Source organism: Haladaptatus pallidirubidus (assembly GCF_020700235.1).
In the GTDB taxonomy this organism is placed as follows: Archaea; Halobacteriota; Halobacteria; order Halobacteriales; family Haladaptataceae; genus Haladaptatus; species Haladaptatus pallidirubidus.
Map to the genome: position 1 here is coordinate 1439946 of NZ_CP085301.1, position 54855 is coordinate 1494800.

The 54855-nt window shown below is 58.6% G+C and carries 62 protein-coding genes (2 of these 62 running past the window's edge); 29 read left to right on the forward strand and 33 right to left on the reverse strand.

The window, feature by feature from the left end; all coding sequences use genetic code 11:
- Positions 1 to 760: the 5' portion of an MBL fold metallo-hydrolase gene (locus tag LIX15_RS07945; RefSeq protein WP_227773203.1), read on the reverse strand. 446 nt of this gene lie to the left of the window's left edge; only the first 760 of its 1206 coding nucleotides appear in the window; it begins with the start codon at positions 758 to 760; its stop codon lies beyond the left edge, outside the window.
- A gap of 224 nt (positions 761 to 984) precedes the next feature.
- Here LIX15_RS07945 and LIX15_RS07950 point away from each other — a divergent pair, with 224 nt between their 5' ends.
- From LIX15_RS07950 to LIX15_RS07975, 6 genes are all read left to right on the forward strand, one after another.
- The gene (locus tag LIX15_RS07950) at positions 985 to 1242 is read left to right on the forward strand and encodes a sulfurtransferase TusA family protein (protein WP_227773204.1); all 258 of its coding nucleotides are present in this window, start codon (positions 985 to 987) and stop codon (positions 1240 to 1242) included.
- A 2-nt stretch (positions 1243 to 1244) separates the two neighbouring features.
- Positions 1245 to 1835 carry a DsrE/DsrF/DrsH-like family protein gene (locus LIX15_RS07955; RefSeq protein ID WP_227773205.1) on the forward strand — a complete coding sequence of 197 codons (591 nt, stop codon included), beginning with the start codon at positions 1245 to 1247 and terminating at the stop codon, positions 1833 to 1835.
- 262 nt (positions 1836 to 2097) lie between these two features.
- Positions 2098 to 3453: a GTPase HflX gene (gene hflX, locus LIX15_RS07960; RefSeq protein WP_390184997.1), complete on the forward strand. Its 1356-nt coding sequence runs from the start codon at positions 2098 to 2100 to the stop codon at positions 3451 to 3453.
- 115 nt (positions 3454 to 3568) lie between these two features.
- Positions 3569 to 4285 carry an NADH-quinone oxidoreductase subunit B gene (locus LIX15_RS07965; protein ID WP_227773206.1) on the forward strand — a complete coding sequence of 239 codons (717 nt, stop codon included), beginning with the start codon at positions 3569 to 3571 and terminating at the stop codon, positions 4283 to 4285.
- Entirely contained in the window at positions 4282 to 5919 is a 1638-nt protein-coding gene (locus LIX15_RS07970; RefSeq protein ID WP_227773207.1) for an NADH-quinone oxidoreductase subunit D, read from the forward strand. The genes LIX15_RS07965 and LIX15_RS07970 overlap by 4 nt, the downstream gene beginning before the upstream one ends.
- Positions 5916 to 6377, forward strand: a complete 462-nt coding sequence (locus LIX15_RS07975; RefSeq protein ID WP_049972353.1) for a NuoI/complex I 23 kDa subunit family protein — start codon at positions 5916 to 5918, stop codon at positions 6375 to 6377. Before LIX15_RS07970 ends, LIX15_RS07975 begins: the two co-directional genes overlap by 4 nt.
- Here LIX15_RS07975 and LIX15_RS07980 read toward each other — a convergent pair whose 3' ends face one another.
- The 7 genes from LIX15_RS07980 to LIX15_RS08010 form a co-directional block, all read right to left on the reverse strand.
- Positions 6378 to 7778 (reverse strand): arylsulfotransferase family protein, encoded by a 1401-nt coding sequence (locus LIX15_RS07980; RefSeq protein WP_227773208.1) that lies wholly within the window; start codon positions 7776 to 7778, stop codon positions 6378 to 6380.
- 158 nt (positions 7779 to 7936) lie between these two features.
- Positions 7937 to 8803 carry a class I SAM-dependent methyltransferase gene (locus tag LIX15_RS07985; protein WP_227773209.1) on the reverse strand — a complete coding sequence of 289 codons (867 nt, stop codon included), beginning with the start codon at positions 8801 to 8803 and terminating at the stop codon, positions 7937 to 7939.
- Positions 8800 to 9885 carry a glycosyltransferase family 4 protein gene (locus LIX15_RS07990; RefSeq protein WP_227773210.1) on the reverse strand — a complete coding sequence of 362 codons (1086 nt, stop codon included), beginning with the start codon at positions 9883 to 9885 and terminating at the stop codon, positions 8800 to 8802. Before LIX15_RS07990 ends, LIX15_RS07985 begins: the two co-directional genes overlap by 4 nt.
- The gene (locus LIX15_RS07995) at positions 9885 to 10262 is read right to left on the reverse strand and encodes a 6-pyruvoyl trahydropterin synthase family protein (protein ID WP_227773211.1); all 378 of its coding nucleotides are present in this window, start codon (positions 10260 to 10262) and stop codon (positions 9885 to 9887) included. The genes LIX15_RS07990 and LIX15_RS07995 overlap by 1 nt, the downstream gene beginning before the upstream one ends.
- 31 nt (positions 10263 to 10293) lie before the next feature.
- A complete protein-coding gene (locus LIX15_RS08000) occupies positions 10294 to 11322 on the reverse strand; it encodes a zinc-dependent alcohol dehydrogenase (protein WP_227773212.1) in 1029 nt (342 codons plus the stop codon).
- A 40-nt stretch (positions 11323 to 11362) separates the two neighbouring features.
- Positions 11363 to 11959 carry a hypothetical protein gene (locus LIX15_RS08005; protein WP_227773213.1) on the reverse strand — a complete coding sequence of 199 codons (597 nt, stop codon included), beginning with the start codon at positions 11957 to 11959 and terminating at the stop codon, positions 11363 to 11365.
- On the reverse strand, positions 11960 to 12241 hold the full coding sequence (locus tag LIX15_RS08010; protein WP_227773214.1) for a sensor histidine kinase: 282 nt from the start codon (positions 12239 to 12241) through the stop codon (positions 11960 to 11962).
- Between the two features lie 134 nt (positions 12242 to 12375).
- On the opposite strand from LIX15_RS08010, the gene LIX15_RS08015 reads away from it, so the two are divergent.
- The 3 genes from LIX15_RS08015 (at position 12376) to LIX15_RS08025 (ending at position 15747) form a co-directional block, all read left to right on the forward strand.
- On the forward strand, positions 12376 to 12999 hold the full coding sequence (locus tag LIX15_RS08015) for a phosphoribosyltransferase (protein WP_227773215.1): 624 nt from the start codon (positions 12376 to 12378) through the stop codon (positions 12997 to 12999).
- 381 nt (positions 13000 to 13380) lie between these two features.
- Positions 13381 to 14370 carry a transcription initiation factor IIB gene (locus LIX15_RS08020; RefSeq protein WP_227773216.1) on the forward strand — a complete coding sequence of 330 codons (990 nt, stop codon included), beginning with the start codon at positions 13381 to 13383 and terminating at the stop codon, positions 14368 to 14370.
- 90 nt (positions 14371 to 14460) lie between these two features.
- Positions 14461 to 15747, forward strand: a complete 1287-nt coding sequence (locus LIX15_RS08025; RefSeq protein WP_227773217.1) for a hypothetical protein — start codon at positions 14461 to 14463, stop codon at positions 15745 to 15747.
- Between the two features lie 121 nt (positions 15748 to 15868).
- Here the strand turns inward: LIX15_RS08025 and LIX15_RS08030 are convergent, their stop codons facing one another.
- The 6 genes from LIX15_RS08030 to LIX15_RS08055 form a co-directional block, all read right to left on the reverse strand.
- Complete coding sequence (locus LIX15_RS08030) at positions 15869 to 16927, reverse strand: DUF7350 domain-containing protein (RefSeq protein WP_227773218.1); 1059 nt, start codon at positions 16925 to 16927, stop codon at positions 15869 to 15871.
- A 629-nt stretch (positions 16928 to 17556) separates the two neighbouring features.
- Positions 17557 to 18825, reverse strand: coding sequence for a DUF7405 family protein (locus LIX15_RS08035; protein ID WP_227773219.1), 1269 nt, complete (start codon positions 18823 to 18825; stop codon positions 17557 to 17559).
- Between the two features lie 74 nt (positions 18826 to 18899).
- Complete coding sequence (locus LIX15_RS08040) at positions 18900 to 20255, reverse strand: hypothetical protein (protein ID WP_227773220.1); 1356 nt, start codon at positions 20253 to 20255, stop codon at positions 18900 to 18902.
- A gap of 90 nt (positions 20256 to 20345) precedes the next feature.
- Positions 20346 to 20606 (reverse strand): DUF7344 domain-containing protein, encoded by a 261-nt coding sequence (locus LIX15_RS08045; protein ID WP_227773221.1) that lies wholly within the window; start codon positions 20604 to 20606, stop codon positions 20346 to 20348.
- Positions 20607 to 20738: 132 nt separating this feature from the next.
- Positions 20739 to 21884, reverse strand: coding sequence for a tyrosine-type recombinase/integrase (locus LIX15_RS08050; RefSeq protein WP_227773222.1), 1146 nt, complete (start codon positions 21882 to 21884; stop codon positions 20739 to 20741).
- 133 nt (positions 21885 to 22017) lie between these two features.
- Entirely contained in the window at positions 22018 to 22329 is a 312-nt protein-coding gene (locus tag LIX15_RS08055) for a HalOD1 output domain-containing protein (RefSeq protein ID WP_227773223.1), read from the reverse strand.
- A gap of 673 nt (positions 22330 to 23002) precedes the next feature.
- Here LIX15_RS08055 and LIX15_RS08060 point away from each other — a divergent pair.
- Positions 23003 to 23344, forward strand: a complete 342-nt coding sequence (locus LIX15_RS08060; protein ID WP_227773224.1) for a DUF192 domain-containing protein — start codon at positions 23003 to 23005, stop codon at positions 23342 to 23344.
- A 520-nt stretch (positions 23345 to 23864) separates the two neighbouring features.
- Here the strand turns inward: LIX15_RS08060 and LIX15_RS08065 are convergent.
- Both LIX15_RS08065 and LIX15_RS08070 read right to left on the reverse strand, forming a co-directional pair.
- Positions 23865 to 24587, reverse strand: coding sequence for a hypothetical protein (locus LIX15_RS08065; protein ID WP_227773225.1), 723 nt, complete (start codon positions 24585 to 24587; stop codon positions 23865 to 23867).
- Position 24588: 1 nt separating this feature from the next.
- On the reverse strand, positions 24589 to 24999 hold the full coding sequence (locus LIX15_RS08070) for a DUF4870 domain-containing protein (RefSeq protein WP_227773226.1): 411 nt from the start codon (positions 24997 to 24999) through the stop codon (positions 24589 to 24591).
- A 147-nt stretch (positions 25000 to 25146) separates the two neighbouring features.
- Here LIX15_RS08070 and LIX15_RS08075 point away from each other — a divergent pair, with 147 nt between their 5' ends.
- On the forward strand, positions 25147 to 25932 hold the full coding sequence (locus LIX15_RS08075; protein ID WP_227773227.1) for a helix-turn-helix transcriptional regulator: 786 nt from the start codon (positions 25147 to 25149) through the stop codon (positions 25930 to 25932).
- On the opposite strand, the gene LIX15_RS08080 is transcribed toward LIX15_RS08075, so the two are convergent.
- Complete coding sequence (locus tag LIX15_RS08080; protein ID WP_227773228.1) at positions 25933 to 26958, reverse strand: NAD(P)/FAD-dependent oxidoreductase; 1026 nt, start codon at positions 26956 to 26958, stop codon at positions 25933 to 25935.
- Positions 26959 to 27228: 270 nt separating this feature from the next.
- Between LIX15_RS08080 and LIX15_RS08085 the strand changes: the two genes are divergently transcribed.
- On the forward strand, positions 27229 to 28953 hold the full coding sequence (locus tag LIX15_RS08085) for an ATP-binding protein (RefSeq protein WP_227773229.1): 1725 nt from the start codon (positions 27229 to 27231) through the stop codon (positions 28951 to 28953).
- 11 nt (positions 28954 to 28964) lie between these two features.
- Here the strand turns inward: LIX15_RS08085 and LIX15_RS08090 are convergent, their stop codons facing one another.
- The 4 genes from LIX15_RS08090 to LIX15_RS32740 form a co-directional block, all read right to left on the reverse strand.
- A complete protein-coding gene (locus LIX15_RS08090) occupies positions 28965 to 29126 on the reverse strand; it encodes a hypothetical protein (RefSeq protein WP_227773230.1) in 162 nt (53 codons plus the stop codon).
- A gap of 20 nt (positions 29127 to 29146) precedes the next feature.
- Positions 29147 to 29383: a hypothetical protein gene (locus LIX15_RS08095; protein WP_227773231.1), complete on the reverse strand. Its 237-nt coding sequence runs from the start codon at positions 29381 to 29383 to the stop codon at positions 29147 to 29149.
- A gap of 267 nt (positions 29384 to 29650) precedes the next feature.
- The gene (locus LIX15_RS08100) at positions 29651 to 31429 is read right to left on the reverse strand and encodes an asparagine synthase-related protein (RefSeq protein WP_227773232.1); all 1779 of its coding nucleotides are present in this window, start codon (positions 31427 to 31429) and stop codon (positions 29651 to 29653) included.
- A 137-nt stretch (positions 31430 to 31566) separates the two neighbouring features.
- Complete coding sequence (locus tag LIX15_RS32740) at positions 31567 to 31692, reverse strand: hypothetical protein (RefSeq protein ID WP_265338366.1); 126 nt, start codon at positions 31690 to 31692, stop codon at positions 31567 to 31569.
- 185 nt (positions 31693 to 31877) lie between these two features.
- On the opposite strand from LIX15_RS32740, the gene LIX15_RS08105 reads away from it, so the two are divergent.
- Both LIX15_RS08105 and LIX15_RS08110 read left to right on the forward strand, forming a co-directional pair.
- Positions 31878 to 33200: a M28 family peptidase gene (locus tag LIX15_RS08105; RefSeq protein ID WP_227773233.1), complete on the forward strand. Its 1323-nt coding sequence runs from the start codon at positions 31878 to 31880 to the stop codon at positions 33198 to 33200.
- 108 nt (positions 33201 to 33308) lie between these two features.
- Positions 33309 to 33506, forward strand: coding sequence for a hypothetical protein (locus LIX15_RS08110; protein WP_227773234.1), 198 nt, complete (start codon positions 33309 to 33311; stop codon positions 33504 to 33506).
- A gap of 40 nt (positions 33507 to 33546) precedes the next feature.
- Here the strand turns inward: LIX15_RS08110 and LIX15_RS08115 are convergent, their stop codons facing one another.
- The gene (locus tag LIX15_RS08115) at positions 33547 to 34074 is read right to left on the reverse strand and encodes a DUF6789 family protein (protein WP_227773235.1); all 528 of its coding nucleotides are present in this window, start codon (positions 34072 to 34074) and stop codon (positions 33547 to 33549) included.
- Positions 34075 to 34163: 89 nt separating this feature from the next.
- Here LIX15_RS08115 and coxB point away from each other — a divergent pair, with 89 nt between their 5' ends.
- The 3 genes from coxB to LIX15_RS08130 are packed head-to-tail and all read left to right on the forward strand — an operon-like array spanning position 34164 to position 37665.
- Entirely contained in the window at positions 34164 to 34934 is a 771-nt protein-coding gene (coxB, locus tag LIX15_RS08120; protein WP_227773236.1) for a cytochrome c oxidase subunit II, read from the forward strand.
- On the forward strand, positions 34931 to 37402 hold the full coding sequence (locus LIX15_RS08125; protein ID WP_227773237.1) for a cbb3-type cytochrome c oxidase subunit I: 2472 nt from the start codon (positions 34931 to 34933) through the stop codon (positions 37400 to 37402). Before coxB ends, LIX15_RS08125 begins: the two co-directional genes overlap by 4 nt.
- Positions 37403 to 37404: 2 nt before the next feature.
- A complete protein-coding gene (locus LIX15_RS08130) occupies positions 37405 to 37665 on the forward strand; it encodes a cytochrome C oxidase subunit IV family protein (protein WP_227773238.1) in 261 nt (86 codons plus the stop codon).
- Between the two features lie 13 nt (positions 37666 to 37678).
- Here the strand turns inward: LIX15_RS08130 and LIX15_RS08135 are convergent, their stop codons facing one another.
- Positions 37679 to 38137 carry a hypothetical protein gene (locus tag LIX15_RS08135; protein WP_227773239.1) on the reverse strand — a complete coding sequence of 153 codons (459 nt, stop codon included), beginning with the start codon at positions 38135 to 38137 and terminating at the stop codon, positions 37679 to 37681.
- Between the two features lie 65 nt (positions 38138 to 38202).
- Positions 38203 to 38958: an SIR2 family NAD-dependent protein deacylase gene (locus LIX15_RS08140; RefSeq protein ID WP_227773240.1), complete on the reverse strand. Its 756-nt coding sequence runs from the start codon at positions 38956 to 38958 to the stop codon at positions 38203 to 38205.
- A gap of 124 nt (positions 38959 to 39082) precedes the next feature.
- On the opposite strand from LIX15_RS08140, the gene LIX15_RS08145 reads away from it, so the two are divergent.
- Positions 39083 to 39481 (forward strand): universal stress protein, encoded by a 399-nt coding sequence (locus LIX15_RS08145; RefSeq protein ID WP_227773241.1) that lies wholly within the window; start codon positions 39083 to 39085, stop codon positions 39479 to 39481.
- Positions 39482 to 39657: 176 nt separating this feature from the next.
- Positions 39658 to 41388, forward strand: a complete 1731-nt coding sequence (locus tag LIX15_RS08150) for a cbb3-type cytochrome c oxidase subunit I (RefSeq protein ID WP_227773242.1) — start codon at positions 39658 to 39660, stop codon at positions 41386 to 41388.
- A 70-nt stretch (positions 41389 to 41458) separates the two neighbouring features.
- On the opposite strand, the gene LIX15_RS08155 is transcribed toward LIX15_RS08150, so the two are convergent.
- Positions 41459 to 41620 carry a hypothetical protein gene (locus LIX15_RS08155; RefSeq protein ID WP_227773243.1) on the reverse strand — a complete coding sequence of 54 codons (162 nt, stop codon included), beginning with the start codon at positions 41618 to 41620 and terminating at the stop codon, positions 41459 to 41461.
- Between the two features lie 294 nt (positions 41621 to 41914).
- Positions 41915 to 42406 (reverse strand): DUF6789 family protein, encoded by a 492-nt coding sequence (locus LIX15_RS08160; protein ID WP_227773244.1) that lies wholly within the window; start codon positions 42404 to 42406, stop codon positions 41915 to 41917.
- 144 nt (positions 42407 to 42550) lie between these two features.
- Here LIX15_RS08160 and LIX15_RS08165 point away from each other — a divergent pair, with 144 nt between their 5' ends.
- Positions 42551 to 43396: an aldo/keto reductase gene (locus tag LIX15_RS08165; RefSeq protein ID WP_227773245.1), complete on the forward strand. Its 846-nt coding sequence runs from the start codon at positions 42551 to 42553 to the stop codon at positions 43394 to 43396.
- A 20-nt stretch (positions 43397 to 43416) separates the two neighbouring features.
- Here LIX15_RS08165 and LIX15_RS08170 read toward each other — a convergent pair whose 3' ends face one another.
- A complete protein-coding gene (locus tag LIX15_RS08170; RefSeq protein WP_227773246.1) occupies positions 43417 to 43881 on the reverse strand; it encodes a DUF6653 family protein in 465 nt (154 codons plus the stop codon).
- 75 nt (positions 43882 to 43956) lie between these two features.
- Here LIX15_RS08170 and LIX15_RS08175 point away from each other — a divergent pair, with 75 nt between their 5' ends.
- Entirely contained in the window at positions 43957 to 44511 is a 555-nt protein-coding gene (locus LIX15_RS08175; protein WP_227773247.1) for a SprT-like domain-containing protein, read from the forward strand.
- A gap of 138 nt (positions 44512 to 44649) precedes the next feature.
- On the opposite strand, the gene LIX15_RS08180 is transcribed toward LIX15_RS08175, so the two are convergent.
- From LIX15_RS08180 to LIX15_RS08190, 3 genes are all read right to left on the reverse strand, one after another.
- Positions 44650 to 44901, reverse strand: coding sequence for a DUF7344 domain-containing protein (locus LIX15_RS08180; RefSeq protein ID WP_425556775.1), 252 nt, complete (start codon positions 44899 to 44901; stop codon positions 44650 to 44652).
- A 50-nt stretch (positions 44902 to 44951) separates the two neighbouring features.
- Positions 44952 to 45398, reverse strand: coding sequence for a universal stress protein (locus tag LIX15_RS08185; RefSeq protein ID WP_227773249.1), 447 nt, complete (start codon positions 45396 to 45398; stop codon positions 44952 to 44954).
- A 71-nt stretch (positions 45399 to 45469) separates the two neighbouring features.
- A complete protein-coding gene (locus LIX15_RS08190; protein WP_227773250.1) occupies positions 45470 to 46129 on the reverse strand; it encodes a helix-turn-helix domain-containing protein in 660 nt (219 codons plus the stop codon).
- 88 nt (positions 46130 to 46217) lie between these two features.
- Between LIX15_RS08190 and LIX15_RS08195 the strand changes: the two genes are divergently transcribed.
- The gene (locus LIX15_RS08195; protein ID WP_227773251.1) at positions 46218 to 47573 is read left to right on the forward strand and encodes a cytochrome P450; all 1356 of its coding nucleotides are present in this window, start codon (positions 46218 to 46220) and stop codon (positions 47571 to 47573) included.
- Between the two features lie 360 nt (positions 47574 to 47933).
- Here the strand turns inward: LIX15_RS08195 and LIX15_RS08200 are convergent, their stop codons facing one another.
- Positions 47934 to 48470 (reverse strand): Ntn hydrolase family protein, encoded by a 537-nt coding sequence (locus LIX15_RS08200; protein WP_227773252.1) that lies wholly within the window; start codon positions 48468 to 48470, stop codon positions 47934 to 47936.
- A 61-nt stretch (positions 48471 to 48531) separates the two neighbouring features.
- Complete coding sequence (locus LIX15_RS08205; protein ID WP_227773253.1) at positions 48532 to 49770, reverse strand: MFS transporter; 1239 nt, start codon at positions 49768 to 49770, stop codon at positions 48532 to 48534.
- 178 nt (positions 49771 to 49948) lie between these two features.
- Between LIX15_RS08205 and LIX15_RS08210 the strand changes: the two genes are divergently transcribed.
- The gene (locus LIX15_RS08210; protein WP_227773254.1) at positions 49949 to 50890 is read left to right on the forward strand and encodes a helix-turn-helix transcriptional regulator; all 942 of its coding nucleotides are present in this window, start codon (positions 49949 to 49951) and stop codon (positions 50888 to 50890) included.
- Between the two features lie 6 nt (positions 50891 to 50896).
- On the opposite strand, the gene LIX15_RS08215 is transcribed toward LIX15_RS08210, so the two are convergent.
- Complete coding sequence (locus LIX15_RS08215) at positions 50897 to 51073, reverse strand: hypothetical protein (RefSeq protein ID WP_227773255.1); 177 nt, start codon at positions 51071 to 51073, stop codon at positions 50897 to 50899.
- A 161-nt stretch (positions 51074 to 51234) separates the two neighbouring features.
- Here LIX15_RS08215 and LIX15_RS08220 point away from each other — a divergent pair, with 161 nt between their 5' ends.
- From LIX15_RS08220 to LIX15_RS08245, 6 genes are all read left to right on the forward strand, one after another.
- The gene (locus LIX15_RS08220) at positions 51235 to 51531 is read left to right on the forward strand and encodes a HalOD1 output domain-containing protein (RefSeq protein ID WP_227773256.1); all 297 of its coding nucleotides are present in this window, start codon (positions 51235 to 51237) and stop codon (positions 51529 to 51531) included.
- A 61-nt stretch (positions 51532 to 51592) separates the two neighbouring features.
- Complete coding sequence (locus tag LIX15_RS08225) at positions 51593 to 52162, forward strand: PH domain-containing protein (protein WP_227773257.1); 570 nt, start codon at positions 51593 to 51595, stop codon at positions 52160 to 52162.
- Complete coding sequence (locus LIX15_RS08230) at positions 52098 to 52733, forward strand: PH domain-containing protein (protein ID WP_227773258.1); 636 nt, start codon at positions 52098 to 52100, stop codon at positions 52731 to 52733. Before LIX15_RS08225 ends, LIX15_RS08230 begins: the two co-directional genes overlap by 65 nt.
- A gap of 211 nt (positions 52734 to 52944) precedes the next feature.
- Positions 52945 to 53616: a S8 family serine peptidase gene (locus tag LIX15_RS08235; protein ID WP_227773259.1), complete on the forward strand. Its 672-nt coding sequence runs from the start codon at positions 52945 to 52947 to the stop codon at positions 53614 to 53616.
- A gap of 245 nt (positions 53617 to 53861) precedes the next feature.
- Positions 53862 to 54506, forward strand: a complete 645-nt coding sequence (locus tag LIX15_RS08240; protein ID WP_227773260.1) for a helix-turn-helix domain-containing protein — start codon at positions 53862 to 53864, stop codon at positions 54504 to 54506.
- A gap of 151 nt (positions 54507 to 54657) precedes the next feature.
- On the forward strand, positions 54658 to 54855 hold the 5' portion of the coding sequence (locus tag LIX15_RS08245) for a group I truncated hemoglobin (protein ID WP_227773261.1). 162 nt of this gene lie beyond the right edge of the window; 198 of the gene's 360 nt are visible here — the first part of the coding sequence; the start codon lies at positions 54658 to 54660; its stop codon lies off the right edge, out of view.

Consider the following 54855-nt stretch of genomic DNA (forward strand, 5'->3'; position numbering starts at 1 on the left):
TCCCCGACGTGTGGCCGGGCGTGTGAATCACGTCGATTTCGACGTTCCCCAGCGGGAGTTTCTCGCCGTCTTCAACCGTTCGATACGACGCGTCGTAGCCGATACCGCGGGCGTCTGCGGGAGCGGGAACGACCGCTTCGGCACTGCTCGACTCCGCCACGCTCCGGACGCCGCTCACGTGGTCTGCGTGGACGTGCGTGTCGATGGCGTATCTCAGTTTGGCACCGCGTGCTTTTGCATTCGAGACGTACTCGTCTGCGAACGCTCGAAGCGGGTCGATGACCGCCGCTTCGTCGTCGGAGACGACGAGATAAGACAGACACCTGCTGGAGGGTCGCTGATACTGAATGACCGTCGTCTCCGCGTTTTTGTTCTCGTTTTCGCTTTCGATTTTGCGGAGTTTGAGAACCCGCGCCCAGCCTTTCATCCCGTCTTCGAGGTGATACACGTTGTAGCCGCGCTCCGCGAACAGTCCGGCGATGTATTCGCTTGACCCACCCTTTGCACAAAGGACGGTCACTTCCTCGTCCTTCGGAACCGGGTCGAACAGTTCGTCGTTCGGGTCGTCCGCGAGATATTCGAAATAGGGCACGTTGCTACTCTCGACGTTTTCGCCGTCGATTTTCCACTTCTCGTACTCGTCGGTTGCGCGAACGTCGAGTAGCGTGACGGATTCGCCCGTGTCGATTCGCTCGTACAGTTCGTTCGGGGTTACCGTCTCGACTTCGGCAGTCGGTGACGGAAACGGTGATTCGCTCATGGACAGCAGTAGGTATCGGACACAGACAGAAAAGGGTTCGCATAGTATTCCAAATCATCTGCAATACTAAATTGAGGTATGTGATTCTTGTAGGCTGTTTTGAGTGCTTAAACAGTGTTTCTCTGTTATTCTGTTGTGCATGTAAGGCACAATATCCAACACTCTTTTAATGGTTCGAACAATATTGTCCAATAGATCCAATAAAACACATTGGTGACTTCACAATGAGTTCGAAATTCGACATCACGGAGACGCTCGACGTAACAGGACTGAACTGCCCGATGCCGGTCGTCAAGACGAAGCAGGCGACCGACGGACTGACCGACGGCGACGTGCTGGAAGTTGTCGCAACCGACTCCGGGAGCATGAGCGACCTGAAGGGCTGGGCGAACACGACAGACGGCGTCGAACTGCTCGAACAGCAAGAAGACGAATCTGGTGGCGAAGCGGTGTACCGCCACTTCGTCCGGAAAACGGTGTAAGTATGAGCACCGAACCGCAACATTCCGCACAAACTGGTGGAAACGATGACGACGCCGAAACCGACGACGCACTCCGCGAGCGAATCGAACAGTTGGAGGGCGAACTCGCCGAGTTGAAAGCGAACGCCGACGACCAGAAGAAGATGACCGTCATCGCCACGAAAGGGACGCTCGATATGGCGTACCCGCCGCTCATCCTCGCCAGCACCGCCGCCGCGTTCGGGTGGGATGTGGTCGTCTTTCACACGTTCTGGGGACTCGACATCCTCCACGAGGAGAAGTCCAAGAATCTCAAGCTCAGCGCGGTCGGCAATCCGAGCATGCCCATTCCGAACGCGCTGGCCGCGCTTCCCGGCATGGACTCCATGGCGACGAAGATGGTGAAAAAGAAAATCGAGCAGAACGGAACCGCGACCATCGAGGAACTCATCGACGTGTCGGTAGAGTCCGGCGTGGAACTGCAAGCCTGCCAGATGACGATGGAGTTGATGGAGTACGACGAAGACGAGTTCTACGACGGCGTCGTCTCCGGCGTCGGCGCGGCAACAGCCCTCGAACACATGGCCGACGCGGATATCCAACTGTTCGTTTGATCGAACCGGCTTTTGGCGGGGATATTATTAGTTGTTGACATCACCACAAAGCTTTTTATGGACATCGTCATATCGGGAACCAAGGTCGAATCATGACCACCTCTCTCCTTCACTGACCGGGCCGTAACGGGGCCGTTCTGCGCTCATCTTCGGATAGCCGCGGCTGTCGTCCCTGCTTCCCGGTTTTGTTCACGTCGAATAGCGCCGAGTGTCGATGTTCGACGCTCGTCTTATCAGAATACGTGCGGACGAAAAATCAAGTATGCAATCAGGTTCAGCAATTATCGCACAACGGACGGATAGCGGAACAGCAGATGAGGCAACGACGAACGGCGGAGCAATGGGCAACAAAACTGCGAAGGGCGAAACGTCAGATACGGCGGAGATTCGGGCGCTCGCCGACGCGGCAGGGTACGACGTAGTCGGAGAGGTCACGCAGAATCGGGTCGAGGATTCGAAGTACCAGTTCGGACGCGGCAAGGCCGAAACGCTGGCGGAGCGAGTGGAAACGAGCGACGCCGGGAACGTCATCTTTGACAACCCGCTTTCCCCACAGCAGACTTACGAACTCGGCGAACTGTGTCCCGATGGTACCGAAATCGTAGACCGCTACCGACTCGTTCTCGAAATATTTAGTCAGCAGGCCGGAACCCGCCGGGCGAAACTACAGGTCGAACTCGCGCGGTTACAGTACGAACTCCCGCGGGTGCGGGCCGAAATTCGCTTGGAAAAAGAAGTTGCGAACGAGCGTCGCTCGCGGAACGGACCCGGCGAGAAAGAAGACAGGCGCGTCACCGACATCAAAGACCGTATCGACCGCATCAAATCGAAACTCGATAGCCTCTCCGACGTCGGCGACCGGCGACGGGAAAAACGCAGGGATCAGGGGTTCGACCTCGTCGCTCTCGCGGGCTACACCAACGCCGGAAAATCGACGCTTTTGCGGCGACTGGCCGACGATATGGCGTTCGACCCGAATACTCACGACGACCTTCACGAGAGCGCAGCGGCCGAGGACAGGCTGTTCAAGACGCTCGAAACGACGACCCGTCGAGCAGAGATTCAGGACCGAAGAACGCTCATCACGGATACGGTCGGCTTTATCAGCGACCTGCCTCACTGGTTGGTCAAATCGTTTGAAACGACGTTCACGGAGACGTACGAGGCCGACCTCGTGCTTCTCGTCGCGGACGTGAGCGACCCGCTGACGGAACTGCGCGAGAAGCTCTATACCTCGCTCGATTTGCTCGACGGGGACGCGGAGCGAATCGTGACGGTTCTGAACAAGGCGGATCGCGTTTCCGATTCCGAACTGGCCGAACGAGTTTCGGGCGTATCCGACCTCGCGTTGAACCCAGTCGCCGTGAGCACGACCGAAAACGACGGTATCGACGCGCTTCGGGAGCGAATCGCGGACGAACTTCCGGAGTGGGAGACCGACCGACTGACGCTCCCCAACACGGGTGAAACGATGTCGCTCCTCTCGTGGTTGTACGACCACGCTCGCGTCGAGGCGGTGTGGTATCCGAGCGAGAGCGAGGAAGTCGTGGTCGAGTTCGCCGCGAATTCGGCGATAGCCGAGCGGGCGACGGTGAAAGCTGACGCGATTTCGGCGTAGTCGCGGTTCGAGCCTCCTCTCGAAACGCCTCCCTGAAATACCCACCAAATATTCATCACTGTCCCTCCCTTACGGCCTTTGATGCCCGGTAACACGGGTTTCGGGGAAGGGGAATATGAGCCACAATTCACCGTCAGCAACGCAGACGGATAGTCCGCCAGACCAGCGGCCGGTCGGCCAAGCCAGTCGTTCGGAGGCGAAAGACCAACTTCCGAGTCGGTTCGACTCGAAGCTGCGCGACGCCCTCGGAACGTCGCCGTTCATTCTGACGAAGTTCGACGCGTTCATGAACTGGGTTCGGGGGTCGTCCATGTTCGTGCTCCAGTTCGGCATCGCCTGCTGTAGCATCGAAATGATGCACACCTACGCGGTCAAACACGATTTAGACCGCTTCGGTGCGGGCGTTCCGCGGGCGTCGCCGCGACAGGCCGACGTCATCATCGTGCCGGGAACCATCGTCTCGAAGTTCGCGCCACGGATGAAACGAATTTACGACCAGATGCCGGAACCCAAGTTCGTCGTCAGCATGGGGTCGTGTACCTGCTCCGGTGGGCCGTTTCAGGAGGGATACAACGTCATCAAGGGGGCGGAGGAGGTCATCCCGTGCGACATCCACGTTCCCGGCTGTCCGCCGCGACCCGAGGCGCTCATCTACGGCGTCGCCAAGTTGCAGGAACGAATCGCCCACGGGGAGGCCAGTCCGGTCGTCGTGAAGCCCTACGAACTGGAACAGTTCGGGGATTTGGAACGCGACGAACTGGTGCAGTCGCTCGCCGACCAAATCGACGAGGATACCCTCGTCATGCGTTACAACTGGGTTGATTCACCGTGAGCGTACAGGAACAACTGGTAGACGGCGACGAACTCGCCGACCTACTCGGCGAGCTCGTAATCGGGCGCGAAGACCATATGAACGCGCCCGCGTTCGTCATCCGTTCTGACGAGGTACAAGACGCACTTACCATCCTGCGCGAGGAGGCCGGATTCGACCACCTCTCGTGCCTGACGGCCCAGCAGTACGACGACCGGTACGAGAGCATCTACCACCTCAAAAAGTACGACGACCCCCGACAGGAGGTGAGCATCGTCGTCCCGACCACCTCGGACGAACCGATAAGCCAGACGGCGGAGCCCGTGTACACGACCGCGAACTGGCACGAACGCGAGGCGTACGACCTCGTCGGTATCAGGTACGACGGCCATCCGGACATGCGTCGAATTCTGTTACCAGAAACGTGGCAGGGACACCCGCTCTCGCTCGATTACGACCAAAACCAACCGCAAGTCGTGTCGTTGGAAGAGCACCAGAACCCACTGTTGGAAGACCATGTCGGCGACGACGCCGACACCGTCTTCATCAACATCGGCCCGCACCACCCCGCCACGCACGGGGTTCTCCATCTGAAAACCGTTCTCGACGGCGAGCAGGTGCTCGACGTCGAACCCGACGTCGGCTATCTCCATCGCTGCGAGGAACAGATGGCCCAGTCGGGCAACTACCGTCACGAAATCATGCCGTACCCCGACCGGTGGGATTACACCGCGAACATGACCAACGAGTGGGCGTACGCGCGGGCCATCGAAGACCTCGCGGATATCGACGTTCCCGATTACGCGAAGGTGCTCAGGACGCTCGGCGTCGAGCTCTCGCGGATGGCGGGCCACTTCCTCGCCCTCGGAACGTTCGCGCTGGACGTGTACGGCGATTTCACCGCCATCTTCCAGTACGCGTTCCGCGACCGCGAGAAGGCCCAGAACATTCTGGAGGATTTGACCGGCCAGCGCATGATGTTTAACTACTTCCGCATCGGTGGCGTCATCTGGGATATTCCGGAACCGCGCGAGGAGTTTTTCGACAAGACGATGGATTTCGTGGACGAACTGCCACAGGCGCTCGAAGAGTACCACGACCTGCTCACGAACAACGAAATCTTCCAACTGCGGTGCGTCGGTACGGGTGTGCTCGAGCCCGACGTTGCGAAACAGTACGGCGTCACCGGTCCGGTCGCTCGCGGTTCGGGCGTCGATTACGACATCCGCAGGGACGACCCCTACGGCTACTACGACCAACTCGACTGGGACGTCGTCACGGAACCCGGATGTGACAATTTTTCGCGCGTGTTAGTTCGTCTCCGCGAAGTCGAGCAGTCGGCGCGCATCGTCGAGCAGTGCGTTCAACTGCTCGACGACTGGCCCGAAGACGACCGCGAACTCCAGTCGAACGTTCCCCGGACACTCAAACCGCCGATGGACGCGGAGACGTATCGGGCGGTCGAAGCCGCGAAGGGTGAACTCGGGGTGTACATCCGCTCCGACAACACCTCCAAGCCAGCGCGATTCAAGATTCGAAGTCCGTGCTTCCACAACCTCTCCGCGCTTCCGGAGATGTCGAACGGCGAGATGGTGCCGGATTTAATCGCGTCGTTGGGAAGCCTCGACATCGTCCTGGGGAGTGTCGACCGATGATCGGCCTGCTCAAAGGGATGGCGACGACGATGAAACACGCGCTGGACGGTGAGACGTTCACGGTCGAATATCCCGACGTGCCGCCCGAGGTCAGCCCGCGCTTCCGCGGTATCCACAAGTTCAGTCAGGAGCGCTGTATCTGGTGTCGCCAGTGCGAGAACGTCTGTCCGAACGACACCATCCAAATCGTGATGGACGACCAGCGAAACGGCGAGCAGTACAACCTCCACGTCGGACAATGCATCTACTGCCGACTCTGCGAGGAGGTCTGCCCCGTGGACGCGATTTTGCTCACCCAGAACTTCGAGTTCACGGGAGATACGAAAGACGATCTCGTCTACAACAAAGAACAGTTGAAGAACGTCCCCTGGTACAAAGACATCGACCCGCTCGAATCGCGCGAACCCGACAGGGGCGCGTGGATAGGCGAAGGCGAGGGGTCGGTGGATTATCAGTAATCAGGCGAACCGGTGTTTCACGCCGTAGTAAATCCGGCGGCGCTGGTACACCAGCTCGCCGACCAGCCATCCCAAAACGAGCAGAATGGCGAATATGGCGGCGATGAAGGCGTACTCGTTCATCCAGATGGGGCGGATGAACGGCGTCGCTTGATCCCACACCTCGCCGTACTCTCGCATGTCGTCCTCGATGGCCGTTCCCGAGAACGTGTTGCCGAGGAGGACGGACATCTTCACGCGGTCGCCGGTTCCGGGATCGATGTTCGCGCTTCCCGACACTTGATACTCCCCGGTCGTTCCGTGATCTGCCATCGTCGGCCCATTCGAACCGTCGCCGCTGGTGACGCGTTCGGCGTCGTAGGGAAGCCACGGCGAGTAGAACTCCCAGACGATTTCGCCTTCGGGCGTCACTTCGATGACGCGGTGGTTCGAGGAATCGGTGATGAGCGTGTTGCCGTTCGGTAGGCGGTCTGCGTCACGAGGCCAGTTGAACTTCTCCGAGGAACCCATCTCCCACGTCGATTCCCAGTCGCTGCCGCGTTTTTCGTACTCGACGATGCGGTGGTTCTCGGAGTCGGCGACGAGGATGGTCGGGTCGCCGGACTCGCTTTCGAGGTAGTCCGGGTTGTGCTGTTCCTGAAGCGTGTCGTAGTTGCCGTCCTCTCCGAGTTTCATCGTGACTTCCTTCGACTCGCGGTCGACGACGATGACTTCGTCCATGTTTCGCGGGTCGGCCATGTACTTGCCGGGGCCGATTTTGTCAACGTCGTTGACGTGCGTCCAGTCGTTGGTGTAGTCGCCACCGTCTTTCTTCTCGTAATGGCTGCGGAAGTACCACTCCCACGTGATTTCGTCGTCCTCCAAATCGTAGACGAACAATCGGTCGTCGTTCTGACCGGTGCTCTCGTTGTAGGCGCGCATGTTGGCGACGAGCAACTGCGTGCCGTTGTTGATGAGGTCGATGTCGTGGGTGTCGTGGATTTCGAGGAACTGCTCCCATTCCTTTTCTTTCGTTTCGGGGTTGTACTCGTAGACGAGCGTACCGCCGCGCTGTGTCGAGGTGACGAGCAGGTTTCCGTTGTCCAGCGGGTCGACGTCGTAGAACCACGACGCGCCCTCTTTCGAGCCGTTGTGAACCCATTCGATGTTTCCGTTCGGGCCGACGGCGACGAGTCGGGCGGGTTTTTTCTTATTTCCTTGTCCTTGAAAGTGGTATCCCTGTACGCTGATAACTGTCGTTCCGTTCGCGGGTTCTTCGATGGTTCCTTTGGTCAGATTCGATTCCTCTTGGTCGTAGGTTATCGCGGAGACGGCGGAGGGCGCGAGTAGAGAGACGACCAACAACAAGACGACTCCGCGCACGAGCCACGGCCGCGGCGGGAGTCGTTCCGTCCAGTCCATAAGCTATACTGGGCAACCTTCACTTTGTATATTTTGTGTTTTCGTTACCATTTTCTAACCGCTGATTTCGGCGGCGTGGGACGGGGACGAAGTGAACAGTTAGGAAATCATTTTCTAAATAGGTTGGAATAGTGATCATTCATCAGTATAAATCGGTGCTACACCACTCTCGCCAGCACGTCGAACTGGTGTGCGATGTACGTCAGTTCACCCCCTCCAACTTGCCGGTGGCGCGTTCCCAACCAGTCCGAGAACGCATCCGCGTCGATTTCCGAATGGCCGTCCAGGGAACTCCCAATCATCCCGAGGATGTGTTGGAGAAAGATCCCCTCGTCGGCGGGATACGACCCGTTTTCCGGATACACCACCCAGTCGGAACTCCCGACGGCGAGCAGTTCCGCCTCCCGCCGTCGAAATTCGGCGAGTAGTTTCCGCCCCGCTCTGCTCGTCCCTTCGCCGTCGTCGATGTGCCGGTGATACAGCTCCGCGACTCGCTCGTCCAGTTCGTGCGCCGGGTCGAACATCGTCCCTCCGTCGAACGTGATGGGGAAATAGCAGAGTCCGCCAGAGTCGAGCACCGAGCAGAACGCCGGAAGCGCCGATTCGAGGTCGAACAAGTCGGCGACTGCGTGTCCGACGAGGGCGTCCCACCGTCTGTCGGTTTTCCACGCAAATTCGACTGCGTCCGCGACTTCGAACCGAATCGTCATCGACCGGCCATTCTGTTTGCACTGGAGGTTGTCCCCATTTCGCTCGAACCCGCTCGCGAGCAACTGCGAGCGAGCGGTTCGGATATTTTTCGAACTTATATCCAACACGGTGTACTGCACCCGATTCGGCAAACAGTCCCATGAGCGAAGGCGTTCTACCATCGTGCCGATTCCAGCCCCGATTTCGAGCAGTCGAACGGGTTCGGTGGAGTCGATCAACGCGGAAAGTTCGCGCTCGAATCGGCGGAGTACCCGCCGATTCAGCGCCCGGTCGTCCACCGTTCGTTTCGTATCGAGATACTGTTGGAACGTCATTGTTCGGGTGAAACGGCACAACTTTCCACGATTTCTTTCAATAGCCGTTCAACCGACTCGGCCGCGTCGTCCCATCCCGGTTGAAGTTCGTACCGTTCACGCGCCGAGATGCTCATTCGTGCGAGTCGGCACCTATCGTCCCGGAGCGTGCGAACTGCATCGGCAATCGCGTCGGCGTCGTCGGGTGGAAGCAAAAACCCGTTTTCGTCGTCCGAGACGATTTCGCTCGCGCCGCCAGCCGTCGTCGCAATCGCGGGCAGACCGAACGCCATCCCCTCGAGGTAGACGAGACCGAAGCCCTCGTACAGCGACGGAACTGCGAGAACGTGGCTCCGAGCGAGCTGTCCGGCGACTGCCTCGTCCGACAGTCGGCCCGCAAACGACACCCTCTCGCGCAGTCCGAGTTCGTCGCGGAGACGACGAACTCGGGTCGCGTACTCTTCGTTCGATTCCGCGCCGATAACCATGAGGCGCCACTTTCCGGAAACGGACGAAAGGCCTCCGAGCAGAACGTGCAGCCCCTTTCTGGGGATGATGTTTCCGAGAAAAACGAGTCGAAGGGTGCCCTCGAAATTCGTATCAATCGACTGCACCGGCACGAACCGCTCGAATCTGTCGCCTGCGGGAGGTGCCACTGCTGCCTTTCGGTCGTTTTCCTCCCACGAATCGAGCAGTTCGAAAACGGACCGTCGCGTCGTCTCGCTGTTGCAAACGACCCCATCGAGATGTCGAACGTAGTCGCGCTCAATCGCACGACAGCCGCAATTTTTCCACCTTGCTCGCGGTTCGTCTGACCGAAGATGGTGGACGATGGAGACGATTGGGGCGTCTATTCGACGGTTCGCCCGAATCAGCGACGGATGGCAGAGGTGGTCTTGGAAAAGTACGTCGAATCCCGAAAGTCGAGAGGGAAGCCCTCGCGAAAAATTGTGCAGGAGACTACGCCCGTACGACTCCCACGGAAGGCCGATGATTTCTATCGTGTGCCCTCGCTCACGCAATTTTTCGACCAGTTTTCTGTCGTACCGAAACCCACCAGAACGCCCCGAAAGCGAACCGTAGACGACGAATCCGAGATGCATCACACTGACCGTTCGAAACTAGCCCCCGCGTCATTGTCTTCCTGTATTGCGACTTCGATTTCGATGATTTCCGGTGCGTCGATTTCGTCGAGAACGCGGTCACAGAACAGCCGCGAAAAATGTTCGACGCTGGGGTTCACCCCTTCGAACTCCGGGAGGTCGTTCAGCGTCTCGTCTCGATAGTGGGCTATCGTGTTGTCCAACGACTCGCGCACTCGGTCGATGTCCACAAGATAGCCGAACTCGTTCAGCGATTCGCCCCGGAGATGAATCGTCACTCCGTACCGGTGGGAATGTAGTTCTCCCTCCGGGCCGGGGTTCGGAACTGTCAGGTAATGCTGTGCGACGAACGGTTTGGTAACGGTTACTTCGTACATGGTTCGGTATCTGTCTCGGATTAACTGTCGGTCAGTCATACGTCAGAAGCACGGCGACGGCCTCGTTCGGGCATTCGTCCAGCAGTCGGTACGCTTCGTGGGCGTCCCCAATCGAAACTCGGTGGGTGACGAGAGATGTCACATCGAGATTCGAGAGTCGTCGCCACGCCACGGCGAGTCGGCGGTCCGAATCCCACCGCCCCCGTAGTTCCGGCGACAGCGTACTCACTTGCGTGCTTTCGATGTCGATTCGACTTCGGTGAAACGACCCGCCCAGATTCAGTTCGGCTCGCTTTTCGCCGTACCACGACCCGACCAACACCCGTCCGTCGTATCCGGTCACCGAAATCGCGTCGTCCAACGCCGATGGATTGCCTGAAAGCTCGTAGGTCAAATCCGCTCCCGCGGGCGTTTTTGCACGCGAGAGTTCGGCCTCGATTTCCTCGCGAACGTTTCCTGTTGCATCCAAACTGCATTCCGCACCCATCGCTTTCGCGAGTTCACGTCGCTCGGGATAACGGTCTACCGTCACGAGATCCGAAAGCGGATAGTTCGCCAGCAGGCCGGTCGTCATCAATCCGACAACACCTTGCCCGAAAATGACGGCCTGCTCGCCGATTCTCGGCGTCCCGTCGAGGACGAAGTTCACCGCCGTTTCGACGGTTGGTAGAAAGACTGCCTCTGTCGGCGTGTACTCCTCCGGAATCCGGACGAGGTCGGCAGGCGATGCGAGAAAATGACTCGCGTGTGGATGGAACGCAAATACCGATTCGCCTACCCAGCCCTTCGAAACGTTCTCGCCGGTCGAAACGACCTTTCCCGCGGTCGCGTACCCGTACTGAAGCGGAAACTCCAACGTTCCCGACAGTGCGTCTATCGTCGCGTCGGTTGCCAGTTCGGTCGGCGCGTCCCCCCGATAGACGAGAAGTTCGGTGCCCGGACTAACCGCCGACACCTCGGCGCGAACGAGCACCTCGTTCCGTCCCGGTTCGGAAATCCCTTCCACGCGAACGTCGAGCTCGCGCGGCCCCGTGAAGTAGACCGTCCGTGTGGATGGCACGTGTGCCATGCGACGGATTTAAAGAAATTCCTTTCGGCTACTACATTCGACGGCGGTGTCGAACGAGTTCGCAGACGACGTTCCGAATCGGCTTCAACACCGGACGAGACGAAGTTCCGAGATACGCCGACACTGGGTCATAGGTGTCGGTTTTAACGAGATTCAGTGCCCGTCCCGTCGCTCGATAATTTCCGTCCATGACGCGCGGCGCGTGACAGTTCCGACGGTCAACCAACACCAGCGGTTCACCGGGTGGGTTTTCGGCAATCGACAGCACCTGTCCAACATCGACTCCGGTTTTCGCGGTCAAATCGTCTAACTGTTCACCGTCACAGCGGGCAATCTGTCGGGCCGCCCCGAGAACGGTTTCGTCCGGCGAGAGTGCTCGCCACGATAGCGTTTCGGGACCGTCGATAACCCGCAATCGCTCGAATGCATGTCGAGAAAGCGTCACCCGTCGCCATTCGATCGGTGCTTCGCGCCAGATAAACGACGCGGCACCCGGCTTCGCGTTCAAGAGTTCGTCGAGCGCCTCGCGCTCCGTGAGCGATGACACGTCCACGGAGGGTGTTTCTGGCTTTCGGGATTCAAGTCCAAGCCATCGTTTGATGACGTGTTCCTGTGAAATGCGCGTCATTCATTCCACCAATTCGACTTCGATGAACTCAAATCGCGTGCCGCCGGTTTCATCCTCGCGAACCGACACGTCCCATCCGTGCGTCTCGGCAATTTGCTTAACGATTGTCAATCCGAATCCGGTTCCGGTTTCGGCGGTGGAGTAACCCGTTTCGAACACCGATTCGTGTAATGCGTCGGGAATTCCCTGGGCATCGTCTTCGATGTACAAGCCAACGACAGATTCGGAGGACGAAACGCTGTTCGCGACGTGGAGGACGGCGCTGGAAGACGTGTCGCTCATTTTACCCAGGTTACCCGATAGACATGCTATACTACCATAATTGTTATGAATGTCGATTTTGGTTTATAATTGAACTGTGTGGGGAAGGGTCCATCTTTATTCGCGTTTCGCTCGTCCCTAGAGTGGTAGATTCCATGTTTACAGATAGAACGGACGCAGGCGAACAACTCGCGGAACTCGTCCAGCGCGAAGGAATAACCGCGGACATCGTACTCGCGATTCCGCGCGGCGGACTTCCGATCGGACGACCAGTCGCCGATGCACTTTCAGCACCGCTCGACGTGGTAGTGGCAAAAAAGTTAGGGGCTCCTCACAATCCCGAACTCGCGATTGGAGCCGTCGGTGCCGACGGAAGCGTGTGGCTGAACGACGCGCTCATTTCCCGAATCGGAGCGGACGACGCCTACGTCGGACAGGAACGAGAACGGAAAACCGAGGACGCCCGTGTGAAAGCGACACAATACCGTCGCAATGGGCCGATACCGAACCTCGACGGTAAGCAGGTCGTGGTCACGGACGACGGCGTTGCGACCGGTGCGACGACTATTGCATGCCTCAGACAGGTGAAAAACGCGGGCGCAAGGTACGTCGTCCTTGCGGTTCCAGTCGGGTCGCCCGGTTCAATTGAACGACTGCACGGCGAAGCGGACGAAGTGGTGTGTATCGAGACCCCGCCGAATTTCGGCGCAGTCGGTCAGTTTTATCGGGTGTTCGAGCAGGTTCCGGATGAAGTTGCACGGTCTTATTTGCGTGAATAACGCAAGTAAATAGGGGAGAAGTACGAAAGCACAACGCAGATGTGTGGAGAAACGTTGCGGCGTGTGAACAGTAACGCCTCTACTCATTTCTGACCTCGTAGCGAGGATGTAGGTGACAACAACCTGGTAGTCGGAACCACAACCGCCAGGAGATAACCAATAGATTTTTGTCCGTTTCGACTCACGTCTCCCGGAATGTTAGGCGCTTAAACTGCGATTAACTCGGAGTACAGGCTTCATTAACTCGAAATACGGTACGGTGAATGTCGCACTATATCACGAAACCTTTAAGTACGTTTCTACCTAACCGATAGTTAGGAAGTAAGCTTCCGGGTTTTTTCAGGAATTACCCTGTCGGGAGCCTTCGCCAACGCACCAACCATGACTTCAACAAAAATTCAACGCTACGACGAGTCCACTGTAGCGACCCACGACCGAGAACGCGAGAGCGAGGACGAACAGGAACAGGAAAACGTCTGCCCCGAATGCGGTGGCAACCTCATCACCGACGAGGGCCACGGCGAAATCGTCTGTGCCGAATGTGGTCTCGTCGTCGATGAGGACAACGTCGACCGCGGGCCGGAATGGCGCGCGTTCGACGCCACTGAGAAAGACGAAAAATCCCGCGTCGGTGCCCCGACGACGAAGATGATGCACGACAAGGGGCTTTCGACCAACATCGGCTGGCAGAACAAAGATGCCTACGGCAACACGCTCGGCTCCCGCCAGCGAGAGAAGATGCAGAGACTCCGCACGTGGAACGAACGGTTCCGCACGCGCGACAGCAAGGAGCGCAACCTCAAGCAGGCGCTCGGCGAAATCGACCGCATGGCCAGTGCCCTTGGACTCCCGAAAAACGTCCGGGAGACGGCCAGCGTCATCTATCGCCGTGCGCTCGATGAAGACCTCCTGCCGGGTCGTTCCATCGAGGGCGTGGCGACCGCCTCGCTGTACGCGGCGGCCCGCCAATCTGGCGTTCCACGCAGCTTGGACGAGGTAGCCAGTGTCAGCCGAATCGAAGGGATGGAGTTCAAACGCACCTACCGCTACATCGTCCGCGAACTCGGCCTCGAAATCCAGCCCGCAGACCCGCAGAGCTACGTGACGCGGTTCGCCTCCGACCTCGACGTGAGCGACGAATCCGAACGCCGGGCGCACGATCTGCTCGAAACCGCGAAAAAGCAGGGCGTCCACAGCGGCAAGAGTCCGGTCGGACTCGCCGCCGCCGCGGTGTACGCCGGTTCCCTGCTTACCAACGAGAAGGTGACCCAGTCCGAGGTGAGCGAAGTCGCGAGCGTGAGCGAAGTCACCATCCGCAACCGCTATCAGGAACTGCTCGAATCCGAGGAAGACGGCCGTGCAGTCGCCTAAACTGCGATAGCCGCCGCTTGTATCCTTTTCTTTTTGCTAGCATACGGCCGGTACATTGATTTTCTGCGGTTCGGTAGCCCCTGATTATACATGCCCGAGCCACGAATCGGGTTCCGTCGTCACGCCACGACGATTCTTGCAATTCTCTTAGTCGGTACGCTCCTCTTCGCTCACCCCGGGGTTCTCGTACCGAACTCAGTGGACGACGAAGAGCGGAAAAGCCCCAACGATGTGCGGCTCGTTTCACCGCATCCGAACAGCGAAGCAGAGCTGTGGCCGTTTACGAGTCGTGGGAAATCGTTCGATTCGCTGACGCTCCCCATCAACGCCGTCGTTCAAGGGCACACCTCACGAGTGGTATCTCACCTTAGAAATCGGCGGACAGCGGAGTGGCGAAACGATACGCAGGAGTGGCAGGGAATCAGCCACGAGGACGAACCGACGGCCGGCGATGACGTCGCTATCGAATGGCACAACACCACGGGAGCGGTGCGATATACCTACATCGATGCACCCGGTTCACGTGGCGGCTGGGTCGCTGAAACGGCGCAAATCCACGACGGTTCCTATTTCGGGTCGCGCTACCATCTTCGTCTGTACGAGGGCGGAACGGGCGGGCAAACGTGGACTGCCATCCAAGCACATCAGGAACATTGGGATTGGTTTCGACTGCGGCACTCCGTCGGGTCGCTGTCCGCCGCACAGTATTACCTCGATAACCAGTTCTATGGAAAGTGGTACGTAGAGGACGTCTCCCGCGAACGCTTTGCCAACGGTGGCATCGCCGACACTGACGGATGGGTTTCGGTCGTGGAGTTACGAGCGCCAACTGATGTGTATCCGATAACGCTCCTGTGGGTCGCGATCCTCCTCGGTTCCGTCGGCGTGCAGGAATCAATGCTCTCGTTCGTTCGGGAGTTGCTGTCCTGGTTGTCGGCGGAAACCACCCAGCGTGGCATTGCGCTCGGTTTCTTGCTTCTCGGTCTACCAATTGTCGTGCGCGGTGCGAGTATCGCCGTCGAGATGACGGTTCCGACGATTCCGATAAAGGCTGTCGCTGGTATCGGGTACGTCGTTCTCGCCGTCGGCTTACCGCTTTCTGCCGTTATCCTCCCCAAAGGCCATCAGTCGCTCGATTGGTTCGGTGTTGCAATCCTCGGTCTCGGCCTCGGATTCCTGCTCGACTACCAGAGCATCGGTGTTACAGTCCTTCCGATTATGGTCGTCCTTCATCGCCTCACCGTTCTCGCTGTCATCGGACTGCTTGCAGTTGGTGGCGCGCGACAGCAAGCAGATGAACGCTGGAATCTGCTCGTGAAAACGGGTCTAGTCCTGTGGATTGGCGTACTCCTGTGGCCGCTCTTTTTCAGTCTCTAATCCGAGACTAACCCGTTGTCCCATCGTTTCACCGCTCCACTGCTATACCGACCCACTGTTTCGCCGTCCCAGTACTCCACCGCCCTCCCGTTTCACTGCCGCCCGGAGATCGCCGTCGCTCTCACACCGAGAACGTCATCTTCGGCATCTTCAGGAACGCCGTTTCGTACCCCTCGTGTCGGGAGACCTGCGGCACCGAATCGACCGAAACGAGGAGTTCGTCGCCCGATTTGATACCCGAAACATTCGCGCCGTAGTGATATCCAATTTCGGGGTCGAGCGTCGGTTTCAGCGTTCCGTCGAAGACCGATTCGCCGCCGCGGTTCAGGCTCGTCGAGAGTGACATCATTGGGATTGGATAGCTCCGATACGGCGTCCGCGGTGAGACGAGGAGATAGGTTTCTTCGGCCATCTTGGTGTCTTTCACGGCAGTTGCGAGAAACTTCGCATCCCCGCTCGTCTGCTCGCCGATAAATTGCCCCGGCAGGTCGGCTTTCGGCGGCACCGTACTCGTTGGCATCATATCCATCTCAACCGTTGGCACCGCACCTTGCGACCCTTTCTTTTGGTCGAGCTCTTCGAACGGCAGATTTTCCAGTTTTTCCTGCGTCACTTCGAACTCGGTCGAGAGCGTCGCGGCGGAACCGAACTCTCCCGCGAGCGCGCCGGTTCGACGGATGCTCAGTCCGCTGACCTGCACATCGGCGGTGTAGGTGCCGTCGCCGTCCAGTCCCATGTTGTCGCCGAAGTGAAATCCCATGTTCTGCGAGAGCATCGGCCACATCGTTCTGGTGTCGCTCCAATCTCCCTTCGAGAGTTCGATGCGCACGTCCCCGGCGGGAAGCACCGTCATCGTTTCCGCGTCCCAGACCGTCGCCATCAGGTGCACGTCGTCACCGTCTTCAATGGTCACTTTTTCCTGCTGTTCCGCGGTTCCACCGCCCATCAGCCAAAAGCGGTGGGGAAACGAGTACATCAGTCCGAGTCGCCAGCGGCCCTGTTTCGCCATTCCGGCCATCTCCATCCCCTCGGTGTGCGTCGGATAGTACACCGCGTCTGGGCGGTTTTCGACCAACGGGGGTTCGTTCGGCGTGGTTTGTGTTTCGAACAGTCCAGCACACCCCGCAAGCGCAACTGCGCTTGTGAAACCCGAAGTCTGCAAAAACCTACGACGATTCATTGGAGGGAATTTGTCATTGACTCCGAAAAGAGGTTCTGGTACACCCGTCGAAAGGGGTGTGTTTGGAGGCGGTGATTTCGTCGTTTGGCAGTCTGTCGGTGGTGTATATTTCCGGTTGTAAATGATGGTTGTTTCTCTGGTGTTCGTAGACTGTTACTGACAACAAATAATTACCACCACATCCTAACCGCAGACCACATCCTCCCCCAATCGATCTATTCGCTCCTTGCAGTCGTCCGGTCGTCCCTCGCGCGGCTTCACTGACGTGCCTCTGGGAGAGATGCCCTCCGGCTCACACCAACGCGCTATCGTAGTTTGACTGGTTTCGTATGTCGAATTTGCCATGTGGCGTGCATTGGCAAGACGATGAGGACTTCACGTCCGAACCGTCTTGCTGACAGCGCGCGAGGGATGAGCATCGCATACAGAAAGCCGAGAAGCACAATCGGCTGGGAAGGTGTGTAGCCTGCGGTTGCGGTGCGGTGGCGGTTTTCATTGGAGTCGGCAGTAGCTAGCTACGATGACAGCAAATCATCTCGTGACTCTCAAAATTGGGACTCCCCGACTCGAAACCCACAAAAGCAAAACTCCACGACTCACAATCCAAATACAAACGAAATAAACGCGTCTTATCGATTCGGATCGGGAAGCGAGCGAAGCGAGCGCGGCGGCACCAAAAAGTTCCCCCGGCATTCGACGGTCATGTACTGTAAGATGCCGTTATTCACGCGCTGGCCAACAGAGGAGTTTCCGGCGAGGTCGTCGCCGTTCATAGCCTTTCTGGTGTCCTCGAAATTCGAAATTGTGCGCTGAACCGCGACGAAGTGCAGGCCCGCCTCGCCGCCATCAGTCGAATCGAAATCCCGTCGAAGGATGAGCGGCGAGTCGTCCTTTCGCGCGGAAGCGGATTTCTGGGAGTGGCCGACCATCCCGCGTTTTCGGGCGTGTTCCTTGACCTGCCCGATGCAGTCGTCGTCCATCCCGCTGGAATCGCCGAGGTTGTCGCCCGCGCCCTCGACTCGCCCCTCTTCGGCGTGAACCGGACAGAACATCTTGGCAACGCGCTGGTCGCGGCTATCCTGTTCGTACCACTGGTCGAGATGCAGGCTGATTTTGGAGACGTGCTGGGTGGTGCCGCCAGCAAAGGGGCCGTCCCGAATCGTCACCCTGTCCTCGCTAGCCTGGTTTTTCCGGAATCCGGATTTGAAACCCATGTACAGCGGCGACTCCTCTGGCACGGGTTTCGAGTCGGGGATGCCGCTCACGTCCTGATGCTCAGCGGGGAGGCCGTCGCCGACGAATCCGGTTCGGCGGTTCGACTTCTCGAACACATCGGAGAGTCCTGTCACCGAAACTCCGTTCAACTCCTCGCGGTCGCCGAGCAGCGCTTCCTCGACGGCGAGTACGAGTTCCGCGTGGTCGCTGGCGAGGTGGACGATGGCGTCCTGTTCGTCCAGTTCCGGGTCTTCGAAGGACGCGAGAGCTTTCGGTTTCGGGAGCACGTCGACAGCGCCGAACCGGGCGAAGTACGAGGGGGAGTAACCGACCGAAAACAGCAGTCCGTCGTGGCTTCGCTGGTAGGCGCGTTCGAGGCTACGAAACGCCGATTCGACGGTTTCGCGCTCGGCTTGGCTCGGGGTCGCGTCGTCCGCTCCGGCGTAGTTCAGAAAGAGGAGTACCTGATGTCGGGCGGCGACGTCGTTGTCGTGGTCGTCCGTCGCCAGAAATCGATTCCACGCGTGCTGGCGCTTTGGGAGACCGGAGAGGTCGTCCGGCCCCTGCTTCACGTCGGGCATCCCGCCCCGGTCGAGGCAGGCCGACAGGGCCGCCGACCCGCCGATGGCGACCGCCGCTTTCATGAACTCGCGTCGGGGGATTCCGCGCGTCGAATCGCTCATTGAGTGACTTTAGCGACCACGCGAGAAAAGGAGTTCTGGTACGTCCGTCGAAACCACCGCCGAATAAAACCCGCTCAGGTCGCGACCGGACGCGAAATTATCCACAGCGAGAGGACGGTGTAAGCAATCATCAGCGCGGTCAGAGGGAGATGTGCCCGGCCGACGCGATTCGTGCGCTCCAGCGCGACGTAGTGGGCGGCGACGACCGCGGCGAGGTGCCCCGCGACGATGAGTATCACCTGTGAGGCCCAGAACGCAGACAGCGAAAGCCAGCCGAGCAGTTCAATTTCTGGCCCGCCGAGTATTGTCAACAGACGCGACAACTGCTGAAGCACGAAGGGGTAGTTGTGCGCCACTTCGTAGGCGACCGCGATGGGAATCACCGTCGGCGCGAGTGCGAGGGCCGTTGCGTGCCACGACTCCTTAGTTTTTGAATTCCTCGACGTTTCCGCAATTACCGAAACTCGTCGGGTCAGTATCGCCACGAGTGCGAAGACGGCGAGAAACGCGAGGAAACCACCGAGATAGAGGAGAACCGAGACGACAGACCCGAGTCCCGTCGCTTCCCGCACCGAAAACAGAAGCGTCTGGTACTCCGGCGTTTTGGTGAAGCCGTCGAAGCTGACGGTGTAGACGGTCGCCACGACGAACGCGGCGAGCGAGAGCGACCGAACCCGGGGAAGACACCCGCGCCACGGCGGACGGAGGTCGATTCCACTTCCGTCGATTTTCATGGGCGCAACTCGCCCGAACAGACGGTACAGTACCGCGAGCGGATCGGCGCGTCGAAACCACGGTGTTCCGAACAGCACACCGCCGACCAGCATGATGAGGGCATAACCCGCGAGAAGAACGGCGGTCAACCGCGGAGAATCCGGAATTCGGGTCAGGTTCTCCGCGACGCCGACGAGGGCGAGAAAGCCAATGAGGGCGGGCCAATCGCCGAGTTGATTCGGATAGTCGAACAACGCCAACTCTTTGCCTTCCACTTTTGACAGACCATCGTAAATCGTCCGCCACGGCGCGAGTGTGCGCCACGGACTGCCGAACAGCACCGCGAGCAAGCCAACGCCTTTCAGCCAGACAGACCACGTAAACAGAGTTGCGGGATTGTCCCGCGCGTTGGTCGGGCCGACCGCGCCGACGGCGAGGACGAACAGAAAAACCGCGAGAAACAGCACCTGGGTCGCGCGCCGAAGGATGACGACCGCGTCCGCCGAAAACGAAATCCGACGCGTTCCGGTCGGCGCGCTCTCGACCGTGGTGGTCAGAAAGAGCGCCGTAAGGGCGACGGTGGCCCCTGCACCGCCGAACAGCAAGGTGAGCGGAATCGGCGCGTCGAACCGCGTGGTGACTCCGTGGGCGGATGCAACGCCCGCAAAAAGCGATAATGAAATGAAGACGAATAGGGGCGTCCGGCGAAGTCGCATAGTCGAACTCGGTGGTGCGGGAAAAAGGGGTTGTTGGTCTGCGATTCGAATGGCCGATTCCAAAGCGTTCCTTCTCGTCAGCACGACGGGTTAGTAGAGTCCGTCGAGAACCGGACGGACTTCCTCGAATCGTGACTCCTGTCGAATTTCGTCTGACTCCCTGTGCCACTCGACAAACTCGAAATCGGCGAGTTTCGATAAATGGATGGTGCACAGCAGCAGTTCGATTCGATCGCGGTCATCGCCATACTCCGCCTCCCATCGGTGGGACGCCTCCGAAACACGGAGGCGTTCCGCTTTCAACTCGAACAGGATTCGTCGCCGGTAGTCGCTCGAAAGCACGTCGAACATCGTATCGAGTTGCGCCGATCTGTCGTACGATTTACACTGGCTCGTTGGTTCCGCTAACGACAGTAGTAATAAATTCTTGTTCCCTGCACTGTTAGGGTTGAAGGTCAGCTAGGGTTGGGCGCCAGCAGATCGTCACGAGTCGTCCAGCACGTCGTCAACGCGCTCCGCCGTCTCGCTCGCCCGAATGTTCGAATAGCTCTCGTGCGTCGTCGCAATCGAGGCGTGACGGAGGGCAGATTGGGCCAGTTCCGCATGGCCCTCACTGTATAATTGATGGCCCAGTCCCCGTCGCGCTCCGTGGGGTTTCAGATACTCGCCGTCGATGTCCAGTCCGGCCTCCCCGCAGAGGCGTTTCATCAGATTGCGCGCGCCGCGGGTCGAAATCGCGGGGATGACGATTTCGTACTCGCGCACAACATCGTCGATGTCGTTTTCATTGAGGATGGTTTCGATTCGGCTTTCGGTGTATTCACCCGCCAACCCCTCGCGGACGGCGCGATATTTCGACGGCGCGTGGTCGGTTGGAAACACCGGAAACCGTGGTGTTGGCGGATCGAAAACGCGGTGATAGCGCTCCAACGCTTCCGCGGCTTTTCGCGGAAGTTGCGCGTATTCGTACTCGCGGGATTTGCCGAACACGCGGAGCGAACCGCCTTCGATGTCCACGTCTCTCCACGCGATTCCGGGTCGCTTGTCGTCCGCTGGGGCGCGGAACACTTCCGCACCCCGAACGCCTGACAGCGCGAGCAGACGAACGAGCGCCCGGTCGCGGTAGGCGCGTTCGCGCGACACTCCGTCGCTATCGTCGCCCTCCAACACCCTCTCCACCCGTTTGTCCATGAAGGCGAGGATGGCTTTTCTGTCGCGTCGCGTCCAGAACTGACGATTCGCGTCGGCGGTGTTTTCCGGCAGTTCGGCCTGCGCTCGCGAGACGGCGGCGGGATTCTTGGAGAGAAGTTCGTCTGCCTCGCAGAAGCCGAGGAACGCCCGAACGTAGGCGTAGTAGGTGTGAGCCGTCGAGGATTTCAGTTCGTCCTCGCGCACCTGTCGTTTGAGATGGCGGGCGTACCGGCGGCAGTCGATGACCTCCACGTCCTCCAGTAGGGTGACGGTTCGCTCCCGTGCGAGCCACTGCGCCCACTGCGTGAGCGCGGAACCCGCGTTGGTGCGGTAGTTTCCGGCCTCGATGCTGGAGAGGTACTCCTCGATTGCCGAGTTGAGCGTCGTTCCCGTCATGCTAATCGCGGGTCGAACGTCCCGCCGAGTTCGGTGCCACATCGGGGACACGTCAGTTTTCGCTCTTCCCCCACAAACCGTCCGACCGGGCCGAGATAACCGCAGGCGGAGCATCGTCGTATCGGTAGCTGAATCATCGCATCTATCGTTTCGTGGGGCCGGGAGGGATAAAAATCTACGTCCCTTCCTCGGGCGGATGAACCGCGATGAGGCCATCGCTCTGGACGAAAATGTAGTGCTCCTCGAACGTGAACCCGAGGTGGCCGTCCGTTCGAATTTTTTCTCCCCTGTGGGGGGAAAACAGCCCGTCCAAAGCGTCCGGGTCGAACTGGTCGTAGAGCGGGCCGATTTCCGTCGGATCTTTGTCCATCGCTTCCGCAACCGCTGTCATGACCGTCGTACTGAGTGATTCTGCGTCCGTCCAGTCGTGGGTCGTGTGGTACGTCGTCGGTGGCGCTTCCGCTTGGGATGTGTTTGATTTGCTCATTAGAGACACCTTCTGAGTGTGGGACTCGTGTTCGTCACACATACACCCTGAAAAATCATAAACCCCTGTCAGACGAAAAACCGGTCGTGGTCATACGCGAGCAGCAAAAAGGCAAGCAAGAGCCCTCCTCGATCACCCCCCATCCGTCATACGCGCCGCAGTCGTGCGATTTTGATGTTCGAAGACGCAAAATGAGGGACGAAACGCAGTAGGACGATTGTTGGAGTACGATGTCGAACGTCACGGTTTGAAATCCGCTTAACAGGTAGTTAAAACCGATTAATCGATCAATAGTATTAATATTAAATATAATATAATTTTCCATGTCGTAGGTCGAAATCGCCGCCACACTCAGCCACCAGTTCGGTGCCACTCCCGTCCAGATTGCAAACTTTTGGCTCTCGATTACCCTTCCATTGTTCGACAACCCGTTGGTTTTCGATGAACTAGATGGGGAATTTTTCCGCTATTCACCGGACTGCTGGCGTTCCACCTCGTGACGTTCTTTCTGGGCCGAAATTACCGACAAGAAACGGCGTAGCGATGACCATGGAGTGCGACAGCGCCACGGAACATCCCGCGTTGAGAACCCACTGCTAATCCCTCTATGTGGTTTCGTCGATTTCCACGATGTGGGCGAAACGTTCGAAGGGAACGAGCCGAAAGCTATCCCATGCGCGTCGTTCGGAGACGAGACGGAGTCGAACAAACGGTTTCCTCACGGGCATACCGAGTTGATTCGCTCGGTTCTCGGATTCGCGGATTGATCCACCTACTTCGACGCGATGACTGCGCGCTCGCGTTCGATTTCGACTCGGTCGCGGAGCGTCACGCTTCGACGCTACTCACACCGCTGGCGCTCGATGTGGTGTGGACTGAACGCGGACGGGTGACGCGAGTTGTCCGTTTGAATCCGTGGACGGGGTTCACACGTGGGAGGGGAGACGGCGTGCTCGAATTTCCGGCAGGTGTCGCGGACGACGTCCGGCCAGGCGACGAACTCGTCGTTCGTTAGTCCCAGTCGTCCCGTTCGATGGTGTAGCCACCGCATTCGGGACAAACTTGATACAGAACTGCAAAAGAGGCCTCACATCCTCGACATTCGTATGGGTCGTTCGAATTGGATTTCGACTCCGAACGTACCCCGAGTCGTCGCATCAGTCCCATGCCCCGCAATTCGAAGGTGATAACTAAATAGTTCACCAGAGCGGAGTGAAAGTGAAACCGTAATTTGTTGTCTTCTATCGTCTGTAAGTATTCTCCGGGAAATTTCAAAATAACGGCAGCCGGATAACGGTTTGAAACCGTACGGTGTAATCGACGGCGTTTTTGGTCAGTAAATTATTATTTACGCCACTGAACTTTCCGGAAATATATGCGTTCTCGTTCAGGTTCTCGCGACGATTCTCGGTGTTGTATTACCGTTTGTCATTGTATATTGGTTGGTTCGTTCGTTCCGAGCGATTCGTAAAGGGTGTACGGTGGCGAACGGCAGAGACGATTAACGCAAAATAACTCGAGATTACATGAAACCGTTACTTCGCCTCGTACTCCACGAGTTTCACTTCCAGCACGGTTTCCCCATTCTCGTCGTAGTACGCGGAGTACGGCGCAACGCCGTGATCGGGCGAGTAACACCCGACTCTGGCGACCGAGCCGTCGATTCGCACTTCGGAATAGTAACATTCGATTCCGGCGTAGGTTCGTTTTTCGGTCACTTCGTAGGCCATCGTTCCGTCCTGCGTCGTGAAACTCCACGACTGGCCGACCCGGAGGTCTTTGCCGTAGGCGTTGCTCATCGCACCCGCGTACATCGTCTGGACGGCATACTGGCCGCCGGGAACGAATGCGAGGTCGATGATTGCGTCGTCACGGTTGACGGTCATGGACGATTCGTGTTTCTCTCCGCCGAACTCGAAGATGCTGTTCAGGGTGACGTTCTCGCCGTCGATGGCTTGAATGTCCCAGACAAGTTTCCCGGAGCCTTCCCTCGCGTCCATCACATCGAAGGTGTACGTTCCGGGCCGGTCGAACCGGAACGGCTGAAAGCTATTTTCGCCCGTCTCGCCCTCGCTGTTGCTCGCACCGTTTGCCTCGTCGTCTCCTCCGCCGTCACCCGCAATGTTCGCACCGTCGTTTTCGCCACCGACGCCGTCTCCCGCGATTACATCCTCGGCGTTCGGGGCGCTGGAACCGAATCCGGCGCAACCGGTTAGAACGACCGTGAAGACGACGAAAATCGTTGCTGTGCGTTTCATTTTATGCAATTCTGTCCGCAACATTCCCGAACACAGGCATGTGGTGGGTGTCGCCCGAGTAGGCTTTGTACATCAAGAATAACCACCCGAGGAATGCGGCGAATCCGACGACGAAATAGGCGAGCGAAAACATGAGCGAGAACAATCCTCCTACTCTCGGAATAAAGAGCAGTGCGAACTGCACGAACGTCATCGCCACATAGACGAGAAACAGTCCGATCCCGAATGCGATGCTCTGTGCCGAGTGGAATTTCACGAACTCGTTTTCGCTTTCGAGGACGAAAAAGAGGATGCCAGTAAGCGGACTCAAAAGGTACGCGAGTGCCCCGGCGAGATTTTCGTCCAATCCAGTTCCGGTTTTCGAACTAGTCGATTCCGTTACTTCGGTCGTCGTTTTTGGTTCGACAGCCATGAATAGAAATGGGATGGTTGTCTAATGTAGTTACTGAGTGATATTTTCCCGGAACGCGGAACGATCTCGAACGGTGGACAGTTTCCGGCTCGTGCTACAGTTTTCGGGGCGTGAAACACTATACCATGGTAGTGCCAAGTACAATCAATGAACAGCAGTAGTGATTCAGAAATCGTGGTCACTGCGGTTAAGCGAGCGAACACTCTGCGAGCGCTCAGCGACCGACCACTGACGAGGTCGGAACTCCAAGCCGACATCGGCGTATCGCGGACGACGACGCACCGAATCGTCCGCGACTTGACTGAAAAGTCGCTCGTTCGCCGTATCGATGGCACGTACGAACTCACCCCGTTGGGTCGAATCATCGCTACCGAAGTAAAAGCGCTGCAAGATACGGTTGAGTTGGCAGTCAAGTTGGAACCGCTCCTACCGTTACTTGACGGAACCGGAATCGACGTCGAACTGCTCACCGACGCGACAATAACGGTGCAGAAACCGGGCGATCCGTACCAACCCGTCCGTCGGTTCGTCTCGCTTCTCCGCGATTCGAAAACCCTTCGTGGATTCGATACGACGACCATTGCCCCGATGTACGTGGACGAAATCCGCGAAAACATCTTCGACGGCATGCAGACCGAAATCATCTATCTCCCGACGGTTATCGATCAAATTCTCTCCGACCACCGAAAGGCGACGACGCAAGCCATCGACGGCGGCCACCTCGAATTGCTCGTCCACGAGCGACTGCCGTTCGGATTGGCGATGTTTGACGACAGAATCGGCGTCGGTGGCTACGACGAGATAGGCATCCTCCGCGTGTTTGCGGACACGGCAAACCCCGACGTTCGGGAGTGGGCTGAATCACTGTACGAGCGGTATTACGAGGAAGCGACCCCGCTCGTAGAGCATTCGAACTCCGACGTTGTGTCGTAATTACGTTCGGAGTTTGCTGATTCGCTCGCCGACATCGAGTCCGTTTCCGAGCGCGCGATGTACTCGACCGTCCCCGCTGACCCAGTCGCCGGCGAACCGGAGATTTTCGTCTTCCGCCCTCCGGAGAACGCCCGGGTCGGCACCCGAGTCGGGCAATGCATCGCGCCAGCGAACCACGTCGAACCAGTTCGGGGCCGAAAGCGAGTGGTCGGAAAGAAGGTCTGCAACGCGGTCGGCCGCCGCCGCGACGATTTCCGAATCCTCGCGGTCGTAGTGCTCCGCCGACCAGTTCGGAGCCATCTGAACGATGAGCAGGCTTTCGCCGTCAGGAATATGCCCCGGTTTGCAGGATTCGCGAGCCAGCCAGCCGATTTCGTGTTCCTTGTCCGTGTTCACCAGCGCGTAGTAGGACCGGTCGATTTCGAACGGATAATGAAGCGCGACGGAGAGAATCGTCCTGTACGGAACGTGCCCGACGTGTCTGCGGAGCTCTCTCGCGGTTTCGTCGTCGTCCCACTCCGCGAACTCCAACAGCGATGCGGTCAACGGCGCTGGCGGCGTCAGCACGAGTTCGTCGCACGAACCGTATTCGTTTCCGTCTCCGTCTTCCACGTACCAACCGTCATCCTTCCGAATTCCCACAACTCGGGTGTCGGTTCGGATAGTTGCACCGCTCGCATCCAGCAGTTTCTCGCCGAGCGTTCCGATTCCGCTCCGGTACGTCCATTTCGCCGCATTTTCGTCGCGTCCCTCCGAAATATTTTCGTCCGCGTCGAACGTCCAAACCGGTTTCTCGACATCGACCAAACCATTCGAAAGTTCGCGGATAACGCGCGAGACGCGGTCGTCGTCGCTTTTCACGTAGTTCGCGCCCGTATCGTAGACGCAGTCGGTCCGCTCGCGTGTGGCGGCGCGGCCGCCGACGCGCCCGCTTTTCTCGAACAAGGTGACGGATGCTTCATCTCGAAGAGCGTAAGCGACGCCGAGTCCTGCGACGCCCGCTCCAACGACTGCGACGTGAGTCACGCGGTAGAGCCTCCGGTTCGTACTCGACGGCCGTTTCGACCAGCAATTCGAGTAATAGCGTAGAAATTCATTATCCGACGGTTCGGTCGCTGGCAGGAAAGCGATTGTGGCGACATTCCTTCACCGTTTTCGAACAGATTTGGCGGATGAACGTTTATATTCGAAGACGGAACCACAACCATTCGCCGACCATCCGGTCGTTAATAGTCAACAGTCCGAAGCGTGATGCAAAAATTCAAGGAATCTCTGTCGAATCCAGCTTGCAAGAAGATGGACAATGAACAGCAACTGCCGGTGGGCCACCTCGTCGCCGACGAAACCGAGGTTTCGATTCCCGTGGTCGAAATCCTGACGGGGCGCGGGTTCGTCACCGGAAAATCGGGGTCGGGGAAGTCGAACACCGCGTCGGTCATCGTCGAACAACTACTGGATGCAGGCTATCCGGTCGCCATCATCGACGCTGACGGCGAGTACTACGGCTTAAAAGAGGAGTACGAACTGCTCCACGCCGGGGCTGACGAGGAGTGTGACATCCAAGTCGGAGCGGAACACGCCGAGAAAATCGCGTCGCTCGCGCTCGAACAGAACGTTCCCATCATCGTGGACGTGTCAGGCTATCTCGACGAGGACGAGGCCGACGAACTCATCCGAGAAACGGCGCGGCACCTGTTCGCCAAGGAAAAGAAGTTGAAAAAACCGTTCTTGCTCGTGGTCGAGGAGTGCCACGAGTACATCCCCGAAGGCGGTGGAATGGGCGAAACTGGAAAAATGCTCATCAAGGTTGGCAAGCGCGGACGAAAACACGGACTGGGCGTGATGGGCATCAGCCAGCGCCCCGCCGACGTGAAAAAGGATTTCATCACGCAGGCGAACTGGCTAGTCTGGCATCGCCTGACGTGGGAAAACGACACGAAAGTCGTCAGCCGAATCGTCGGCGACGAGTACGGCGACGCAGTTCCAGATCTCAACGCCGGAGAGGGATTCGTCCAAACGGACTGGACGGACGGCGGGATTCGGCGGGTACAGTTCAATCGCAAGCAGACGTTCGACGCGGGCGCAACCCCCGGGTTGGACGACTTCGAGCGCCCCGAACTGAAGTCAGTCAGCGATGCGCTGATGGGTGATTTGGAGGACATCACGGAGCTTCAGGAGCAAGAACACAATCGAGTTGCGGAACTGGAAACCCAACTGGAACGCAAAGGCGAGCGAATCGCGGCGCTGGAAGACGAACTCCAAACCGCTCGCGACGTGTCCGCCGCCGCACGGAAGATGGCCAACGCACTCGCCCACGGAGAGGTTGGCGCCCCGGAGGATTTCGGCCAACAACTTCGAGAGAAAAACGAGCGAATTCGCGAACTCGAAGCACGGGTTGCCGAACTGGAAAACGAACAGACCGACTTGAATGCTTTCGAGACGGGTGGGAACGACGAACGAGCGGATAAAGAACGAGCGACCGAAACGGGAGAAGACGAAGAAACGACTTCTCCCGACTCGCCCACCGAGCAGGAAGCAGTGAAAAAAGGAACATCGACTCCGGAAACCGAAGCCGACGACGAAAGTGCAACCGCGGAGAAAGACGACCCCGTCGAGGCCTACCGAAAACAGCTTCGCCAGCGCGGCTACGAGCTCGGCAAGGCGGTTTCTCGGAAATCCGTTTCCGAAACCGCGTCGCTCGTGGAACTGGCCAATGCCGACCCCGTGGTGGTTCGCATCGACGCGGCGCGACGGGAATCGCTCTGCAACGACGATCACACGTGGGATATTATCGCCACGCTCGCGGCGGATGGCCTGATGACGGTTCACGAAATCGCGGACAAGGTGACGGCGTCCGTCGAACAGATTCAGAGTCTTCTCACCGAACTCAGAACTCGGTCGCTCGTCACGCGTAACGATTCCCGACAGTACGCCCTCGACCGGTCGGGAATGGTTTCGATTATCAACGACCCCGACGAGCGAGCGCACAACACTGAACTACACGGACAGTGGCGCGAATAATCAACGAGAAACTAGCGCCACTCCTCTTCGATTCCGACGTCGCGCTCCGCGTCCCGTAATCCTCGCGGTTGCCACTCGCCGGACGCTCGGCATCGGCGGATGAGAACGCCACCCACCGAAAGGAGCGTGACGAAGACGAAGAGTTCGATGAGGAGGAACACGCCGACGTTCATCAAAGGAAATACGCGTCGCGTTAGCCTTGTTCTTTCGGTTCCACGGAATCAGTCGTGCGAAGGAACTGGATCGCGCCAGCAATCATCAGTCCCGCGCCGAGCGTCATGGCGACGAGATCAACGTTCGCCCCGCCCCCGTACAGCTCGGAGTATCCGAGAAACGCTAGCCAGCAGACGCCTAATACGGTGAGGATATGTGTATTCCGGCGGCTTTCGGTTGTTTCGTTTGTCCGTTTGTCTGTTGTTCGTCGGTCCACTCGTGACCAGCCTGTCTCCCACTGTTTCCCCGTGGTTTATAAATTTTTATCAGAAGGCCTGAAAAGCGGTAGAACCGGCGATAAATAGACCGAAAACCAATAATTATTAAAATTTAGTGAATATATGTTTTATTTTGGTTGTGGCCACGCTCGAGAGAGTTGGCATACCGATGTGCCGCATGCCCGGCAGTATGATGGTCAAATCAACTGTATTTGAACTTCTTATCTGGGATCATTATACCATGGATAATTTAAATATACTCGCTATCACGCTGGTACGCTTTGGCCCGCGGACGGACGGAGCGTGTCCAGGTGCTTCTGCAACCAGAGTTCGACGGTCGTTAGCGCTGAAATTGGCTTGATGTAATCTCCTCGTTCGTCCAGATGCTCGCGCTGGAGGTCGCGTATCCCGTCCGAATTGAAAATGTCGCGGGTGCAGGCGTCGTCGAGGAGGTCGTTGATGAACGCTTGCATCTTGGTATCCGTCCGATACCAAATGCCCATCTGCGACGTGGTTTGGCCGAAAACTCGCTTTTTCACGTTGTCCGTGACGAATCCCGCCGCGTGAAGCGCGAGCGGAGAGGTCGGCGGGCGGTTCGTCCGGTTGTACGGTACGTTCGCCGCAGCTCCGGCGACTCGACGGGCGACTTCTAGTTTGAGCGGCGCGACGGCGGACGGAACCTTGCCGCGAGTGCCGGGAATCGAACCGATTCGATACCGATCGTACGGCATTCGCGCGACGTGGTTCATGAACTTCCCGTCCGCGAACGGGACGCGAGTTCCGGCTTGACTTCGATAGAGGCGATTCGACCGGAAGTGGGAGTCCGCAAAAATTTCCCACAGTGCGTCGAGCGTCCTGTGTTCTCGTCGGGGCTGTGTGCTTCTTTCGACCACGCGTCCGAGCGATTGGTTTGGGGAAACATCCGCGGAAAGGAGGGTTTGCACGTCAGCGGGGGATAACTGACTTTTTAGGACTGAGAGGGCGTCAACCGGTTGTTTTCCGGTCAGATACGAGCGATACATCACGTCGCCGAAAAATTCGCCTTGACTGCTTCCTTCGAACAGCACGTCTACCTGTCCGGAGACGCTGTTCAACGAGGGCGCGAGATTGACGAAAAACGACCACTGTAACATCCCGTCCATGATGTCCACGCCGCGTTCGATGGCGTTCACGAACTCTTCGACGGAGTAGTCGTGAAACTGGTTCGGAAGTTCGAGCGAGTCGGCGACGCGCTCCGCACCGATTCGGTCTTCCTGCGTCGCAGAATTGTCGTAGGTGAACGTCTGAACGGGGCCGATTTCGTCTTTCAGCGCGGCGGCGAGCGTCCTGCTGTCCAGTCCGCCGGAGAGCCACACCCCCGCTCGTCCATCGATAGTGTCCGCGACGTTGCCGACGACCTCGCGGTAGCGTCGAACTGCCTCATCGACGTACCCCTCCTGTGGCGCGATGCCGAAGTCGGGTTCCCAGTATCGCTGCGTCTTGACGTTACCATTTTCGTGGTGTAGGTAGGTGGCGGGCCGAAGCGAACGAACGTCCGAAACGAGCGTTTTTCGACCGTACACGTACCCCATGTGGAGCAAGTCGCTCACCCCCCGTTCGTCCACTCGCGGGTCGTGCAGTTGCGTGACGAGCGATTTGAGTCCGCTTCCGAACAGGAATCCGTTAACCATCGAGTAGTAGCACGGTCGCGTCCCGATTTTGTCGGTTGCGACCACGGTAGAGGTTCGGTCAGCGACTGCAAGCAGAAACGGGCCACTGAGTTCCGGAAGCGTGCGATCCGGGTCGGCAAGCACCCGTTCGAAGATTTCGGCGGTCGAAAGCCCCAACTCGGCGCGATTCGACACCACGCCGTGAAGGACGCCGATCCGGTCGCCGTCTCGCCACGTCGTCCATCCGCGTGCGTCTCGCTCGCCGTGGTGAACGAGTCCGATACGATAGTCGCCAGTCGAGAGTTCGGCGGTTCCATACCACGATTCGTCGTCCATCGCGTCTACCATCTCGCCGATAGCACGACTGCTGACGGTACCACCAGTTACGCCGGGCATAGCAAAACGGTTCACCACTGCCTATATTGTTATGAGACGCCTTCGGGGGAATTAGACCGCACCTTCGGCGAATGGTAGGCCAACAAAAAGGAGGTTGAGTTGGTCTACTTCGGTCAATTGGTCAATCGTTCGAACAGCTAGTTCGATTCGGTTGTCGCGTCTTGTGCGACGACGAGATCGAAGGAATCACAGTCGGGTTCGTCATCGGGCGTCAGATACCCCTCGGCGAAGCCAGTGTACGCCTGTCCGCCTTCGACTTCCACGTCGAACGTCGGGTCGGCAAGCCGCTCGACGGCCGTGCCGTCCGAGTCTGGTCTCCGCTGAAAGATAGCCGTTCAGTTATCGACCGCGGGCCGTTCCGTATTCCGTCGTTAGGAGTGGCGCGGCCGATTGCTGTAAGGCGTGCCGGGTTCAGGAGGTTCTTGGTGCCTGCGCGGGACGAACTACCATGCCAAGAATACCAAAATCGGTCGCCGGAGACGCCGTCACGAGCACGGAATCGTGGGACACTCTCGAAGCGCTCGTCTCCGTCGGCAACCGGATGGCGGGGCAGTCGGGCGAAGCGGAGGGCGCGGAAATCATCGCGGCGACCTTCGAGCGCGGCGGCGTGCGCGCCGTCGAAATCGACGAGTTCGAGATTCCCGGTTGGTGGCGCGGGTCGTCCTCGCTTTCGGTCGGTGGCGAGACTCTCACGGCAGATCACGAGGTCGTCGCGCTCCCCGGAACGCCGAGCGGCGAGGCGACGGGCGAACTCGTGGACGTCGGCTACGGGCTCGCCGAGGATTTCGAGAAACACGATTTGGACGGCAAAATCGTGATGGCCTCCAGCGAGACGCCGGAGGACCGCGGGCGCTGGATTCATCGGATGGAAAAATACGTCTGTGCGGCGAACGCGGGTGCGGTCGGATTCGTCTTCCGAAACCACGTCGATGGTTGTCTTCCCCCGACGGGGGAAATCGGCTACCACAACCGCCCCGGTCCGATTCCGGCGGTCGGCGTCTCCGCCGAAGTCGGGGCACGACTGCTCCGCGAGCACGAAAATGATGACGCGACGGTCTCCGTCGAGTGCCGAAACGAGCCGACGAGTTCCAGAAACGTCGAGGCGGTCGTCGGCCCTGACACGGACGACGAAGTGCTCGTCACCGCCCACATCGATGCTCACGACATCAGCGAGGGCGCGAACGACAATGGGGCGGGAAGCGCGCTCGTCGCCGAAATCGGGCGGATACTGAGACAGGTCGAACTGGATACCCGGGTTCGACTCGTCACCTTTGGGTCGGAGGAAATCGGCCTCTATGGCGCGTACCACTGGACCGAAACGCACGATCTCGATTCGGTGAAGTGCGTCATCAACATCGATGGCGCGGGAAACTCCCGAAATCTCGGCGTCGGAACGAACGGGTTCGCCGAACTCGGCGAAACGTTCGAAGAAGTGACCGAAGACATGCAAGTCCCGCATTCGACGCACGACGGAATCAGTCCGCACGGCGATCAGTGGGCGTTCGTGCAGGAAGGCGTTCCATCCGTAATGGCTTACTCGCGTTCGGGGGGAAGCGGACGCGGCTGGGGCCACACGCACGCCGACACGCTGGATAAACTCGACATCCGCGACCTGCGGGCGATGGCGCTCGTTCTCTCGAACGCGGTCGTCGCGGCTGCGGAAGAAGAACGCGAGATTCCGCACAAACCCCGCGAGCAGATTCGGGACGGCATCGACGAGGGCTACGTCGAGGAGTTGAAACTCGGCGGTCGGTGGCCATACGACAAGTGACTTGGGTCGGGTGACACCGTCCGAGAATCGGCTTCCGTCCCCCGAATAGCACCACCATGCCAATGCAAGCATGGAGCCTTTTACCCGTAAGCGCCGTTTTTATGTATGATGACCACCATCGACCTCAGTGACAGCGACATCAACCGTCTCGTTTCGATACTGTCGGAATACCAGATGCAGACGGGGAAGGACGTCGAAGACCTGCTCGAAACGTTTCAGCAAGAGAAACAGGAACCGGAAGAGGTGTACTCGACGTCGATGCAACCGCCCGACGAGAGCAACGAAAACGAGTCGTCGTGGGAGTAGAATGAGAAAGGTCAGGGGAATGGACGCGAAAGTGTCGGGCTTACACCAACGTGGTCGGGCGTTTCGACAGATAATCGAAGACGGCCCCGAGTGCGAACCCGTAGGCGAAGTGAGAGAGCAGGGTCAACACGAGATACAGCACGAGCAGGAAGCCGGTGTAGCCGTCGTAGAACGCGAGGGCGAATCCGGTCCAGAGGACGAACCCGTAGGGGATGCCCTTCGTGGCGTACTTTTCGCCCGGCAGGTACGAACCGATGGAGGCGAACAGAAGCGGCCACGTCACCATTCCGCCGCCGAGGAAGACGAGGTAGCCGACCGCCGCCGGATTCGCGGGAAATAGCACCCCGGTTCCGGTGAGGTCGGCGAGAACCGCGAACGAGTTCAAATCGAACGCGTTCAGGGTTGCCGCGACCATGAGAACCGCGGTCATGACCGCGGTGCCGACCAAACCGCCGACGGCGCCGATGAAGCCGTCCACGACGATTCCGGTGAGGCTGTCGAAATCCGGTTCGGCGGTACCCTCGCTCACATCGACGTCCACGACGGGTTGGGTGTCATTATCTGCCATGTGGAATGGTACCACTTCGAGTGACAAAAATCTTCTCGGTCCAAGCTCCGAAACTCCTAAGATAATGGAAGATCATTAATAATAACGGGATGCTGGAGCACATCCGCCTTTTCCCACTTCACGACGGTGCGAGCGGCCTCATTCCACGCGGAACGCGTGCGGAGGTGTTCCAGCAAATTTTCGGCGTGTTCCTCCTCCTCGGTATTCTCGTAAGCGTCGTCGTCATCGGCTACATGCTCTACACGGCGTATTCGTATCGGGACGGCAACGGAACGCACGAGTTCGACCCGCCGAGACTCGGCGAACTTCCAACCGGCAGCGACGGCGGACGAAAATTGCTCTTTTCGTTCGCTCTGAGCGGCATCATAGTCGTTTCGCTCGTTCTTTGGACCTATGGAACGCTCCTCTACGTCGAAGACGACACGTCGGTCGAAAATCAGGACGCGATGCACGTCGAAGTCGTCGGCTCGCAGTTCAACTGGGAGTTCGTCTATCCGAATGGACACGAGACCAGCACGCTCCGAGTTCCGGAAGGGAAGACGGTTCGGCTCACCGTCACGTCCACCGACGTGTTCCACACGTTCGGCGTCCCCGAGCTACGCGTAAAGACGGACGCGATACCGGGACAGCAGACCGATACGTGGTTCGTCGCGGACGAGACGGGAACCTACGAGGTTCGGTGTTTCGAACTCTGCGGCGCGGGCCACTCCTACATGACCGCTGATGTCGTGGTGATGGAGCGTGGTGAGTACCAATCGTGGTATGAAAACACCGACGATTCGGCGAACAATTCGACGGGCAACTCCGTGAACAACCCTTCGAACAGCTCTGTAAATCAGATGGAAACCAGCTCAGCATGACCGATGAAACCCACGCCCACGGTGCATTTCCCCCGACGAGTTCCATCCGACGATGGCTCGTCACGACGAACCACAAAGATGTGGGTATCCTCTACACGATTACCGCCCTCTTTTTCCTCGTATTCGGCGGAATTCTGGCGCTGTTGATGCGACTTCAGTTGTGGACGCCGGGAATCGGAATTCTCTCTTCGATGTCGTACAATCAGGCCGTCTCAACCCACGGGCTCATCATGATTTTCTGGTTCCTCTCGCCCTTTGCGTTCGGCTTCGCGAACTACGTCGTTCCGCTCCAAATCGGCGCGAAAGACCTCGCGTTTCCGCGACTCAACGCGCTGTCGTACTGGCTCTACCTCTTTTCTGGAATCCTGCTCGGCGTCTCCTTCTTCCAAGGCGGGAGTTTGGCCGGGGGGTGGACGATGTACGCGCCGCTGAACCTTCCTGTCTACACGCCAAACATCGGGGCATCGACGGCGGTGCTGGCGCTGATACTGTTCGTCGCCTCGGTGACGGTTTCATCCGTGAACTTTCTGACGACGATGCACCGAATGCGCGCGGAAGGGATGACCCTCTGGCGGATGCCGCTGTTTTCGTGGACGATTTTGCTCACGGTGTGGATGATGCTGTTCGCGTTCGCGGCGCTTCTCGCGGCGTTGCTCATCCTCGCCTCCGACCGACTGCTCGGGACGACCTACTTCACCGCACAGGCGGGCGGGTCGATTCTCTGGGCGCACCTGTTTTGGTTTTTCGGCCACCCCGAGGTGTACATCGTCTTTTTCCCGGCCGTTGGCGTGATGGCGGAAACGTTCCAGACGTTCACCGGCAGGCGACTCGTCGGACGAAAATGGTTCATCTTGGCGATGATTCTCGTGGCAATTCAGAGTTTCATGGTCTGGATGCACCACATGTTCCTGACAAGCATCAACCTTCAAATCAAAACTCTGTTCATGGCGACGACCATCGGTATCTCGCTTCCCTTCGACCTGATGGTATTCGCGCTCATCTACACGATGATTAAAGGTCGCGTTCGATTCGTCACTCCGTTTCTGTTCTCGTTCGGCGCGCTTTTACTGTTCATTCTCGGCGGCGTTACGGGTGTTTTCCTCGGCGCAGTCGTCCTCGACTACGAGTTTCGGGGTACTTACTGGGTCGTCGCGCACTTTCACTACGTGATGGTCGGCGGCGTGACGGCGCTCGTCGGCGGTCTCTACTACTGGTTCCCGAAGATGTCGGGGAAGATGTACGACGAGTTCCTCGGTAAGGTTCACTTCGCGATGTACTTCGTCGGCTTCAACCTCCTCTACTTCCCGATGTTCATCGCGTGGGAGACACCGCGACGGGATTTCGTCTACGACCCGGCGTTTATCCCGTGGCACCAACTGTCCACCGTCGGCGCGTTCATCCTCGGAACATCGTTCCTCGTGATGTTCTACAACCTCTCGAAAAGTCTCGTTGCGGGCGACCCTGCAGACGGCAATCCGTGGTCGTACTCGACGACGACCGAATGGGCAATTCCCTCGCCACCGCCGCTCGAAAATTTCCCCGGCGTTCCGAGCTTCGCGGACGGGACGCTTCGATTTACACGCGAGACGAGCGGGGAGCGAACCGCGTTAGACAGCGGAGTCGCGGACGGAGCGACCGACGGGGGGATGGTTGCATACGAAAGCGCACGAACACAGGCGACTCGCAGTGGCCGCGGCGGACACGACGAAGACCACGCGAGCATCTGGCCCGTCGTCGTCAGCGTCGGTGCCTTTTTCACGTTTCTTGGACTGTCGGGATTCGAGCAAGGCCAACTCACCGGTGGAATCGCGTATCTCGTCGCACTCGGCGGCGGACTCGCGCTCGGCGGGTTCGCGCTCGTCTCGATGGCCAGAGAGCGATTCCGCGGTCCGGAAGGGCCATTCGGCGAGAGTTGGCCCTTCGCGGGCGTGGAGAACACGAAACTCGGGATGTGGATTTTCCTCGCCTCCGACGTGGTGCTGTTCGGCGCGTTCATCGGTTCGTACGCGTTCATCCGCGTCGCGAGCGGGTGGGTGCAGTGGGAACCAGTTCCCCACGACCCGCTGCCCGGACTGGCGAACACCTACCTCCTGCTCACGAGTAGTTTCAGCATCGTGCTGGCGCTCGTCGCGGCGGAACGAAACAGCAAGCGCGGACTCGTCGCCAGCCTTCTCATCACGTTCGCCCTCGGAGTTGCCTTCCTCGTGAACAAGGCCCTCGAATGGCAGGAGTTGTTCCACGAGGGATTGACGTTTTCCAGTAGCGTCCGAACTTCGACGTTCTACCTCACGACGGGACTGCACGCCGCGCACGTCATTGTCGGCCTGTTCATCGTGTTGTACCTCGTTGGCAGAGCGTGGAACGGGGCGTATCTGGACGACGAGAGACCGGTGGAGTACTTCGGCCTCTACTGGCACTTCGTGGACATCGTCTGGCTGTTCCTCTTCCCCCTGTTTTACATCCTGTAACCATGACCGACGCAAAACTCTACACGACGATTTACATCGTGCTGTTCGCGATGGCGACCGTACAGGTTCTCGTCGAGTTCGCGGGATTCACGTACTGGACTGCCTTCGCAGCAATCATCGCGCTGTCGTTCACGAAAGCGCTGCTCGTCGCGGGCTACTACCAGCATCTCCGATCCGAACCGCGGTCGATTTCGCTTATCGTGCTGGTCGGCCTGCTCGCGGCGCTAGCGTTGACGCTCGCGGCGTCGTACTCGATTATGTGACGTGGATGCACATTCACGCCGTAACGAGTTTGAGCGTCACGACCGCGATAAACAGCACGCCCCACACCCACAGCGCCGCGAGCGTCGCCTGTGCGCTGTCCAACCCTCTAGAGCGGGTGGATTGGTAGGTTCCCCAAAAGACGTATCCGGCGAACAGCGCAATCGAGAGCGAAACGACCGCCAGCCACGCGGTTTGCCGCACTGACGCCGAAACGGCCGTTCCGCTGACGAACAGGATGGCCCCTGCGCCGATTCCGAGAGTGAGGAACAGAAAACAGAGCACCCAGACGGTCTGATTCGCGCCGACCGACCGAAGCAGTTCGAACTCGGCTTCGCCGTCGTTCCAATTCGCATCGGATCGTTTCGACGCGGTGTACTGCTGCCAATCCCTCCCGCGAATCAGTCCGAGACCGAGCAGGACGAGCAGGAATCCCATCACGAAGGCGCTGACGAAGTAGCTCGACGGTGCCATACGTTATCATCTATCATTAGACTTCCAACCGCATAACTATTCGCCCGGCGGAATGTGAACTGCGATCAGTCGGTTACTTCCTCACACAGTGCAGGGAGCACATTGGTCACATTCCCGCGAATATCGAAGTCGGCAACCGCGCTGAACGTTGTTTCGTCGAAGTTCACGACGGCGGTCGTCGCATTATTTCGCTCGGCGATTCGCGGCAGTGAGGCCGCCGGTTCGACGGAGAGCGACGACCCGATTGCGAGGAAAACGTCCGCTTCCCGCGATAGTTTGCGGGCGCGTTGGAGGTCGTTTTTCCCTAACTGCTCGCCGAACAGCACCACGTCCGGTTTGAAAATTCCGTCACAATCCCGACAGCGCGGCGCTCGCGCTCCCGATTCGACGCGTTCCCGAACCGGGCCAGCGTTGGTTCGGCGACCGCAGGAGTCGCAGACGACGTGGTGGGCGTTGCCGTGCAGTTCGATGAGTTCGGCGGATGTCGCGGCCGCGCTCTCGTGTAGACCGTCGGTGTTCTGCGTGACGAGCGCGTGGAGGTAGCTTCCCTCGGCGAGTTCGCGGAGTGCGTCGTGGGCGGGATTGGGTTTGATTCCGTCCCCGAACATCGTTTTGTGAAGTTCGACGCGGTCTTCCCAGAATCCCGCAGGGTCGTTGCGGAATCGGCGGTAATGAAAATCCTCAGGGTCGAAGCGGCTCCAGATGCCGGAGTCGCTCCGAAAATCCGGTATTCCCGATTCGGTACTTATACCCGCACCGGTAAGCACGACGACGGATTCGGCGTCTCGGACGTTCGCCGCGAGGGGTGCGACCTGTTCCATACGTCTGTATCAGGAGCGGCGGAGTTGAATAGCTGTGGAAGTTTCGGCGAGCGTTCGACGCGGAAAAGTATCATCATTTTTCCCTGCCATCCACTTTATATCACCCCCGGTTCTCTTTCCGCGCATGACCCACATCGTCGTCGGAACCGACAGCACCGAGACGAGCGAGAAAATCTGTGCGTATCTCCGGTCGCGGCTCGACGGGAACGAGTCCATCTCGGTTCTCAACTCGCTCCACGGTGGTAACGACGAGGAGAAAGTGAGGGACGGACAGGAAGCCCTGTCGGTCTTCGAGGAACAACTGGCGGAACTCGCGACCGTCGAGACGGAACAGAACACGGCGGCCAGCGACCCGGCGCACGACATCCTCACGCTCGCGGACGCAGAGGACGCCGACGAAATAATCATCGGGCTGAGTCAAAAGCGAAGTCCGGCCCAGAAGGTGCTGTTCGGCAGTATCACCCAATCCGTGCTTACGCAGACGGACCATCCGGTCGTTGGTGTTCCGCTGAAACCTGACTGAGACGGCGTCCGATTTCGGTCTGTTCCCGTTTCGGTTCGGATTTCCAACCCGATTCCGTTTTCACTCCGTGAGAATGGCCCGGAGGATTAAGAGACGTCCGTCCCAACCACCGGCTATAACCCGTATCGTGCGGCAACCATCGCCAGCATTCGACGACATCGCGCACCCGACTACAAATGAACCTCTTCGGTGAAGCCGCCGCTGGTGCAGGACTCGGTATCGCACTGGTAGCGGTCGCACTCTGGCTGTCTCGTTCGATAGATGAGCAAACGAAGGTCTCAAATCCCAAACCCGACGGGGGATACGCCACTGGTTTCGAATCTGGATATGGCAAGCCGGCCGGCCTCGTCAGGTGGATAACGACGGTTGACCACAAGGATATCGGCGCGCTCTACCTGTTATTAGGCGCGGTAGCGTTCTTCTGGGGCGGCACGGACGCCATGATGATTCGGACGGAACTGTTCACCTCGCAGGTGGACGTGTGGAACGCCGAAACTTACAACGGCCTGTTCACGATGCACGGCGTCACAATGCTGTTCTTCTTCGCCACGCCCGTCCTGTTCGGGTTTGCGAACTACTTCCTCCCCCTGCTCCTCGGGGCCGACGATATGGCGTTCCCCAGACTGAACGCTATCGGGTTCTGGCTCCTCCCGCCAGCGCTGCTGTTGGTTCGGTTCGGCCTCATTTCCGACGTAGGAGGACACATCATCCAACCCGTTCTGGGGCAAGCCGCCGCACAGCCGTTTTTCGAACTCAAGCCGCCCGAAACCGGGTGGACGATTTACACGCCGCTTTCGGCCGAACAGCCGAATCCGACTATCAACTTGATGCTCCTCGGCCTGCACCTATCCGGGGTTAGCACCACCATCGGGGCAATCAACATCATCGCCACGACGTTCACGCAGCGGGAAGTCGAGTGGGCCGAGATGGACATCCTGTCGTGGACGTTCCTCACACAGGCCGGACTCATCCTGTTCGCGTTCCCACTGCTTGGCAGTGCCCTCATCATGCTCCTCCTCGACCGCAACTTCGGCACCACCTTCTTCGCGGTCGAAGGCGGTGGGCCGATTCTGTGGCAACACTTGTTCTGGTTCTTCGGCCACCCCGAGGTGTACATCCTCGTCCTCCCGCCGATGGGGCTGGTTAGCCTCATCATTCCACGGTTTACCGGACGACGACTGTTCGGCTTCAAGTTCGTCGTCTACTCGACGCTCGCCATCGGCGTCCTCTCGTTCGGCGTCTGGGCCCACCACATGTTCACGACCGGCATCGACCCGCGAATCCGGGCGAGTTTCATGGCCATCTCGCTGGCGATCGCGGTGCCGAGCGCGGTGAAGGTATTCAACTGGATTTCGACGATGTGGAACGGAAACGTCAGGCTGGAAGCTCCCATGCTGTTCTGCGTGGGGTCGATCGCGACGTTCATCATCGGCGGCGTGACGGGAATCTTTCTCGCATCGATTCCCGTCGATTTGGTGCTTCACGACACCTACTACGTCGTCGGCCACTTCCACCTCATCATCATGGGGTTGATTCCGTTCGCCATGTTCGCCGCCGTCTACTACTGGTTCCCGCTGTTTACGGGGCGGATGTTCAACAAGACGCTCGCGCGAATCCACTTCTGGCTCACGTTCATCGGCGTGACGATAACGTTCAACGCGCTCATCGTTCTCGGGATGCTCGGCCTCCCGCGCAGATACGCGGAGTACTTCCCGCGGTTCGAACCCCTCCAGCAGGTCGCAACGGTCGGCGCGGTCATCATCGCGCTCGGAACGATGGTCTGGATGTGGAACATGCTCCAGTCCTACCGAAAAGGGCCGATTGTTACGGATGCTGATGTATGGAATTTAAAGGAGTACGGCTTCTTCACCGGCGAATGGCAGTGGTTCGAGAAGCGGTTGAAGTAGCGACGTTACTGCTTGTTTTCGCGAGAGAGTGATACTCTGACTGCCAAGTAACCGTATCCCCTCGTCGCGGTCACTCGGCGGTTCGAACCGTTCCATCCTCGATGCGGACGACGGTGTCGAACAGGCGGCTCAGCTGCGGATCGTGGCTTATAGTGACGGGTGCGGTTTCAGTGACGGCGCGGAGAGTGAGAAACGGGGTAATCTCCGAACCCGTTCGCAGTTCGCTTGGCAACTCTCCCCAACTGTGTGGAATATCGTTCGGTATCCGACAAGAGACTGTCCCGAACGCCGGGAAACACGATCGTTTTTAGCGGAACAGGTGACGCAACCGGCCGAAAGAAGACGCACCTGGCGAACAAAACGGGTTTCCTTCTCAGATGTTGGTTAAGATCGTTTTGAGAGCTTTGTTCGCGTCCGACGAGCAGCAGACCGTTACAGAATGTTATAACAGGGGGACAAGGAACGTGTCGGGTCGATGTCAATGCAGTGCAGGGATGCGTATAACGACCACTTCGAAGAGAGACTGTTACTGCGTTGTCGGTTGGTGCGTAAATCGCGCATATAGAATACCAAGTGAATAACCGTAGGCGAGATGGGCGAGCAGAGTAAAAACCAGATAGAGGACGAAAAACGGCCCTTCGAGCTGTAGGCCCGCCGACCCCAACAGGAGGAACGCGGCCCAGAGAATCAGCGCGAAAACGATGCCGCGGATTCCGACGTCCTCCCCGGCCGGAATCACCCGCAGGTTGTCATCTATCGCCGCGAACAACAGGGGCCAAACGACAACGCCAGCGAAGACGAACACCGCGAATCCGAGGTACAGTTGGCCTGGCATGCCAACGAACTCGGCGACTGCGGCGGGGACGCCGAGTGCGAATCGGGTTTCCGCCTCGGCGATGGTGAAGATAAACAACATCAGGCCGGTACTTACGATACCCGCTTTGAGGGTTTGGAGCGCCTCCCAAACGGCGGGTGGGAGGCCGGATTCATCGTCGAATCCAGCGACTTCCTGTGACATACTAACAGGCATGAGCGGAAGCGATTTATAAGTACTGCCATTTCACCGGGAATCAACGCGGTGGGGTTCGATAGCGCAGTTTCCCTCGATTAACCAATTCAGTTTGCCAAAAGAGGTTACCCATTGTCTCACAATCGTCCGTGCATGGCACTTGAAAACGAGAGCGACACGTTCGACATCGGCGGCGAGATGACCGTTCATCGCCTGGGATATGGTGCGATGCGGCTCACCGGCGAGGATATCATCGGCAAGCCCGACAGCGAGGAAGAGGCGCGTCGCGTCCTCCACGAAGCGATTTCTCTCGGCGTGGATTTCATCGACACGGCGGACTCCTACGGCCCCTGCGTCAGCGAGCGACTCATCGGGGACGCCCTGCATCCCTACCCCGATAATTTGGTCGTCGCGACGAAAGGGGGGCTCCTGCGAAACGACGACGGGGATTGGCTCCCCAATGGGGACCCGGACTACCTCAGAAACGCGATTTTGGGTAGTCTCGATCGCCTCGGAACCGACAGCATCGACCTGTACCAACTTCACCGCCCCGACCCGGACGTGGAGTTTTCGGACTCAGTACACGCGCTCGCGGAACTCAAGGACGAGGGGAAAATCGACCACGTCGGCCTGAGCAACGTGGACACAGACCAACTCGAAACGGCCCGCGACATCGTGGAGGTTGCGACCGTGCAGAACCAGTACAACGTGGCCAATCGCGAACACGAAGAAGTCCTCTCGGCCTGCGAGGACGCCGGTATCGGGTTCATTCCGTGGTATCCGCTCGGCGCGGGCGATTTGGGCGACAAAGCCGACGCACTGCGCGAGATTGCAAACGACCACGGCGCTTCACAGCGACAAATCGCGCTGTCGTGGTTGCTCCACCACTCGCCCGTCACGCTCCCGATTCCCGGCACGTCGAGCGTGGAGCATCTCCACGCGAACGTCAAATCGGCCTCGATCGAACTTTCGTCGGACGAGATGGAACGGTTAGACTGAACAGCGCGGCGAGAACCGAATTAGGCGAGTTGTTCGCGATTTGCGTCGTAATACCGCGCCATCTCGGCGACGAACCAGAATTTGAGTCCGGCGGAGACAATGGTACAAATAGCCGTTTTTCGAGGGTTCCGTTGGTACGCCGAATACAGCCCGTACAGGAAAATCGGGACGTTAAGCCTGTTCAGCACGTTCGGATAGCCGGATTTGCCGCCGTGTGTGAGCCAGAGCTGTTCGCCGAGAACGCCTCTAAACATCCAGCTCTCCGCCACGGCTTCGGGGTCGGGTTTCGGGAACAGAACCGGATTGACGATGACGAACAGTATCGTTAGTCCTAGCAGTTTCCAGTCGTGGCGGTAGAGCGATATCATCAGCACGGGATACGACAGCACCCGCGACCAGCCGCTTTTCGGGTTCGAATGGCGTTCCCAGAACGATTGTATCAGCCGCTCCCGCGATTGGGACGGCTCGTTTCGTACCTCTCTCATACGCGGAGTATGTCGTCGAGGAAGAAAAGGTGTGAGAGAAAATGTGAGAGGGAGCGTTATGGTTTTTCGGTGAGAATGCCACGACGAATGGAACCGACGACGCGCGACGAATTGCTCTCCGCCGCGAAACGTTACGCGGAGGGGGTTCCGATAGAGGTCGAGTTGTCGCAAATCGACTGGGAGTGTTCGGAGCGCGCAGTGCGTCGTGCCGGTGCCTGTCTCTACGACCCTCGAACCGAAGCAGTCACGATTCGACTGACGTGGAGCGCCTACCGCGCCTTCGGCTGGGAGGAGTTCACCGAAACGATTCGACACGAACTGGTTCATGCGTGGGAGTTCCAGCAGTTCGGCGAGTCGGGGCACGGGACTCGGTTTGCGGAGAAAGCACGAGAACTGGCCGCACCGCGACACTGCCGAACGTTTTCGGAGGCTCGACTTCGATTACGTTGTTCGTCCTGCGATTGGGATGCGCGCCGGTATCGCGCATCGGAGGCGGTTAAGCATCCGACAGAACGACGATGTGGTGCCTGTGGTTCGCGCTATCGAGTCGAACACGTGGAAAGCGGGAGATGCTGGCGAACTCACGCGGGGTATCTGGTCTCGCGCAGAAAACTCGACGACGAGTGGTGAATCGGGGATAGACGGTGGTTTTCGACCTCACTCGGAAACGTCGTCCACGAACGAAAGTAGTTCGGCGAGGGGTTCCGCGTTCTCCTCGGGATGGAGTATCCTGCTCGGGCCGTCGGGCGCGGAGATCACGTTCGCGTCCTACAACACCGAAACGTGTCGCTGATAGAACGTCGTGTAGACGGTAGTTCGCTGGTTGGACGTGGCGTCGGAACCGAACTCGCGGGCGGTCACCTCATCGACCAGCATTCGCATCTGTATCGGGGCGTCCACTTCGGAGACGATACAAATCGCGTGTCTGCGACGTTCCACACGGCAGAGATTGAATAGTTCGTCCGCTGACAGAGCTATCGGCTTCGAAACCGGATTACTGCCAAGTAATCGACCCAACATTCGATTTTATTATCATTTTAGTATCACCTTACCGATTCCGATTCGACGTTCTACTCGGTGACGACGGTGACCGCGCCGTCGAAATCGAGAATAACCGACTGTGTCCGATCACCGAAGATGGCTTTCCCGGTCGGCGACCGCTTGCGTCCCACTAGAAAGACGTGGTCGCAGTCCAACTCCTCGGCGGCGGCCAAAATTTCGTCGCGTTCGTCGCCGACGCGCCCCACCGCATCGTACTCGATGTTAATGTCGTCGAGGACCTCCCGACCGATATCCTCCGCGAACTGGCGCGCGCCATCGAGCGCCTGTCCCGCGGTATAGGACGTTTCGAGATTCGGGATGCTTTCGAGCGACCCCCGCGTTTTTTCGTACTCTTCGTCGCTCGTGACGTGGAGCAAAACGAGAGTAGCCCCGATGCCTTCCGCGAGTTTCCCGGCTTCTGTGACCAGTGCTTTTGCTGATTTGGATGCTTCGACGACGGCGAGCGCTTTATTCATACCAGATATTGCCACAGACAAAAGATAAATAAATTGTCCTTCGCCAGAATCGGCGTTTCGCATTCGTCGGACTACCCGAGGTATCCCGAGATGAGTTTCGCCTCGATTCGCTGGAGATGTTCGCTCACGGTTCCGGTAGAGATGTCGAGCGTTTCGGCGAGGTTTCGGTGGGTAGTCCGTCGTGGCACCTCGTAGTAACCCTCGCGAACGGCGAGTTCGAACAGTTCCAACTGCCGTTCGGTTAGCATCGAGGAGAGTCGTCCCGCGCTCGGTCGGTACTCCCCAAGCCGTTCGAGTCGGAGGTGAATCCCGTTGGGAAGTTCGCTGGCGGCGGTTCGAATAGCCTCGTCCGTACCGAGAACGGTCAGTTGGAGTCCTTGTGAGTCGGTGGTGTCGATGTAGCGCATCGGCCAGTCAAGAACCAGTTCGTGTTCGTGGAGGAGGGAGATCAGTTTGTCGACGAGTCCTGCGGTTCGACACTGGAGGTAGACGACACCGCGTCCGCCGCTTCCGACGACGTCGAACTCGATTGCGTCGGGCGATTCCGTGAGCAGTGTCCTGGCGCGTTCCAAATCGCCCCTTAGTTCGAGCAGTTCAACGTACATCCCCTCGTGGACGGGGCTCACGTACCGAATCGCCTCGACGGTCAGGTCGTCACTCTGCGCGAACAGGTCGTCGATAGGGTGAACCTGCACGTCGTCCCACCTCAGTACGACGGTGGCTGACCTCATGGTCGAAGTCAGGTTCGTCGATATTTAAATCCACCTAGGATGCTCGGCTACAGAGATAGACGGAATGGGGAACACTAGTCAAGTAAGGATGAGTAGCGACACACCCCCAATCACGAAAGAGATGCCGCCCGGTCCCGACGGCCTACCGATAGTCGGAACCCGGCTAGCCTTCCTCCGCGACCCGTTCGGTTTCATGACGCGGACTGCACGCGAGTACGGCGACATTGCGTACATGGAGGAACCGCACGGAAACGTCTACCAACTCAACCATCCCGATTATATCGAGCAGGTGCTCGTGCAGAACAACCAGAACTACGTCAAGGGAGATATTTTTCAAGGCACCCTCGGCCCGATGACGGGGAACGGAATTTTGAACAGCGAAGGCGCCGTCTGGCGTCGAAATCGGCACCTCATCCAGCCCGCGTTTCATCCGGGTCGAATCGAAGCCTACGCCGAGATGATGACGACGCTGACCGAAGAGATGCTCGAAACGTGGGCAGATGGCGAAACGCGATTGGTTCACGACGACATGATGACGCTGACGCTGAAAATTGTCGCACAGGCGCTGTTCGGCGTCGATATAGACGACTACGTCGAGCCCATTGCCGAATCGCTGGAGGAGTTTATGGAGGCTACGGAAAGCCTCGCGAACATGGTGCTTCCGCCGGGGATTCCGACACCGGCGCGTCTTCAAATCCGAGAAGCCCGAAAGAAACTCGATGGGGTGGTGTATCACCTCATTGAACAACGACGCGAAAATCCGGCCGAGCAGGACGTTCTCTCGACGCTTCTGGACGTAACCGACGACGACGGCCACCGAATGACCGACGAGCAGATTCGGGACGAAGTGGTGACTCTTCTGCTCGCGGGACACGAAACGACCGCGCTCTCGCTTACCCTCACGATGTACGTTCTCGGCGAGCATCCGAAAGTCGAGGAGAAATTGGTGGCGGAGTTGGACGAGGTGCTCGACGGACGCTCGCCGACGATGGCAGATCTTCCCGAGTTAGCCTACACTGAGCAGGTGGTCAAAGAGTCGATGCGCCTCTATCCCCCGGTGCCGGGAATCATCCGCCAACCCGTCAAGCCCGACATCATCGGCGGCTACGAGATTCCCGCAGGTTCCACCGTGCAGATGAATCAGTGGGTCGTCCACCGCGACCCGCGATGGTACGACGACCCCCTCGCGTTCCAACCGGAACGCTGGACCAAGGAGTTCGAAGGGTCGCTCCCGAAACTAGCCTACTTCCCGTTCGCGGCCGGGCCGCGGCGCTGTATCGGCGACCGATTCGCCATGCTGGAAGCCCGCCTCCTGCTTGCGACCATCTACCAGCAGTTCCATCTCGAACTGACGCCGGAGACGGAACTAGACTTGATGGCGACGGTTACCGCTCGCCCGAAAAAAGAAATCCCGATGACCGTCCGTCGCCGGACGAGCCGGTAGCACGATTCGTTTCGCGAGGAAACGTTCGTCATCTCACCGCCACTTCTCGTCCCGACTCGGATGCGTGAACGCCAGTTCGTGAGCGAACTCGTTTCCAACGAGCGCCTTCACCGCTTCCAATGGGTTGCTTTAGAGTAGTTCTAAAACTGTGCAATTCTGTTGGTTTAGAAATAAATCGCGCTATTCTGTCGAAATGGTTAGCGTGATAGTTATAAATACAACATATCTGACGGCGTCGGTTTCGGTTCATTTGGTTCCGCAGAATCGAGAAAGACAGCAATTGCCACCGGATGAACTGGGGCGACGACGGCACAACTCGCGAATCCGCCCACGAACGGAATGCTTCCTAGTGCCCACGAATTACGCGGTTCGTTCGAGTCGGAACACGTCGATGTCGGTTCCCGCGTCCGTCGTTCGTTCCGCGACAGCGCGGAGGGTGTCCCGAACAAGCGCTTCCGCCGCATCTAAATCGTCCGCCGTCTTCCCACCTTCGAGTCGTCCGAACGCGACCGGCGAACCGCTTCCGAGCGCGGCGACTTCGGTTTCCACGGTTCGTCCGTCGTTTCCGACCTCGTGGAGGACGACGGAACCGTCCTCGTCCCTGCCCGCGACGAGCGCATCGACGCCCGTTTCCTCGGCGATTTCGCCCGCCGTTCGTGCGAGTCGGGTAGACGACACCGGTTCCTCGCGTTCGGTTTGATACGTGCGGAGTTCGGCGTCGAAGGTGCGGTCAAATTTCCCAATTGAACCAGGATCGCCCACGACTGCACAACCTGCGAAATCGTAGTCGAACACTCGTTGTACCGAGTCCGAGGTGACGGTTCCGCCCGCTGTCTGTCGTCGGTCACCAGCGAGAACGACTCCCTCGGGGCAGACGACTCCAACTACAGTTGCCATGGGTGACCAACGACAGGCGACGAAAAGAGCGTTATTGCTATTGGAAATTCGGTGCCGATTTTCAGGCCGGCTCTTCCGCGTGCGTGATTTGCCGCGTTCGAATCACGCTCATCGAGAGGACGAAGAACGCGACGGCGAGGGCGACGACCGCGCTGGCGATGAACAGCGGATAGTACCCTGTAACTGCGGCGATACTGGCGAACAAGACCGGGCCGGCGGACCGACCGAGGAACGTGGTACTGTTTCGAAGGCTCAGCGCGCCGCCGCGAAGGCCCACCGAAACGAGGTCGCTGATTGCGGCATCGACCGCGGGCATCGAAAGGCCAAGTCCGGCACCGAAGACGAGCATCGCGAGCGTGATACCGACCGGAGTAGGAACCAACCACGCGCCGAACAAACCCACGGCGTAGCACGCGAATCCGACGGCGATGAGGCCGTAGTTGGATAGGTAGCGGGCGAACCAGCCGTTCTTCGCGGAGACGACGACGGACGACGTTTCCGAGACCGCGAGGACGACGCCAATCGCAAGCGCGGACATGCCGAAATTTCCTTCGAGGAGGAACGGCATGATGGTGATTACCGCGCCGAACAGCAGGAGTTCGGTCATGCAAGCCGCGCCGTAGAGGACGAGAGCGTCGGTGCCACTCAGCACGCGAACCGCGCGCCGGAGATAGGCGACCCCCTGCGAATCGCGCTCGTGGGACGGTTCTTCGAGGTGCCGAACGGCGTAAAAGGCGAGCGGAAGTCCCGCCAAGTAGACGAAGTAGGGTACATTCCACGAGACGGTCGCGAGAGCACCGCCGACGAGCGGGAAAATCGCCGCCCCTGCCGAGAGGACGGCATTGTTCATCCCGAGAACCGCGTTCCGTCGGGTTCCCTCGAACGTGTCGCCGATGAGCGTCACGGTGGTGATGAAGATGCCCGCCGCGGCGGTGCCGCCGACGATACGAAGGGCGAGCACGGCCTCGTAACTCGGAGCGACGACAATCGCCCCGCCCGAGAGGCTAAAGACGACGAGGCAGCTGATGAGAACCGTCCGTCGTCCGATTCTGTCTGCGAGCATGCCGATGAACGGCGACAGCACGATTCCGACGAGGAAGTACGTGCTGATGAGTAGACTCGCCTGCGCGTCGGAGATACCGAAGGCGTCCCGAAACGCGGGCAGAGTCGGGCTAACCAGCGGCACGCCGAGCGGAGCGAGGAGCGTCGCCGCGAGCACGATTTGAACTGTCGGCGAGCGCCACGGTGAGGTCAATTTCGATTCGGCCGATGAGTTTGAAGCGGTGTCGGTGGAAGTCATATCGGTTCGCATCCTTGTTCGCTGGTATCCCGTACCACAATAGAACGGACGACCGGATTCCGGTTAGCCTCACCCATCAAAATTGGTTTCAGTTCCTGAGATGACTGTTCACGTTCTGCGACCTGTCTCACGATGTGAGACGCGATATTGCTATGCCATATGGTACCAAATATACAGTATGGTCGAGCACGGAGCGGAACCCAGAGGTCGAAACCGGGACGCTAACCGAGAGGATCAAAACGCGGGTCGAGACGAGCGAAAATCGACGGGCGACGAGGGCAGTATCTTCGACGAACTGCTGCAGACGAATCTCGAACTACGAACGGACGACGCGGGCGAGACGGTACGGCGAATCGACACCGACCAGTTAATCGATTTCGTCCGGCACGGGCCGGTGTTAGAAGCCCTCGTTCATGCGCCGCTCGACCGGCGCGAAATCGAGGCCGAGTTGGGCGTGTCGCGGGCGACGAGCCATCGGTTCACTCGATGGCTTGGCGAACACGACCTCGCGGAGAAGGTGGACGGCCGGTTCCGATTGACGGGGTACGGCCAGGTAGTCACGGAGGAGGTTCGGCGATTCGAGCGAAATCTCGCAACCGCGGAGCGACTCGCACCGCTGCTCGAATCCATCTGCCAGAGCCACCAGGAGTTCGTCATCGAACCGTTCGGCGACGCGACCGTCACGGTCGCATCGCCAGCGGATCCGTATCGGCCGGTTCAGCGATTCCTCACGCTCCTCGACAAATCGGACACGCTCCGCGGATTCAACACGACGCACATGGTACCACTTTCGCTGGGCGCGTTTCACGAACAACTGTTCGAAAACATCGATACGGAGATAATTTATCTCCCGGACGCGGTGGAGAAACTGGTCGAGACGTATCCGGAACCCGCGACCGCCGCGCTCGAACGCGGCCACCTCAAACTGCGGACGCGAGAAGCACTTCCCTATGGACTCGCCATCTTCGACGACCGAGTCGGAATCGGCGGCTACGACGAGCGAACCGGAACGATGCAGGTGTTCGTGGACTCCGAGACGGCCATCGCTCGCAAGTGGGCTGAGCGGGTTTACGGCGTGTATCGGGAGCGCTCTGAACCGCTCGGTGAAGACGCGAGCTAAAATTCCTTAGGTTTCAGTCTGATTTTCTCGGGCGCTCGTTTCGGAACTGGGCTGTGCTGACGTCGTATTCTCGTCATCTCGTTCGAGCGTCGAACACAGCAATTCGGGGGTTCGTTGGTGCCGTGGCGTCTGTGCAAACTTCTGGATTTGTCGAAAATCGTCGTCGGTGAGTCCAGTTACCATACCACTATCGCAACTTTGTTGCATATAAGCGTATGCTTAATAGCTATCTGGATGAGTTATCAGAAATGATCTAAATGTCAACGTGAAATACGGATGCGTCTGACGGGGTTTTAAATATAACGTCGTTGCGTACAGTTTCAGGACAACGAGAGTGAGTCAGCATGCAACCAAGACAACCAACAATACGGAACAAGACGGAGTCGGATGCCGCAAAATCGCCACAACGCTACGCAATACGTCCGGACGAGAGAGTGAGCGAGGCAGTCGTCAGAGCAGTTTCGACGGCGACCGCGACCGAGTTGCAGTTGGACGACCCGCTGTATGACCACATCGACCCTGACGCGCTGAACGACCTCTTTCGCCCCTATCCGGGACGGCAACACAGCGGAACTGAGGTTCATTTCAACTACCACAGCTACACCGTCGTCGTCACTGCCGACGCCGTCGAACTGCGCTGAGTAACGAATTTTCACCGCCGATGCACGGAATCATTATCCCGTGTCGGTTCGACACCAAAGTATGGACGAATCGTTCGATTGGTTTTCGCCGGATGACGGTGAGGAGGTAATCTGGGCGGGTAAACAGCATCCGTACAGTCTCGTCCCGGCGTTCGTCGTTGGAATTCCCCTTACCCTCGTTGTCGTCGGCCTCGTCATCATGGTTTCCGCGTATCTCTCCTATCAGAACACGAACTACGTGGTGACGAACGACGCGCTCTACAAGAAAACGGGCGTACTATCGCGGAACGTCCAGCGAATCGAGTTTGACAAGGTACAGGACACCTCTTATCGACAGAGCTTTTTCGGCGCGCAGTTCGGGTACGGAACCGTCGATATTAGCACTGCCGGGGGAAGCGGCGTCGAAATGAGCTTCGACAACGTCGATGCGCCGCGGGATTTGCAGTCGCTCATCAACGAGCGAAACAAGAAACGAGGAACGGGAACCGACACCGAAGGCGACAAAAACGCCGTCTTGGGAGAAATTTTGGCCGAACTGCGTGCTATTCGGGACGCCGTCGAAAACGATGGTGAGCCGTCGAACGCGAACGCGGACGGAGATTGGAGCGAACCGGAAGACGACCGGCTATGAACGGGAACGACAGACCATGAACGGAACCGACTGGCTCGTATTGGACGCCAACGAGGAAATACGGTGGCAGGGTCGTCCACGACTGATGAGCGCTCTTCCCGCATTACTCATCGGACTGTTCCTCGTCGTTGGGTCGATTGCGGTGGCGGTGACGGCGGGGGAGCCGATCGCGTTTTTGCTATTTCCTCTCGGAATCACACTTCCTGTTCTCTCCTATCTCACCATCTCGAACACGCGATTCGTCGTGACCGACCGCGCGCTCTACCGAAAAACGGGCATTCTCTCGCGAAACGTCCGGCAGCTATCGATAAACAGGGTGCAGAACAGTCGTTTCCGACAGGGAATTCGCGGGACGATGTTCGACTACGGAACCGTTGGAATCGAAGTAGCGGGCGGCGGCGGTCTCCGGTTCCAAAATATCGAAAGCCCGCGCGACGTTCGCGCGACGATAGACCGACAGGCGACGACCGCTTCGATTCCCGGAACGCTTGCGCAGTGGAACGAAGTTCTTGAAGAAGTTCGGGCACTTCGATTCGCAATAGAAGGAGGGCGAGGACGCAATCGTCGATGAGGTATGTGTCGGACGGAATAGATCCGAAACGGACTTTTTGTGAATATTGTAGCTGCGCGGTGTATTATTAGTATCGTACCAGAATAAAGTCGAGCGCGACAGCGAGGCCGGTGGCCCTCCGGAAAATCTCGGAAGGGGAAAGAAGAAGACGAACGACCCGCTGTACGACCTCCAGTGGGACCAGCAAACGCAGGACATACCGGCGGTGCACTTGAAAACGCGCGGAGAAGGAACCAGCGTCGCCATCATCGACTCGAGTATCCTGCCGAGCCGCTCCGACCTCGGGTCGCTCAACGAAGTCCTCTCCAAGAACTTCACGTCGGACGACGGCACCTTCGCGCCGGTCGGAAGCGACCACGGAACCCACAGTGCGGGTATCGTCGCCGCCGCGGGCAACGACAGTGCGAACCTCGACACCGACGGCGACGTCATCAGCCTCCCGAACGAAATAAAGAACTACATGAGCATCAGCGCAACCGGTCCAATCGGCTACCGCTGGGGCGACCCTGGCGACGGAAACGCGCAGAAAAAGCGCAACTACCCCGCTGCGTCGAACCACGTCGAAGACGAAACGTGGTCGCCGGCGTTCTACACGAACTACGGCGAGAACACGATCGATATCAGCGCACCCGGTGGCGACGCCGATCTCGATGCGCTCGACGAAATCGACGCGTCGTTCGAGCCGACCTATTCGTGGAAAGCAGGGACGAGCATGGCGGCCCCGGCGGTCGCCGGTACCGCGGCGCTGATTCGCAGTCTCGCACCCGAAATGTCGCCGCAGGAAGTTCGTGAACACCTGATAAAAACGGCTACGCCGCGCGACCCGACCTACCACGGCGACGGCCACCTCGACACGAAAGCCGCACTGGACGCGCTGGAGTAATCGACGCGATTCGTAGCGAATCGCATCGCAGTGCGGGAGGAAGAAGGGGACGTTCCCGTCCGAGAGTCACTGCTAGACAGTTTGTGTCTTCAGCAGGAAATTCGAGAGTCCATCAACTCGACGCTTCGGGGGACGCTATTCGATAAGTGGAGCCGTTTCTGTAGTGAATTATCAGTATCTTTTCGAGATGAGGTTCTATGAACAGACGGATCGACTTATGGTTCGGGCGCGGGTCTCTTTCGCGTATGGCTTCTGGCGTCCACGCACAAGTCGAAGTACGCGGCGCGGAGGGCTGTCCCGCATCTTTGGTGAGCGAGGAATGTGCGGTCGAATCCGTAACGGTCAGCCAACACGGAACTCCGGAGACGACGAAGGTTATCGGAGAGCTGACAATAGACAGTGCTGGTGACGCGCAGACGGAGTTACGGAAGGCGGACGAAGTATTCACCGACGATTCGAAATCGGTGTACCGGTACAGTCACGCGAACGGCGACTGCCCGTGTGCGCGCGTTCCGAAACACGGGTGTCCCATTCGTGACCTTCGTGTCGATGCCGGACAACTCGTTTTCTCCTTCATTGCACCGAACCTCGAAACGCTTCGAGAAGTCGTTTCGGACCTGCAATCGTGTTGCGCTGGCGTTACGGTTCGCCGCCTCACGCGATCCGATTCCCTCGACGATACGCGGTCGTTGTTGTTCGTAGACCGGAGTGCGTTCACAGAACGACAGTACGATGTGCTCCGAACCGCCCACGAGATGGGCTATTTCGAGTCGCCGAAGGAGTCGAATTCCGAAGCAGTTGCCGACGAGTTGGGAATCTCTGTAGCCACGTTCGTCGAACACCTCTCGGTCGCTCAGACGAAACTGTTGGAACAGATACTGGCGGATTGAGGAGAACGCCTGTCGTTCGCTCCGTCGAGGAACGCTCTCGAAAACACCGACTTATCGAGTGAATTGTTATCATGCCACATTAACTTAAATAAGCCCAGATATACTAGTAACAGTCCGTATCCCGACGCGACGCCGACAGTGAAACGACGCAATGGCACAAACAATTTATCGGGAAATCGGCGGACAAGACGCGGTCGAAGCGGTCATCGATGATTTTTACGACCGGGTGTTGGCGGACGAACAACTCCGGCCGTACTTCGATGGAATGGACATGAACGAACTGTACACCCATCAAGTCCAGTTCATCAGTGCGGTCGCCGGTGGTCCGACCGAGTATGCTGGAGACAAC

Bases quoted from the DNA above. Each gene is read 5' to 3' on its own strand.
- LIX15_RS07950 (WP_227773204.1), top strand. From the start codon at position 985: ATGAGTTCGAAATTCGACATCACGGAGACGCTCGACGTAACAGGACTG.
- LIX15_RS07955 (WP_227773205.1), top strand. From the start codon at position 1,245: ATGAGCACCGAACCGCAACATTCCGCACAAACTGGTGGAAACGATGAC.
- hflX (WP_390184997.1), top strand. From the start codon at position 2,098: ATGCAATCAGGTTCAGCAATTATCGCACAACGGACGGATAGCGGAACA.
- LIX15_RS07965 (WP_227773206.1), top strand. From the start codon at position 3,569: ATGAGCCACAATTCACCGTCAGCAACGCAGACGGATAGTCCGCCAGAC.
- LIX15_RS07975 (WP_049972353.1), top strand. From the start codon at position 5,916: ATGATCGGCCTGCTCAAAGGGATGGCGACGACGATGAAACACGCGCTG.
- LIX15_RS07980 (WP_227773208.1), bottom strand. From the start codon at position 7,778: ATGGACTGGACGGAACGACTCCCGCCGCGGCCGTGGCTCGTGCGCGGA.
- LIX15_RS07985 (WP_227773209.1), bottom strand. From the start codon at position 8,803: ATGACGTTCCAACAGTATCTCGATACGAAACGAACGGTGGACGACCGG.
- LIX15_RS07990 (WP_227773210.1), bottom strand. From the start codon at position 9,885: ATGCATCTCGGATTCGTCGTCTACGGTTCGCTTTCGGGGCGTTCTGGT.
- LIX15_RS07995 (WP_227773211.1), bottom strand. From the start codon at position 10,262: ATGTACGAAGTAACCGTTACCAAACCGTTCGTCGCACAGCATTACCTG.
- LIX15_RS08005 (WP_227773213.1), bottom strand. From the start codon at position 11,959: ATGACGCGCATTTCACAGGAACACGTCATCAAACGATGGCTTGGACTT.
- LIX15_RS08010 (WP_227773214.1), bottom strand. From the start codon at position 12,241: ATGAGCGACACGTCTTCCAGCGCCGTCCTCCACGTCGCGAACAGCGTT.
- LIX15_RS08015 (WP_227773215.1), top strand. From the start codon at position 12,376: ATGTTTACAGATAGAACGGACGCAGGCGAACAACTCGCGGAACTCGTC.
- LIX15_RS08020 (WP_227773216.1), top strand. From the start codon at position 13,381: ATGACTTCAACAAAAATTCAACGCTACGACGAGTCCACTGTAGCGACC.
- LIX15_RS08025 (WP_227773217.1), top strand. From the start codon at position 14,461: ATGCCCGAGCCACGAATCGGGTTCCGTCGTCACGCCACGACGATTCTT.
- LIX15_RS08030 (WP_227773218.1), bottom strand. From the start codon at position 16,927: ATGAATCGTCGTAGGTTTTTGCAGACTTCGGGTTTCACAAGCGCAGTT.
- LIX15_RS08035 (WP_227773219.1), bottom strand. From the start codon at position 18,825: ATGAGCGATTCGACGCGCGGAATCCCCCGACGCGAGTTCATGAAAGCG.
- LIX15_RS08040 (WP_227773220.1), bottom strand. From the start codon at position 20,255: ATGCGACTTCGCCGGACGCCCCTATTCGTCTTCATTTCATTATCGCTT.
- LIX15_RS08045 (WP_227773221.1), bottom strand. From the start codon at position 20,606: ATGTTCGACGTGCTTTCGAGCGACTACCGGCGACGAATCCTGTTCGAG.
- LIX15_RS08050 (WP_227773222.1), bottom strand. From the start codon at position 21,884: ATGTGGCACCGAACTCGGCGGGACGTTCGACCCGCGATTAGCATGACG.
- LIX15_RS08055 (WP_227773223.1), bottom strand. From the start codon at position 22,329: ATGAGCAAATCAAACACATCCCAAGCGGAAGCGCCACCGACGACGTAC.
- LIX15_RS08060 (WP_227773224.1), top strand. From the start codon at position 23,003: ATGCGCGTCGTTCGGAGACGAGACGGAGTCGAACAAACGGTTTCCTCA.
- LIX15_RS08065 (WP_227773225.1), bottom strand. From the start codon at position 24,587: ATGAAACGCACAGCAACGATTTTCGTCGTCTTCACGGTCGTTCTAACC.
- LIX15_RS08070 (WP_227773226.1), bottom strand. From the start codon at position 24,999: ATGGCTGTCGAACCAAAAACGACGACCGAAGTAACGGAATCGACTAGT.
- LIX15_RS08075 (WP_227773227.1), top strand. From the start codon at position 25,147: ATGAACAGCAGTAGTGATTCAGAAATCGTGGTCACTGCGGTTAAGCGA.
- LIX15_RS08085 (WP_227773229.1), top strand. From the start codon at position 27,229: ATGGACAATGAACAGCAACTGCCGGTGGGCCACCTCGTCGCCGACGAA.
- LIX15_RS08090 (WP_227773230.1), bottom strand. From the start codon at position 29,126: ATGAACGTCGGCGTGTTCCTCCTCATCGAACTCTTCGTCTTCGTCACG.
- LIX15_RS08100 (WP_227773232.1), bottom strand. From the start codon at position 31,429: ATGCCCGGCGTAACTGGTGGTACCGTCAGCAGTCGTGCTATCGGCGAG.
- LIX15_RS08105 (WP_227773233.1), top strand. From the start codon at position 31,878: ATGCCAAGAATACCAAAATCGGTCGCCGGAGACGCCGTCACGAGCACG.
- LIX15_RS08110 (WP_227773234.1), top strand. From the start codon at position 33,309: ATGACCACCATCGACCTCAGTGACAGCGACATCAACCGTCTCGTTTCG.
- LIX15_RS08115 (WP_227773235.1), bottom strand. From the start codon at position 34,074: ATGGCAGATAATGACACCCAACCCGTCGTGGACGTCGATGTGAGCGAG.
- coxB (WP_227773236.1), top strand. From the start codon at position 34,164: ATGCTGGAGCACATCCGCCTTTTCCCACTTCACGACGGTGCGAGCGGC.
- LIX15_RS08125 (WP_227773237.1), top strand. From the start codon at position 34,931: ATGACCGATGAAACCCACGCCCACGGTGCATTTCCCCCGACGAGTTCC.
- LIX15_RS08130 (WP_227773238.1), top strand. From the start codon at position 37,405: ATGACCGACGCAAAACTCTACACGACGATTTACATCGTGCTGTTCGCG.
- LIX15_RS08135 (WP_227773239.1), bottom strand. From the start codon at position 38,137: ATGGCACCGTCGAGCTACTTCGTCAGCGCCTTCGTGATGGGATTCCTG.
- LIX15_RS08140 (WP_227773240.1), bottom strand. From the start codon at position 38,958: ATGGAACAGGTCGCACCCCTCGCGGCGAACGTCCGAGACGCCGAATCC.
- LIX15_RS08145 (WP_227773241.1), top strand. From the start codon at position 39,083: ATGACCCACATCGTCGTCGGAACCGACAGCACCGAGACGAGCGAGAAA.
- LIX15_RS08150 (WP_227773242.1), top strand. From the start codon at position 39,658: ATGAACCTCTTCGGTGAAGCCGCCGCTGGTGCAGGACTCGGTATCGCA.
- LIX15_RS08160 (WP_227773244.1), bottom strand. From the start codon at position 42,406: ATGTCACAGGAAGTCGCTGGATTCGACGATGAATCCGGCCTCCCACCC.
- LIX15_RS08165 (WP_227773245.1), top strand. From the start codon at position 42,551: ATGGCACTTGAAAACGAGAGCGACACGTTCGACATCGGCGGCGAGATG.
- LIX15_RS08170 (WP_227773246.1), bottom strand. From the start codon at position 43,881: ATGAGAGAGGTACGAAACGAGCCGTCCCAATCGCGGGAGCGGCTGATA.
- LIX15_RS08175 (WP_227773247.1), top strand. From the start codon at position 43,957: ATGCCACGACGAATGGAACCGACGACGCGCGACGAATTGCTCTCCGCC.
- LIX15_RS08180 (WP_425556775.1), bottom strand. From the start codon at position 44,901: ATGTTGGGTCGATTACTTGGCAGTAATCCGGTTTCGAAGCCGATAGCT.
- LIX15_RS08185 (WP_227773249.1), bottom strand. From the start codon at position 45,398: ATGAATAAAGCGCTCGCCGTCGTCGAAGCATCCAAATCAGCAAAAGCA.
- LIX15_RS08190 (WP_227773250.1), bottom strand. From the start codon at position 46,129: ATGAGGTCAGCCACCGTCGTACTGAGGTGGGACGACGTGCAGGTTCAC.
- LIX15_RS08195 (WP_227773251.1), top strand. From the start codon at position 46,218: ATGAGTAGCGACACACCCCCAATCACGAAAGAGATGCCGCCCGGTCCC.
- LIX15_RS08200 (WP_227773252.1), bottom strand. From the start codon at position 48,470: ATGGCAACTGTAGTTGGAGTCGTCTGCCCCGAGGGAGTCGTTCTCGCT.
- LIX15_RS08205 (WP_227773253.1), bottom strand. From the start codon at position 49,770: ATGACTTCCACCGACACCGCTTCAAACTCATCGGCCGAATCGAAATTG.
- LIX15_RS08210 (WP_227773254.1), top strand. From the start codon at position 49,949: ATGGTCGAGCACGGAGCGGAACCCAGAGGTCGAAACCGGGACGCTAAC.
- LIX15_RS08215 (WP_227773255.1), bottom strand. From the start codon at position 51,073: ATGGTAACTGGACTCACCGACGACGATTTTCGACAAATCCAGAAGTTT.
- LIX15_RS08220 (WP_227773256.1), top strand. From the start codon at position 51,235: ATGCAACCAAGACAACCAACAATACGGAACAAGACGGAGTCGGATGCC.
- LIX15_RS08225 (WP_227773257.1), top strand. From the start codon at position 51,593: ATGGACGAATCGTTCGATTGGTTTTCGCCGGATGACGGTGAGGAGGTA.
- LIX15_RS08230 (WP_227773258.1), top strand. From the start codon at position 52,098: ATGGTGAGCCGTCGAACGCGAACGCGGACGGAGATTGGAGCGAACCGG.
- LIX15_RS08240 (WP_227773260.1), top strand. From the start codon at position 53,862: ATGGCTTCTGGCGTCCACGCACAAGTCGAAGTACGCGGCGCGGAGGGC.